Genomic DNA, 53,597 nt, shown 5'->3' on the forward strand with positions numbered 1-53,597 from the left:
AACGTGTTGCCCTGGCAGACCTCGCCCGGGCCGCCGGAGCCCGCTGGGCCATCGAGGAGAGCTTCCAGACCAGCAAAGGCCAAACAGGCCTGGATCATTACCAGGTGCGGCAATACACCGGCTGGTATCGGCATATCACCCTCTCGATGCTCGCCCACGCGTTCCTGACCGTGACCCGGTCAAAAAAGGGGGCCAACATCCAGACGACAGCGACCTCATCACCCTGAGCCTGCCCGAAATCAGGCACCTCCTCGTCTGCCTGGTCTTCACCCAGCCAGCGAACCCCGAACGCGTCCTGAGCCGCTCACGCTGACGACGCCGACATCAACAAACCGCGAAACGACATCACTATCGAACCCGCGGACACACCCCATAAACNATAAACGCGACTGTAGTACTAGGGCGCACTCCCGACGGCGCCTGGCCCTACCGCGCCCTCTTCGGGAGGATTATTCTGAAGATTTCAGGCCGTCCACGCCCGGTGGGCCGCGTGCCCGGAGCTCCTGCCAATCGGCCCTTCCAGAGTCAAAAGAGGAAGTCATGTCAGACACGATGTCCGCGTTGCAGGTCAAGTCCTTCGATGCTCCCGATGAGCGTCGCGCGCCGGAGAAGACCAACCTGGACCTCAACCATCTCGGTGAGTACACGATCGGCCGGATGACGATGGAGCCCGGGTGGGCCTGGTCGGAGTGCATCAAGCCGGTCGTGCACACCGATTCCTGCCGGCTCCTGCATGTCGGCTACTGCGTCGCGGGGACCCTTGAAACGGTGCTGGATGACGGCACCCGAGCCACCATCAAGGCCGGTGACTCTTACTTGATCCCGCCGGGCCATGACGCCCATGTCGTGGGCGATGAGGCGTTCGTCGGGATCGAGTTCGCCAGCGCCGCGCAGTACGGAGTCCCGGCCCGGTAGCCGGGACCGCTCGCGCGGATGCCGCGGCCGCGGCATCCGGGCGCTTTGTGCGGGCGGGGTCAGAATGGGCGCATGCCCTTCGTCCTGCACGTCGTCCGCTCGGCGATTGCGCCGTTCACCCACACGCGACTTTTCCGCCTCGTTGCGCCGCGAGCGATGCCCCCGATCGAACGGCTGCTGAAGCGCCTGAGCCGGGGCCGGGTGCAACTCAGCGGAATGCTCGTGCCGTCGCTGGTACTCCACTCGACCGGCGCGAAGACCGGTCTCGCGCGCGACACGGTGCTCATGTACACCCCCGACGGGCACGGGCGCGCGATCGTGGCGGGGACGAGCTTCGCCAGGGGGCGACATCCGGCGTGGACCTACAATCTCCTGGCGCACCCGGATGCGGCCATCAGCGTGCGCGGCCGGCTCCTGCCAGTGCGGGCCACGCTGATCGACGACGCCGATCGGGACGAGACGTGGCGCCGGATCGAGGGGCAGTGGCCGGGCTACCGTGACTACGAGCGGGAGTCGGGCCGGGTCGTGCGCCTGTTCCGGCTCCGGCCGGTGCGGGAGCGCCCGGGCACAGGCAAGGCATAGCCAGAGCCGTGTTTGAGCGGTAAAACTACCTCATGACGACGTCGCCGTTGGTGCTCGGGCCCATGCTGCGGTACGTCGACGACGTGTCCGCGAGCATCTGGTGCGAGACGCGGGAGTCGGCAACGGTCGTCGTCAACGCGGGGAACCGGTCCTGGGCGGCGCGCACGTTCGCCGTGCACGGGCACCACTACGCCCTGGTCGAGGTCAACGGCCTGGCACCGGGCACCGTCACGCCCTACACGGTGCAGGTGGCGGGGGCGGATGCCTGGCCCGCGGCCGGCACGGTGTTTCCGGCATCCGTCATTGCCACCCTGAGAGAGGGCCGGCCGCTGCGGATGTCCTTCGGGTCCTGCCGCACCAGCGTGCCGCATGACGAGGGCGGCAACCGCACGCACGGCGTCGATGCCCTGAGGGCGTATGCGCTGCAGATGGCCTCGAACGACGGATCCCTGTCCTGGCCGGATCTGGTGCTCTTCCTCGGCGACCAGGTGTACGCCGACCTGACCAGCGAGGCCATGCAGGAATTCATCCGCGCCAGGCGCGACATCAGCGAGCCGCCGGGCAAGGAGCTCGCGGATTACGAGGAATACGCGCACCTCTACAACCTGGCCTGGTCGGACGAGGCGAACCGGTGGCTCCTCAGCACCGTGCCCACCGCGATGATCTTCGATGACCACGATGTGCGCGACGACTGGAACGCCTCGCTCAGTTGGAAGCGCACCATGGAGGAGACATTTTGGTGGCACGGACGGATCGTGGCCGGCCTGGCCTCGTACTGGGTTTACCAGCACCTCGGCAACCTCTCGCCCCGGCAGCGAGCCGACGACGCGATCTGGCGGCGGATCGCGGCGCATGAGGGCGAGGCCGAGCTGGACCTGAGTTCCGTGCTCGACGAGTTCGCCGAGCGATGCGACCGGGAGCCGACCGTCTACCGCTGGAGCTTCTGCCGGGACTTCGGTGAGGTTCGCCTGATCGCCGTCGATTCCCGGGCGGCGCGCGAGCTCGCGCCGGAGCGGCGAGCGTTGCTCGATGAGGAGGAGACTGCCTGGCTGGACAGTCGGATGCGCGGTGGATTCCGCCACCTCCTGATCGGGACGTCGCTGCCGTTCCTGCTCCCGACCGGGCTGCACCACATGGAGTCCTGGAACGAGGCGATTTCCGAGGGCGCCTGGGGGAGGGTTGTCGCGGGCGTCGGCGAACGGCTCCGCCAGGCGCTGGACCTCGAGCACTGGGGGGCCTTCCAGAAGAGCTTCCGCCGGGTGGCGGCGATGGCCGAGGAAGTCGCCGACGGCAAACGAGGCCGCGCCCCGGAGACCGTCACCTTCCTCTCCGGGGACGTGCACTACTCCTACGTTGCCGAGGTGCAGAGGGCGTCGGGAAGCCGCATCATCCAGGCCGTGTGCTCGCCGATCCGCAACCCGCTGCCCGTGGCCATGCGATCCTTCTCCGCCGTGCTCTCCTATGGGATCGCAACCCGGCTGAGCGCCTTGCTGGCCCGCTCGGCCGGGGTCGCCGATCCGCCGTTCCACTGGGCGGGAATGAAGGGGCCCTGGTTCGAAAACTGCCTGGCGACCCTTGCCGACACTCCCGAAGGTCTGAAAGTGTGGTGGGTGTCCGGCGTCGTGCACGACGGTGACCAGCTGCATCCGCGGGTGGAAGAACTCGCCGCGCTCACCGTGGCGCCTCGGCGCCGAGGCTCCGCGTGACCCAAGAAGAGAAGGAAGCTCCAGATGGCATTCATCACCGTTGGGCAGGAAAACAGCACCGAGATCGAGCTCTACTACGAGGACCACGGCACCGGCCAGGCGGTCGTGCTCATCCACGGGTACCCGCTGGACGGCCATTCCTGGGAGAGGCAGTCGAGGGCGCTCCTCGAGGCGGGGTACCGGGTGATCACCTACGATCGGCGTGGATTCGGCGCGTCCAGCCAGCCCACCGTCGGCTATGACTACGACACCTTCGCGGCCGACCTGAACACCCTGTTGACGACGCTCGACCTCCGTGACGTCGTGCTGGTGGGGTTCTCCATGGGCACGGGGGAGCTGGCCCGCTATGTGAGCACCTACGGCGCGGAACGCGTCGCGAAGCTCGCCTTCCTCGCCTCGCTGGAGCCGTTCCTGCTCCTGACCGATGACAACCCGTCCGGTGTGCCGCAGGAGGTCTTCGACGGCATCGCCGCCGCGGCGAAGGGCGACCGCTACGCCTGGTTCACGGACTTCTTCCAGAACTTCTACAACCTCGACGAGAACCTCGGCAGCCGGATCAGTGAGGAAGCCGTCCGCGGCAGCTGGAGCGTTGCTGCGACAAGTGCGGCCATCGCCGCCTACGCCGTTGTGCCTACCTGGTACGAGGACTTCCGTCCCGACCTCGCGAAGATCCGCGAAGTGAACCTGCCCACCCTCATCGCGCACGGCGACAGCGACCGAATCCTGCCCATCGACTCCACGGGGCGCCCGTTCCACGCGGCCCTCCCGGACGCCGAGTACGCGGAGATCGCCGGAGCCCCGCACGGGATGCTGTGGACCCACGCGGACGAGGTAAACAGCCTGCTGCTGGCCTTCCTGGCCCGGTAGCCGCCGGCCAGTCCTCGCGACCGACGCGGCACTTTGGGGGCCGCGGAATGACACGGCCGGGAGGCGGTGCTCGGCTAGTGCCGGGAGCTATGAAGTCATTTGCGTGCTGAGATGTCGTGCCCGGTTGTGAAGCTCGCTGGGTGTGCACCACCGAGGACGAGATCATGTTCCAGGTCGCAGCGCATGCTGCCTCGACTCACGGCCTGGTCGAGGTGTCATCGACGATGGCCCAGGCCGGGCGGGCGGCAATCGCACCGGTCGTCTAGTGTCGGCGGGGCATCCGGACGCCGGCGTGGGATCCGCCCGGCCCGACTGGGCCGAGATGCTGGCTGCTGCCTGCCGCGGTGAGGGCATCTCGACGCTCTACCAGCCGATCGTCGACACGGCTCGGGGCTCGGTCGTCGGCTACGAGGCCCTGACCCGGTTCTCCGGCTACTCCGAGCGCAACCCCGAGACCTGGTTCCGGGCGGCTCGGACGCACGGTATAGCCGAAGACCTGGAAGTCATGGCCCTGCGCACCGCGTTGCGGGCCCGCCCGACGATGCCGACGAACTGCTTCCTCACGGTCAACGTGTCGCCGGATCTGCTGCCCCGTGAGAGTGTGCGCAGCGTCTGGCGCGACGAGGGTGACCTGGGCGGACTCATCGTCGAGCTGACCGAGCAGGCGCCGATCGAGTCGTACCTGGCCCTCGAACCCGACCTCGACCTCCTGCGCTCAGCCGGCGCCCTGATCGCTGTCGACGACGCCGGCGCCGGATACGCCGGGCTGCGACACCTGCTCTCCCTCCGGCCCTCGCTGATCAAGCTGGACCGCGCGATCGTGGAGGACATCGACCGGGACGAGGCCAAGCGCGCCCTCGTCGAGATGCTGGGAACGTTCGCCGGCCGCGTCGACGCGTGGCTGCTGGCCGAAGGAGTCGAGCGGCTCGAGGAACTCGACGCGTTGGTCGCGCTCGGCATTCCCCTCGTGCAGGGATACTGCCTGGCCAGGCCGGCCCCGGCCTGGGTGGGGATCGACGAGGATGTGGCGATTCGCCTGGCGACGCGGGCGGTGCCGGGCAAGACCCGCGTCATCCGCGACTTCCTCGAGATCGTGCCCACGGCCACGAGCGTGTCCGATGCGTCGGCTGCCTTCGTGGCCGACCCCAAACTCCGCGCCGTCGTGTTGCTCGACGAGCACAGCAGCCCCCTTGCCGTGCTCGAGGCCGACGCGTCGCATCTCGGCGTGGTCAGCCCCGGCCTCCGGGTCAACCTCGAGACCCCGGTGACGGATGCCCTCGGCCGGGCGATGACGCGCGATCCGGGCGTCCGCTTCGAGCCGCTCCTCGCCACCGACAACGCCGGCCGTTTCACCGGCATCGTGCGCCTGGAACGCTTGATCACGGCCCTCGCAGCAGAGGGCCACTGACGGGCGGATCTCCCGGGACATACACTCGAGCCATGAAACGTGCCCTCGCGATCGGCCTGGTGTCGGTGCAGCTCCTGCTGCTCGCGGCGCTCATCTTCCTGCCCCACGGGTCGCTGTGGAGCGTCAACGCCGGCGTCCTCGCCGCCGCGATCGTGCTCGGCCTGGCCGGTGCGATCCTCGCCGTCCTGGGGCTGAGGGGCCTGGGGCCGGCGTTGACGGCCAGTCCGATCCCCAGGGAGCACGCCCTGCTGGTCACCAGCGGTGTGTACGGCCGCATCCGGAATCCGATCTACACGGGGCTGATGACCGGCGGGCTCGGCCTCGCGCTGTTCGGCGCGTCGGTGTGGCACATCCTGGCCTGGCTTGCCCTCGTGCTGCTGCTGGCGGCCAAGACGCGGTGGGAGGAGCGGATGCTCGTGGCCGAGCATCCGGACTATCGCGACTACGGGGCTCGCGTCGGCCGCTTCGTGCCCGGCGCCGGCCGGCTGCGCCCGCCCTCTCGACCTGACCCGCGCGACAGCCGGCGCGACCAGCCAGGCTCGACTCCATGACCCCGGATGCCCTCGTCGAGTTCTGCCTGAGCCTGCCGCAGGCGATCGAAACGTTCCCGTTCGGCGGGGAAACGAGCGTGTTCAAGACGAGCGGTAACGGCAAGATCTTCGCCCTCACCGCCCTGGCCGCGGAGCCGCTCACCGTCTCGCTGAAATGCGATCCGGAGGACAGCCGTGCGCTCCGGGAGGAGTTCCCCGGGCAGATCACGCCCGGCTACCACCTCAACAAGAAGCACTGGATCACGATCGTGCTGGGCGGCGAGGGCGAGGGCGCGCCCCCGGACGAGCTGGTCGAGCAACTACTGCGCGAGAGCCACGCACTCGTGCGGCCGAAGCCACCTCGGGGCTGAGTCGCCTCGGGCACTGAGTCGCGGACAAAGTACCTTCGTTTCGGAATTGAGGGTACTTTCTCCGCAACTCACCGTGAACGGCTACCAGGCGTAGTGCTCGGGCGCGGTCTTTCGGCCGGGGAAGATCTCGTCGAGGCGGCCGCGGGCATCCGCGTCGAGGGTGACGTCCAGCGATCGCACGGCAGCGGCCAACTGATCGGTCGTGCGTGGCCCCACGATCGGTGCGGTGACGGCCGGCTGGTGGAGCAGCCAGGCCAGTGCGACGTCGCCGGGCGGGTGGCCGAGTTCCTCGGCGAAGCTCTCGTACGTCTCGATCGCGTCGCGGTGGGTCGCGAGAGCCTCTGCCACCTTGCCTTCCAGGCGTCGCTTGCCCTCGCCTTCCTTGCGGAGGACACCGCCGAGCAGTCCGCCGTTCAACGGCGACCAGGGGATGATGCCGAGCCCGTTGCTCACCGCGGCGGGGATGACCTCCAGCTCGATGTCGCGGGTCAGCAGGTTGTAGATCGACTGCTCACTGACCAGCCCGGTGAAGTTGCGACGCCGGGCCTCCTCCTGGGCGGTGGCAATGTGCCAGCCGGCGAAGTTACTGCTTCCGGCGTAGAGGATCTTGCCCTGCGCGACGGCCGTTTCCATGGCCTGCCAGATCTCATCCCACGGCGTCTCCCGGTCGATGTGGTGGAACTGGTAGACGTCGATGTAGTCGGTCTGGAGCCTGGTCAGGCTGGCGTCGAGGGCCCGGCGGATGTTGAGCGCGGACAGCCTGCCGTCGTTGGGCCAGTCGGTCATCGTTCCGTACAGCTTGGTCGCGAGCACCGTGCGTTCGCGGCGCTGACCACCCTGGGCGAACCAATTGCCGATGATGGTCTCCGTGCCGCCCTTGCCGGCGCTGTCGCCGTAGACGTTGGCCGTGTCGAAGTAGTTGATGCCGTAACCGTGGGCGGCGTCCATGATGGCGTGCGCGTCGGGTTCCGGGGCCCAGCCACCGAAGTTCATGGTGCCGAGGCACAGTCGGGAGACGTTCAGGCCGGAGCGGCCGAGGGATGTGTATTGCATGCTCCCCAGCATGCGCTGCGAGGCCGCCCCGTGTCGAATGGTCAGGGTCTTGCGGTCGGGTTCATCTTCGTGTTCATTGGGGCCTGACACCCGCCACACGGAGTCCCATCGCAAGGAGCCCGCCGTGCACGACAACTCGACCCTCATCCGGGCCCGCATCCGTCGCTTTGTCAGTGAGCGGGTGGCTCCCGCCGTCTACCGCGCGTCCGCACCCCTCGTGGTGTCGGCCTGGGAAGTGCCGGATGAGCCGGTGCCCTTCGCGGAGGCCCGGCGCCAGGCGTTCACGCCGTTCGCGGTGGGGCGAAGGTGGGGGAAGCCGTGGGGCACGACCTGGTTCCACGTCACCGGCACGGTTCCCGAGGAATGGTCCCGATGGGGCGGCCTCGACACCCGCACGGAGCTGCTCGTCGACCTCGGGTTCCTCTCCGGCCAGCCCGGGTTCCAGGCCGAGGGGCTGGTCTTCGACCCGGCGGGGAACATCCTGAAGGCGATCGAGCCCTGCAACAGCTTCGTACCGCTGCCGCTCGGCCCGGGCGGTGTCGTGGACGTGTATGTGGAAGCCGCTTCCAACCCGGATGTCGGCAGCAACTGGAAGTTCCGGCCCACTCCCGTTGGCGACAAGGCCACGGCGGGGACAGCGCCGATCTACCGGCTGCGCCGCATGGATGCTGCCCTGCTCGACACCCGGGTCTGGCAACTCCAACAGGACATCTGGACGTTGTTCGGCCTGATGGAGGAACTCGGCGCCGACCTTCCCCGCACCGCGGACATCCTCCGGGCGCTCGAGACGGTGACCGACCGGATGGACCCGGACGACGTGAGCGGTACGGCAGGCCTCGGCCGCGCCATCCTGGCCCCGGTGCTCGCCCAGCCCGCCTACGCGAGCGCCCATCGGATCGTCGCCGTCGGGCACGCTCACATCGACTCGGCCTGGCTCTGGCCGGTGCGGGAGACCATTCGCAAGTGCGCCCGCACCTTCTCGAACGTGCTTGCGCTCATGGACGAGAACCCGGAATTCATTTTCGCGTGTTCCTCCGCGCAGCAGTACGCCTGGATGAAGGAGCACTACCCCCAGCTATTCGAGCGCATCCGCGAGCGGGTGATCGAGGGCCGATTCGTGCCGGTCGGCGGCATGTGGGTGGAATCGGACACGAACATGCCCGGCGGCGAGGCGCTCGCCCGCCAGCTGATCGCCGGCAAGGCGTTCTTCCTGCGCGAGTTCGGCATCGAACCGCTGGAGGTGTGGCTGCCGGACTCGTTCGGGTACACGGCAGCATTCCCTCAGATCGTTGCCGCCGCCGGGTCGCAGTACTTCCTGACGCAGAAGATCAGCTGGAACGAAACCGACACGATGCCCCACCACACGTTCTACTGGGAAGGCATCGACGGCACCCGCGTCTTCACCCACTTCCCGCCGGTCGACACGTACAACTCGGTGCTCTCCGGTCAGGACCTTGCCCGGGCGCAACGCCAGTACGCCGAGAAGGGCGCCTCGAACCTGTCTCTGGTGCCGTTCGGCTATGGCGACGGCGGGGGAGGACCGACACGCGAGATGCTCGCGGCCGCCGAGCGAACGAAGTCACTGGAGGGTTCGCCCACCGTGCGGATGGCCACGCCGCGGGCGTTCTTCGAAGAGGCGCAAGCGAGCTACCAGGCCCCGCCGGTGTGGTCCGGCGAGCTCTACCTCGAATTCCACCGCGGCACGTACACCTCGCAGGCCAACACGAAGGCCGGCAACCGGCGGAGCGAGCACCTGCTGCGGGAGGCCGAGCTGTGGGCGACGACGGCGACCCTGCGCACGGGGGCTGTCTACCCCTACGATCGGCTCGAGGCTGCCTGGCGCACCGTGCTGGTGAACCAGTTCCACGACATCCTCCCCGGCAGTTCCATCGCCTGGGTGCACCAGGAGGCCGAGGCCGCGTACGCCGGCGTGCGGGTGGAGCTGGAAGACCTGATTTCCCGGGCGCTCGCCGCATTGAACCGCCAGAATGCCGCGGGCCCGGATGCGCCGGGGTCCATCGGCGCCATGCCGGTCAGCTTCAACGCGTCGCCGTTCCCGGTGTGCGGGGTGGCCGCCCTGTCGGCCGGCCCGCGCGGGACATCCGGGGGAGTTCGCGTCGACGCCCGGGACGGCGGGTTCGTGCTCGAGAACGACGCGATCCGGGTGGCGATCGACGCCCGCGGACTGCTCGTGTCCCTCGTGGACCTCGGGACCGGGAGGGAGGCTGTGCCGGAGGGAAAGCCCGGCAACGTTCTCCAGCTCTTCCGGGACACGCCGACGCAGTGGGACGCGTGGGACATCGACGATCACTACCAGCGCAACGGCGTCGATCTGCTGGAGGCCGACTCGGTGGAGCTGGTGTCGCGGCACGCTGGACACGCGACCGTGCGCGTCAGTCGCCGCTTCGGGTCCTCGACCGTGTCCCAGGAACTGACCCTGGCCGGAGACCAGACCGCGCTCGAGATCGTCACCACGGTGGACTGGCACGAACGGCAGAAGTTCCTGAAGCTGGCCTTTCCGCTGGATGTGCACGCCGACCGGGCAGCCTCCGAAATCCAGTTCGGCCACATTTACCGGCCGACCGATGAGAACACGTCGTGGGATGCGGCCCGCTTCGAGACCTGCGCCCACCGGTGGGTGTTCGTGGGGGAGCCCGGCTTCGGAGTGGCCGTCGCCAACGACTCCACGTACGGCCACGACATCAGCCGGAGCAGCACCGGCGGCGGCACCACGACGACGGTGCGCGAGTCCCTGCTGCGCGCGCCGACGTTCCCCGACCCCGGCGCAGACCAGGGGGTGCACGTGCTGCGCACGTCGATCAGCATGACGCCCGACGTGCTCGGCGCGGCCAAGCAGGGCTACCGCATCAACCTTCCGCTCCGCGACGTGAGCGGAACGTCCGTGACACCCGTCGTGGTGAGCGATTGCGCCTCGATTGTGGTCGAGGCGGTCAAACTGGCGGAGGACAGGTCCGGCGACGTCATCGTGCGACTGTACGAAGCGCGCGGAGCCCGGGCCGAGGGCAGCGTCAGCTTCGGTTTCCCGGCGACGCGGATCGTCGAGACCGACCTGCTGGAGCGGACGGTCGCGCCGGTTGCGGTGAGGGCGGCAGCGGGCGCCGACGTGCGACTCGTGCTCCGCGCCTTCCAGATCGTCACCCTGCGGGTTTCCCGGCTCACCGAAGAATAGGATCCACCTGGCATCCGGCCCAGGCGACGAGCGTCCAGCCCGCCTGCGGCGAGCCGGTCAGCTCCACCACTCCCGTGATGACGAGGTCGTTCGTTCCGGCGAACATCGGCGGCATGTTCTGGGCGCGGGCCGCCGTCCAGACGCGGATCGCCGCCCCGTGGCTGAAGACGGCCGCGGTCCGGGCGTCGGATGCCGCGCTGGCGATGTCGGCGTCGAACCGAGCGAAGAAGGCGTGCCCGTCCAGGGCGCCGGGCATCCTGGCGTCGAGATTGCCGGCGCCCCACGCGAAGACCGTTTCCATGTAGGTGCGAACGGATGCCCGGTCGCTGAGGCCCTCGAGGGCACCGGCTTCGATCTCGTGCAGTCCGTCGGCCACCTGAACCTCGAGGCGCCGGTCGGTCGCCAGCGGCTTCGCGGTGAGCTGCGTGCGCTGCGTGCGCTGGAGCGTCGACGCGAAGATGGCGTCGATCGGTTCCTCGCGAAGGACATCCGGAATCACGGCCGCCTGGCGCGCCCCAAGCTCGGTCAGGCCGGGACCCGGGTGCGCCGTGTCCAGCTGGCCGAGAACGTTGGCTGGAGTCTGGCCGTGGCGGATCAGGAAGAGCCTCATATCCCTTCCAGCATAGGCATCGCCGCGCCGTGCGCTCCCGCAGACCGGCCGGGTGCAGCGGGTTCGTGCGAACGACGTCGAACGTGACGGTTGCCCGCGATGCCCGCGTTTTGGGAGGACATTCACAGAAAAACAGGGGGACACGTGCAGAAACGCTTTGCATACTTGGAACTTCGCCCGCGCGGAGCCCCGCCCGTGGATCGTCTAACAAGAACCGCCTGGCCACCCGAGCACGAGCCGGTTCGCTCTGTGAAAGTCATGCAAAACTCATTTCCTTGGTCTGCCCGAAAGTCCGCCAGCGTCACCGAAACCCGCAAAACCCGCAAAAATCGCATTAAGAACACCCGCCTCCGCCGCACCCGCCGCGGCACCGTGCTGGCCGGCGCCATCATCGCCGTCGGCGCACTCGTCGGAAACGGCCTCGTGCTGCAGCCCGCGCTTGCGGCGCAAAGCGAGAGCATCGCCGCCACGGCGGCCCTCGCGGCAAGCACCGGCTCCCACGCCGAGCAGCTGGATTCCTATGACGGCGTCCTGCGGGCCCACGCCGAGAAGAGCGCCACAGCCACGCTGACCATCGCCAAGAGCGCGATGACCGCGGCGAAGGGCAAGTCGGATGCCACGGCGCTGACCGCGTCCGTCGCCTCACTCGCCTACTTCCCGAAGCTCTACCCTGAGCAGATCTTCGAGCTCGTCGACAACACCAAAGCCGAAACCGCGACGCTGACGGCCGCGACGGCCGTGGTCGACCGCACGACCGCGCAAGAATCCGCTGCCGAAGCGGCCGCGAAAGCCGCCGCAGACGCTGCCGCAGCACAGGCGGCAGCGGCGAAAGCGGCCGAAGCGGTTGCCGCAGCGCCGGCTGCCTCCGCGTCTCGCCCGTCCGCTCCGACCAATCCCAGCGGCGCGCAGGCCATCGCCCGAGACCTGATGGCCTCCAAATATGGCTGGGGTGCCGACCAGTTCGGCTGCCTCGTGCCTCTCTGGGACAGGGAGTCCGGCTGGGATGTGAATGCCTATAACTCCTCGAGCGGAGCCACGGGTATCCCGCAGGCGCTGCCGGGCAGCAAGATGGCCACCGCCGGCTCCGACTGGCAGACCAGCGCCGCCACGCAGATCACCTGGGGCCTGGGATACATCGCGGACCGCTACGGCACACCCTGTGCCGCCTGGGACCACTCCGAGTCGGTGGGCTGGTACTAACCGGACTGCCCGGCCCGCGTGATGGCGGGTCGGGTGTTCGCGGGCCTGTTCAGGTTCGGCCTCGGCCGCGGCGGGCGACCGCGTCGATCGTCACCGCGGCGACGAGCACCAGGGCGGTGACCACGTACTTGGCCGGCGCGCTGTAGCCCTGCAGGCCCATGCCGTTGTCGATCGCCGCGATCACCAGCCCGCCCAGCACGCCGTGCAGCACCTTGCCTCGCCCCCCAAAGAGGCTGGTGCCGCCGATGACGGCTGCCGCCACCGCGTAGAGCACCAGCGTGCCGCCGTCGTACGAGGTTGACACCGAGCGCAGCCGGGACGCATAAACGATGCCGGCGATACCGGCGGTGAACGAGGCGAGCATGAAGGCGAGTGTGCGGATGCGTGCCAGGTTCACTCCGCCGCGACGAGCGGCCTCGGCATTGCCGCCGATGGCGTAGACGTAGCGGCCGAACCGGGTGCGGCCGAGCAGCAGCGTCCAGGCCGCGAGCACACCGAGGACCACGAGCAGCACCCAGGGAACGCCGCGAATTTCGACCAGCGTGCCGCGGTTGGTGTTGCAGAGCAGCACGATGGCCACACCGGCGGCGAGCGCGGCCGCGATCTTCAGGGCGCTGACGCTGGCCGGCGGTGCGACCAGTCCGCTCTTCCGCCGGCGGGCGTCGCGCAGCCAGGTCCATGCGCTGAACACACCGGCGATGACGAGCATCACGATCCAGCTGGTGAGCGGGCTGAGGTTGCCGCTGGCGATGTTGTTGATGACGTCGTCGTTGATGGTCACGACGCCGCCGCTGCCCAGGATCATCAGCATCACGCCCAGCCAGCCGAGCTGCCCGGCGAGCGTCACGACGAACGACGGCAGCCCGAGCCGGGTGATGATCGTTCCGTGCAGCACCCCGATCGCGGCGCAGGTGAGCAAACCGGCGGCGATCGCCGCCCACCACGGCCAGCCCATCGACTCTCGAAGCAGTTCGGCCATGATAACGCCGCCCACCCCGCCGACATAGCCGATGGACAGGTCGATCTCGCCGAGCAGCAGCACGAAGACCTGGCCCATCGCCAGCAGCATGAACACGGAGCCCTGGATGAGCAGGTTCACCATGTTGCCGGGGGTCAGGAAGTTCGGGTTGAGGGACTGGAACAGGATGGAGATGAGCAGCAGGCCCCCGAGTACCGGCAGCACACCGCTTTCGCCGCCGCGAACCCGGGACATTGCCCCACGGACGTATTCGGGCAAGGACGTGGCGATATTCGGATTCAGGGCGAGCGCGGTCTTGTGACCGGCCGCAGTGGCTGCTGCGGTCGTGGGCTCCTCCCGGGGAAGGCCGACGGCCGCCGGAGCCGTCTTCGACGGGGCCGGTATCGAATGCTCCGGTTGCGCGCGCGGTGCGGCTGCCGGCCGGACCCGGTCCGACGCGCCTGTGGTCATCAGGTCGACCACGATCTGCCGGTCGAGTTGCGCAGCGGGCTGGACCTCAACCAGCCGACCGAGGCGGAGCACGGCGATGCGATCGGCGACCCGGAAGACGTCGTTCATGTTGTGTGAGATGACGATGACGGCGAGGCCACGGTCGGCGAGCTGGCGAATCAGGGTGAGCACGACCTCGGTCTGGGCGACGCCGAGAGCAGCGGTCGGCTCGTCCATGATGACGAGCTTCGAGTTCCACAGCACCGACTTCGCGATCGCCACGGACTGGCGCTGCCCACCCGAGAGAGACGCGACGGGCTGCCTGATCGACCGGACGCTCGTCACGGCCAGGCTGCTGAGGGTCTCGCGGGCCGCGATCTCCATGCTCTCCTCATCGAGCAGAAAGTGTCGCCGGCGCTCTCGGCCGAGGAACATGTTCTGCACGATGTCGAGGTTGTCGCACAGGGCCAGATCCTGGTACACCGTCTCGATGCCCAGTTCGGCGGCCTCGTGCGGCGAGCTCAACCGCACGGTCTTGCCCTCCCAGAGGAGCTCGCCGTCATCGGGAGCGTAGATGCCGGCGATGCACTTGATCAGCACCGACTTGCCCGCGCCGTTGTCGCCGGCAATCGCGGTCACCAGCCCGGCCGGCACCTCAAAGGTGACGTCGGCCAGCGCCTGCACCGGCCCGAAGTTCTTGTCGATGCTCGCGAGGCGCAGCAGCGGGCCGGAGCCCGGTGGGTCGGGTTCCGCCGAGGGCGACTGCAGGTCAGCAATCACGATTGTCCTCTGGTGAGCAGTTCGTGTGGCGAGCAGTTCGTGCCGGTGGCCCGGCCGCTCCCGGGTCAGGGCCGGGGGCGGCCGGGTTCACCGGTGGGTGCTATTTGATACCGGCCTCCGTGCACGCATCCTTCACCTGTGCGATGCACAGGTCAGACACGCTCACTGCTCCGTCCTTGACAACGGTGTCGGCCATGTTCTCGGCGGTGACCCAGACCGGGGTCAGAAGCACCGAGGACACGTCGGTCCCCGCTGTGTCGTCCCTTGTGGTGCCGTTCACCAGGCCCTCAGGCACTTCCTTGCCCGCCCGCAGGTAGATCGCGGCGGCCGCGGCGGCCTGCGCCTCCAGATAGATCGGCTTGTACACCGTGCCGCACTGGTAGCCCTTGAGGATGTTCTGCAGACCGGACAGGGACGCATCCTGCCCCGTGGTCGGGAACGTCTTCGCGGGGATCTTCTTGCTCTGCAGGTAGGCGATCACCGCGTTGGCGTTGTCGTCATTGGGTGTGACGACCGCGTTGATCTTCGGGTTGGCGGTGTACTGCTGGGCGAACGTGGTCTGCGCCACTGACGGCGTCCAGGTGCCGGCGGGCTCGCCGGCCTTGACGTAGTCGCCGCTGTCGAACTTGGGCTTCAGTACGCCGTTGTAACCCTCGGCGAACAGCTTCGCGTTGTTATCGGTCGGGTCGCCGTTCATGATCAGGATGTTCGGCTTCGCAACCTTCCAGTCTTCAATGCAGCTCACCTCGCCCTCACCGATCAACTGGCCGACCTTGACGTTGTCGAAGCTGACATAGATGCGGTCCTCTGCGCCGCCCTTGACGAGGCGGTCGTAGTCGATCACCTTGACGCCGCGGGCCGTGGCGGCAGCCTCGATGGCTGCGCCCGAACCGGAGTCGAGCGCGTCGACGAGCAGAACGGATGCCCCGGCCGTGATGTCGGCTTCGGCCTGCGTCTGCATCGTGCTCGCGCTGCCCTGCGCATTGTCGATCTTGAACTGGGTGGAGTCCAGCCCCGCGGCTTCAAACGCCTGCTTCAGGTAGGGGGCGTCGAACGTCACGTACCGCGCCGAGGTCGTCGTGTCGGGCAGCAGCACGCCGATCAGGCCCTTGCCCTCTGAGGCAAGCCCCTTGAGCTCTTCCATGGCCGAGAAGTCGGGTGTGAACGACTCCGCGTTCAACTCCGGAACGTCGCCCCCGCCGCCCGTGTCGCTCGGGCCGGGCGACGTGCTCGGCGTTGTACACGCGGCCAGCGCCACGATGCCGAGGACTGCAACGAAGGTGGTTCCGACGCCTCGTGCTGTGATCTTCTTACGTTTCAACATCATCTTTCCTTCCTCTGGTTGCGATTGCAGGGGGATCGAAAGGACGGCGTGTGCACACAGGATCCACGGACGCGAACACGTCAGGAACCTGGCAGCTGGCTACTGAGGCCGGTGACTCGGCATCACGAGGTCCTTTCCCGGACACCTCGTCAAGGGACATGTCAGGCAATTCAGGCATGCTCGTCAACGTTGTCCTATGACTCACGGTCTAGACCCGAAGTTCATTGTTCGCAAGGAGATGGCAGGCTACCTCGGCTGGTCGGTCGCCAGGTCCGTGCCTGGTTCGCTGGTGAAGCTGCGTCCGGTGGGTGAGGTCCATTCGAGCCGTCCGTCGCCCAGGTGCTTCAGACGCCACCCGGTCTCGCTCTTAAGTGAGTGGCAACCGGGGCAGAGGTGGGCGAGGTTGTCGTGGGCCGTTCTGCCCTGGAACTGCCAGTCGAGCGAATGGTCGAGATCGGAGTGGGCGGCGGCCCGGTTGCAGCCGGGGAATCTACAGGTTTCGTCTCGGATGCGGAGCCAGCGTTTGAGATCTTTCGGGACCTTGTAGCTTGTGCGGCCGACCGAGAGCACCACCCCCGTTTCCGGATGGACGAGCAACCGGGTGAAGCTCGGTGCTCCCGCGGCCAGTCGCCGTGCCGTGTCCGGATCGATCGGACCGTAGCCCTCGAGGTGGCCGGCCTCCTCTGAGCGGCCCATCAGGGTCAGGACCGGGACGGTCACGTTGACCGTGGCGCGGATCCCCTTGCCGAGACCGGAGGGGGTGACCCCGTCGATCAGGAGGTCGGTGAGGACATCCGTTCGCAGCTGGGTGAGCGTGCGGGGTTCGTCGGGCCCCTGCAAGCTCAGGGCCGCGGTGGTGACCCGGTCGTACGCGGACTGTACCCGGTCGACGCTGTCGTAGAGCACGAGTGAGGCCATCCCGTCCGCTTCGGCCTGGAAGTACGTCGCGCGGTCCGCGACGGATCGCTCGTGCCGGGCGGTGATCGTCTCGGGGTGCAGCCGCTCCCGCAGCTTCCGGGCGTTGTACTTGAGCTTGGCCGCGGTGAGCCGCCCCGCGGAGCGCAGCAGCGACGCCTCGAAGGCCGCCTTGGCCTCGTCGGGGACCGTCCAGGCCTGCCCGATCAGGACTTGCGCGTGACGGTAAGTGATCTCTCCGTTCTGTAGTGCTTCGCGGGTGGCCGGCAGGTCTTCGGTGAGGGCGCGGCTTTCGGCAATCAGCGTCTGGGCCGTGCGCTGCGGCACCCGGAGGGTGCATGCCAGTTCGCTGACGAATTCGCGTTCCGCCACTGTGGCGGCGTCCCAGCGCGACCCGGGAACGCGGGGCGCGTCCCCGGCGGTGGCCGCGCCGTAACGGCGGGCCTCGTCGACCAGTTCGGCGCGACGCGCGAACGCCTGCGCGATCTGCCGGTCGGCGGCCGCGATGGCGTCGAAACGCACACCGCGGGCCTCCTGCTGGGCGATCAACGAAGCTGTCATGACAGTCACATTACGGGCAACCACCGACATTATGAGGCCTGTTGCTGAACCAGTGAATAACCAGGTCAAGTGCCTGATGTGGAGAACAGGAAGCTCAGGATTCCGGAGCTCGGTGCGCGTGGCTGGCTACGATGGGCGCACGGCAGGCAACTCGTTCGCTGCGCCGAAGAAGGGGTGGCGGCGATGACCGGACCGGCACAGCCACTCGCCCTGCTCGGGCTCACCGCGACTGAGGCCGAGCGGCGCCTGGCCGCCGACGGCCCGAACGAGTTGCCCACGGCCAGGCCGCGCAACCTGGTGCAGCAGGCCTGGGCGGTGATCCGGCAGCCGATGCTGCTGTTGCTGCTCGGCGCAGGCACGATCAACTTCCTCCTCGCCGAGCCGCTCGACGGCGTCATCCTGATGTCGTTCGTCATCGTCGTGATCTCGATCTCCATCTATCAGGAGCGCAAGACCGAGAACGCTCTCGCGGCGCTGCGAGACCTCTCCTCGCCGCGTGCACTGGTCATCCGCGACGGCGAGCAGACGCGCATTGCCGGGCGCGACGTCGTGCGCGGCGACCTCGTTCTGCTCTCTGAAGGCGACCGGGTTCCCGCCGATGCGGTGCTTTTCGACTGCGTCAACGTCTCCGTCAATGAATCCGCCCTCACCGGCGAATCCGTCCCGGTGCGGAAGACGGCCCTCGGCGCCGACCCGTCGGCCGCGGCGATGGGAGCGCCGGGCGGAGACGCCACCACGTGGGTGTTCTCGGGCACGCTCGTGCTGAAAGGGCGTGCAGTCGCGCAGGTGTTGGGAACGGGGGCGAACACCGAGTTGGGCCGCATCGGCACGGCCCTGCGCACGATCAAAACGGAGCCCACGCCGCTGCAGCGGGAGATCGACCGGCTTGTGCGGGTCATCGCGGTCATCGGGCTCCTCGCCGCGACAGCCGTCGCCGTGATCTACGGTCTTACCCGGGGCGACTGGCTCGAAGGGCTGCTGGCCGGCATCGCGACGGCCATGGCGATGCTTCCCGAGGAGTTCCCGGTCGTGCTCACGATCTTCCTGGCCGTCGGCGCCTGGCGCATGTCGAAGAAGCATGTGCTCACCCGCCGATCGGCCGTGATCGAGACCCTCGGTTCGGCGACGGTCATCTGCGTCGACAAGACCGGCACGCTCACCATGAACACCATGACCGTGCGCGAGCTGATCGTGGACGGGGCGGCTTACCGGCTTGACGGACCGATCCTTCCCGAGCGCTTCCACACCCTCGTGGAGTTCGCCCAGCTCGCCTCGCCGATCGACCCCTTCGACCCGATGGATCGGGCCTTCCAGGACCTGGCCGAAACCGTGCTCGTCGACACCCCGCACACCCACGCGGGCTGGGACCTGGTGCGGGAATACCCGCTGACCGAGAACCTCCTGGCGCTCTCCCACGTGTGGCGGGCGCCCGGCGGCACCGATGCCGGGCAAACCAACGCCGGGCCCACTGAGTACGTGGTCGCGGCGAAGGGCGCTCCCGAGGCCATCGCAGACCTGTGCCACTTCGATGATGAGCGGCTGGCCGCGCTCCTCGACCAGGTCGAAGCTGCGACGGCCAACGGCCAGCGGGTACTCGCAGTGGCCCGGGCCCGCTTCAGCGGCCCGAGCGAACTCCCCGTGCAGCAGCACGACTTCGAGTTCGAATACCTGGGCCTCGCCGGACTGCACGACCCGGTTCGACCCGGCGTGCCGGAGGCCGTCTCGGAGCTCGCCGCTGCGGGTGTGCGCACCGTGATGATCACGGGGGACTACCCGGGCACGGCGCTGGCGATCGCGCGGGAGATCGGCCTGGACCACGCGCAGGGCTGCATCACCGGGCCGGAGCTGCGGCAGCTGGACGAGGCCGAGCTGGCCCGTCGCATCCGCACAGTCAGCGTGTTCGCCCGGATGGTCCCCGAGCAGAAGCTGCAGCTGATCCGTGCGCTCAAGGCCAACGGAGAGGTCGTCGGGATGACCGGTGACGGGGTGAACGACGCGCCCGCCTTGCGCGCAGCCGACATCGGCATCGCAATGGGCGCCCGGGGCACGGATGTCGCCCGCGAGTCAGCGGCGCTGGTGATCACCGACGACGATTTCGCCTCGATCGCCGGCGGTATCCGCCAGGGCCGCGGCATCTTCGACAATCTGCGCAAGGCGATGTCGTACATCATCGCCGTGCATGTTCCGATCATCGGCATGGCGCTGATTCCGGTGTTCGCCGGCAAGGGCTGGCCTCTGGTGCTCCTGCCGGTGCTGATCGCCTTCCTCGAGCTGATCATCGACCCGGCCTGTTCGGTGGTGTTCGAGGCGGAGCAGGCGGACCCGGCGGTGATGGAGCAGAAACCGCGCGGCCTCGGCGAGCCCATGTTCGGCCGGCGCGTACTCACGATTGCCACCGTGCAGGGCCTGACCTCCCTCCTGGCGGTGTTGGCCGTCTACCTGTGGGCAGTACTCGGGGACCGCCCCGACGACGTCGTGCGCTCGGTCACATTCGCCACCCTCGTGATCGGCAACCTGGCGCTCATCCTGGTGAACCGGTCGTGGACACTGCCCATCTGGCGAACCGTCAGGGAGCGCCGCAACCGGGCGTTGAAGTGGGTCCTGCTGGGAGCCGGTGCGCTCCTGGCGCTGGTGCTGCTCGTTCCGGCGCTCCGGGACGCCTTCAACCTCGGCCCGATCGGGCTCGGGGACTGGGCGGTCGCCCTCGTCGCCGGTTTCGCGGGGGTGGCGTGGTTCGAGGTGTACAAGGCTCGCCGCAGGTCACCTCGTGTTCACTCCCGCGCCACGTGATGGCTGCCCACCGACCCCGGCACGACAGATTGCGCGAATAGCTTCGAGGGCGTTGCATCCATCCCCCCTCAAAGGAGTAGCGCCTTGCGCAAGAAGATTGCCGTCAGTGCCCTCGCGACCGTTGCCATCATCGGCTTCACCGCCCCCGCAGCGTTCGCCGCGAGCGGCCCAATCGATTTCACCCCCATCGCCGGATCCGCCTACGGCCAGGCCAGCTCCGACTGGACCGAGCCCTACGTGGTGCCGGAGGGCTACAGCCAGAGCCTCGTCAGCGACGAGACCGGGCTGGACGTCTACCCGGGCGTCGACGACCTGCACGACATGAACACCCAGAACGAGACCGGACCCCAGGCCGGCCGCTACCTGTTCAACACCTACGAGGTGAGCGCGAACGGCGCGGTCGGGGTCACCGACCTCAAGACCGGCAAGTCGAAGGTCATCGCTCAGCGCGCGGACTGGAACCGCCTCGACGGCATCGTCTGGACCCCCTGGGGCAGCCTGCTTGTCACCGAGGAGACCGAGGGAGGCAGGGTCTTCGAGGTGTTCCTCAACGAGAAGGACCCGACCACAGTCGATCGAATCGAAGAACGCGGCGAACTCGGAGCCCTGCGTCACGAGGGCATCGGTGTCGCGTCCGACGGCTCGGTTTTCGTCATCGACGAACTCAACGGCGGCTCGATCTACAAGTTCGTGCCCACCACCCGCGGTGACCTCTCGCAGGGCCGCCTGTACGCCCTCAAGCTCACCGGCCTGACGGATGCGGCCCAGAAGTGGAACTCTGCGACATTTGCCGACAAGGTGGGCGCGTTCGAGTGGGTCGCGCTCGACCAGAACCTGGTCCGCACCGACGGGGATGCCGCGTCGAACGCCGCGAACGCAACCGAGTTCGGTCGCCCGGAGGACGTGCAGGTCATCGGCCAGACCCTCTACGTGGCGAACACGTCCGAGGACCGCGTCGTCGCGATCGACCTGAAGAAGCTCACCGTGAGCAGCTTCGTGCAGGCCGGCGACAACGTACCGGTCGAGAACAAGGCAGCAGGCGTGACCGGGCTCAACAGCCCCGACAACCTGGCCGCCGGCCCCGACGGTGCGCTCTGGATCGTCGAGGACAACGATTTCAGCGACGTCTACCGGGCTGGCAAGGACCTGGACAAGGACGGCTCGGCCGACAGCGTCGAACTCTTCGCCTCGCTGAAGGATGAGCACGCCGAGACCACCGGCATCTACTTCGGCAAAAACCCGAAGGAGCTGTTCGTGTCGGTGCAGCACCCCGACAAGGAGCTGGCCGACGGCATCTGGAAGATCACCCGCGACTAGCAGCACCTCTTGTGCGCTGACACCGGCGGCGGGCCTCGGTCCCGCCGCCCGTGTTGCCCGGGATCGTCGCACTAGACTGCCGTTGCGATTCGCCGGGTGAACGGAGGCTGCGGATGACGCGAGCCCAGGCTCGGTGGACGGCCTGGCAGGTCGTGATCGGTTTTGGCGCGGTCAGTCTCTCGGTTGACCTGGTCGCTGACGGCGCTCGCTCGATCGCCGGCCCCCTGCTGGGCGAGCTTGGCGCCACAGCGCTCGTGGTGGGACTGGTGACCGGCACGGCCGAGGCGCTCGGGTTCATCCTGCGCCTGGTCTCCGGGCCCCTGGTCGATCGCACTCGTCGATACTGGGGCTTCACGATCGGCGGATACGCCCTCACCGGGCTGAGCGTGCCGCTGCTCGCGTTCACTCCCTTCCTGGGGGCAATGGGGCTCACGGTGGCCGCAGCGCTCATCCTGTTCGAACGCACCGGCAAGGCGGTGCGCACCCCGGCGAAGACAGTGCTCCTGGCCTACGCCGCCGGCGCGGTGGGCCGCGGGCGTGGGTTCGCCGTGCACAAGTTGATCGACCAGGTCGGCGCTTTCATCGGTCCTCTCCTCGTCGCCGCCATCATCGCGGCGACAGGCACGCTCTGGCCCGCGTTCGCCATCCTCGCGGTTCCCGCACTGGTCGCCCTGGGCCTTTTGCTCTGGATGCGAAGCCGCGTGCCGGATCCGAGCGTCTACGAACCCGAGGTGGGGCCGGGGCAGGAACAGCCCTCCGCCGGGTCGAACGGCCGGGCAGAGGCCGGGCAGGGTGGGCTGCCGCTGACCTTCCTGCTGTTCTCGCTCTCGACCGGTCTGAGCGTGTTCGGGCTGGTCGGCTTCGGTGTGATCTCGTTCCACCTCGCCGAGGCAGGCCTGGTCCAGCTGGCAGCGGTCCCGCTGGTCTTCGCGGTCGGTATGTTCGCGGCCGCGGTGGCCGCGCTCGGCAGCGGCTGGGTCTACGACCACGTCGGGGGCGCCGTGCTGCTCGCGGTCCCGCTGCTCGCAGCGGCTGTCCCGGCGCTCACCCTGTCGCCGTCGCTGGCCGGAGTGCTGGCCGGCATTGTGCTGTGGGGCGCGGCCACCGGAATCCAGGACTCCACGGTGAAGGCCCTCGTGGCCGACCTCGTGGCGTCGCCTCGGCGTGGAACGGCCTACGGGGTGTTCGCGGTTTTCCAGGGCGCGGGCGCCTTCGCGGGCGCCGCGTTCGCGGGCGCGCTCTACCCGGATGCGTCGCAGGTGAGCCTGATCACGGTGCCGGCGCAGGTGGTCGCCCTGGTGCTGCTCATCGCGGTGGTCCGACGCCAACGACGGCTGGCGCGGGTCCCCGCCCCGGACTGAATCCCACCGTGTCGGCGCAGTAGGATCGGGTGAGACCTGCCGATGACACATTCGAAAGCCGCCCCGCCGCCCGTCAGACGCATTGTCGACGAAGGCCTGCTCATCGCGATTTCCGCGGTGCGCATGGCAGTGAAGAACGCCATCATCGTCGGTGCCCTGCGCGAGCACAGCGACTACGATCCGGCCAGGTATGCCCGGGCGGCGCAGCACGAACTGCACGTGCTCGCACGCCAGAACGAGGAGTACGGCAAACGCGTGCGCGGGCTCAGGAAGGTGCTCGCCCGGTCCGGGCGGGTGCACCTGCTCACCGAAGACGAGCGAGCCGACATCAGTCAATTCGCGCTTCGGCGCCGTGTGCACAAGAAGCTCGCCCTCGCCCTGGACGCCGTGGCCGCCGATGACGCCCAGGTCGCCCGCATCGTTGAGGATGCCCGACAGGCCGCCAGCGCGGAGATCCGTGACGCAGTGTCCGCACGGCTCATCCGGCTGGCCATCGATCGGCGGGATCCCGACTACGAAGAGCGACGTGCCGAGCGCATCGAGGTGTTCAAGCTTGTGAACCTGGCCCTGCTGAAGGCGGCGCATTCCGCCCGGAACGGCACAGCCCACAACGAGTACTGACGCCGGCCGCATTGCGGCCGGGACGCATCGTCGCCAGGGGGCTTGCGGGGCGCGCAAACCGAGAGAATGCTGGGGGTGTTCCTCGGAATATTCACGAATCCATCGTGACTTTGATAGGAGGCGCCTCATGTTTAAATCCCCGAACCGCATCCTCGGGATCATCTTCGGAGCGGTCTATATCCTGGTCGGCCTGTGGGGCTTCACAGTGACCAGCACCGTCGGATTCATGACGACGTCCGGCGAATTGCTCATCGGGGTCTTCGAGGTCAACCCGCTGCTCAACGTGGCCCACCTGATCCTGGGTGCCGCCCTGCTGATCGCTGGACTGGCCGGAGTGATGGCGGCGAAGATCGCCAACGGCACGGTCGGTGCGCTGCTTCTCGTCGTCGGCATCGTCGGGTTCTTCATTGTGGACACGACGATGAACGTCCTCGCCCTGAACACGGCCGACCACTACCTGCACCTGGTGAGCGCCGTTGTGCTGGTGGCGGTTGCACTGGCCGCGGAACGGACCCTGACGAGTGACGCGATGGCGCCCGCAGAGCAGCGCGCCCAACGCCGCACCAGCGACACAGACTAGCCGATCGACACCGACTAACATCGACACCGACTAACATCGACACCGACTAACTCAGAGCAGGCGCAAGCCGACGGATGTCGTGATGGGCTCCCTCTGCCCTCCGGAGTGCACGATGTCGGAACCGTGGACGGTGAGCTGGCTGGCGTGGCACCGCAAGGCCGCCGTCACGGTTCCGACGTGCGCGTCGAGGCCGAACCACTCGGTTTCGAGGCCGGGGGTGTGCACGATTTCGGCGAACGGGGTGCCGTGGGCTCGGGCGGCCGCCAGCGCGGCCTCGTGCATGCGCACGTGGTCGGGGTGGCCGTAGCCTCCGCCGCTGTCGTAGCTGATCACCAGTGTCGGGCGCAGGTGCACGATGAGGGCGGCGACATCATCCGTCACCTCGCCCAGCGCCGTTCGCACCAGGGCGTCGTCGTCGGTGTCCTCCGCGGGTCCGGCAAGTCCGGGTCGGATCCAGGTCATTCCCGAATCGCGGTAGCGTCGAGGCGCGAGGCCGTCCGCGCGCGCCGGAGGATCGCCGAGCCAGAACCGCCGGGCGATGCCGAGGGTGTCCGCGGCACGCTGCAGTTCGCGTTCGCGTTCTCGGGTGAGCGCATCCGTACCCGCGAGGGCCGACAGCGGCCCCCGCACCACTTCGCCTCGTTCGCCTCGCGTTGCGGTCAGCAGCGAAACCCTGGTGCCGCGCGTGACCAGCTCGGCGATGAGCACCCCCGTTGAAATCGTCTCGTCGTCGGGATGCGCGTGCACGAACAGAACCGACGGCGCGGCGTCGAGAATGCTCATGCGCGGGCGAGCGTGTGCCGCACGCCGGTCGGGCCCGGCCGGAGGAGGGCGGCGTACACGGCCAGCAGGCCTTCGGCGGAACGCAGCCAGTCGAAGTGTTCGGCGCGGTCGCGGGCGGCCAGGGACAGCCGCCGGGCCAGCCCCGGGTCCGCCAGGATCCTGGTGATGGCCCCGGCCCACGCGGCGGGGTCGCGCGACTCGACGACCAGGCCCGTCTCGCCGTTGACGACGGCTTCCCGCAAGCCCCCGGATGCCGCGGCGACGACGGGCACGCCACTCGCCGCGCCTTCCAGGGCAACGAGCCCGAACGTCTCAGAGTGCGAGGGGATGAGCACCACGCGGGCGCCGCGCAGCAGCGCGGCCAGGTCGGTGCGGGGCTGCGGGCCGACGAAGCGCACCCCGGCCCCGATCCCGCGGCCGGCGGCGAGCGCCCGGAGCTCCTCCACGTAGCCGTCGAAATCGGACGAGGCGTCGCCGGCGATGACGAGTTCGGGCCGGAGAGGCTCCGGCACGGCCGCGATCGCTTCGATCGCGAGGTCAAGGCCCTTCAACGGTTGCAGGCGCGCGGCGACGACGGCGTAGCCGCGGCCGTGCGGCGGTTCGACTGCCGGAGTGAACAGCGTGCCGTCCACCCCGGGCGGCACGACCGCGATGCGATCCGCTTCGCCGCCGAGGCGTTCCACGACGGTCGCTGCCTCCGCGTCGCTGATCGCCACGACGGCATCCGACTCCCGGGCCAGCCAGACCTCACCCATCATGCGCCCCGCGGATTCCGCGCGTTCGCCCCAGGACAGCGGCGTCGACTCGTCGGCGGCAATGCTGTGAAAGCTCTGCACATGCGGAATCCCGAATTGGCGGGCGAGGGGGAGCGCCGCCATGCCCGAGAACCAGTGGTGCGAGTGGATGAGGTCGTACGGTCCCAGCGCGGCCATGCGTATCCGGAACTCATCGATGAACGCCTCATGGTCGCCCTTGGCCACCGGTTCGGCCGGTCCCGCGTCGAGGAAGCGCAGCGTGACCCCGGGCGTGAGCTGCTGGTCGCCCGGCGCCTCGAACGACGAACGGCGGGTGAGGATGTCGACGGTGTGACCCAGCGACGCCATCGCCTCGGCCTGGTGGCGCACGACGACATTCATGCCGCCGGCATCGCCCGAGCCGGGCTCGGCGGCCGGCGAGGTGTGCAGGCTGACGAGTGCGATGCGCAAGGGAGCGGGGGAGTGGAGCACCCGGGAATCTTAACCGATGGGGGTGTGAATCACCCGGCCCGCAGAGGGGCTGTCCGGGGTTCGGCGCGAAGGCGAGTAAACTCAAAGGTTGGATTTGAAGGGGTGTGTGAGTGGTCGACCAGGAACTGCAGCGGGAACAGGACTATGTCGCGACGCTGTACGCGCGGCTGGACGCGTTGCAGCGTGAGGCCGAGCAGCAGCTCACGGCCGTGCGCATGCTCAATGTCGGCGGCAACCACCAGTCTCGTTCCGAGCGCGACACGTTCGCCCGCCTGTATGAAGACCGGATCGTGCAGCTGCGCGAGGTGGACGACCGCCTCGCCTTCGGCCGGCTGGAGACCGCACCCGACGAGAGCGGCGAACCGGTCTACCGCTACATCGGACGGGTCGGCCTGCGCGACGAAGACCTGAGCCCCCTGCTCCTAGACTGGCGCGTGCCGCAGGCGAGCGCGTTCTACCAGGCCACCGCCGCGACGCCGCTCGGGGCACGGGCCCGCCGCCACCTGCTGTCCAAGGGGCGCCGGATCATCCGGATCGAAGACGAGATCCTCGACGCCGAGCTGCTGGAGCACGATGCGCCCTCGCACCACCAGGGCGAGGGTGCCCTGCTCGCCGCCCTGACCGCGCAGCGCACCGGGCACATGTCCGACATCGTCTCCACCATCCAGGCCGAGCAGGACCGGATCATCCGCTCCGACCTCAAGGGTGTCCTCGTCGTGCAAGGGGGGCCCGGCACCGGCAAGACAGCCGTGGCCCTGCACCGCGCGGCGTACCTGCTCTACACGCACCGCGATCGTCTGAAGAACTCCGGTGTGCTCATCGTCGGCCCGTCCCCGTCCTTCCTGCAGTACATCGAGGCCGTCCTGCCGTCGCTGGGCGAAACCGGCGTGGTACTGGCCTCGGTCGGCCAGCTCTACCCCGGCGTCGAGGCGACCCGCGAGGACGCCCCGGCCGTGGCCGCACTCAAGGGCCAGACCTTCATGGCGGATCTCATCGCCCGCGCGGTGAGATCCCGCCAGCGTGTGCCCGCAGCCCCGCAGCAGCTCATCGTCAACGGCGACCGGCTGACCCTGCAGCCGCAGCTGATCGAGAACGCCATCCATCGCGCCCGGGTGGGCGGCAAGCCGCACAACGAAGCCCGCGTCGCCTTCGTGAAGAGCGCGCTGAACGCCCTCTCTCGCGAGTGGCTCGCGCAGCTGCAGGCGCAGGGCCGGTCGATGGACGACACAGACCTGCCCATGCTGCGCGAGGACCTCCGCCTGGCCGACGACGTGCGGGTGGCCCTGAACACGGCCTGGCTGCCGCTCACGCCGGAGAAGCTGCTGCAGGACCTGTACGCACGCCCGCAGTGGCTCGCCCAGCTGACCCCGCGCTGGAAGCCCGAGCAGCGCGCGCTCCTGCAACGCCCCCGCGACGCCGAGTTCACGATCGCCGACATCCCCCTGCTCGACGAGGCGGCCGAGTATCTCGGCGAGTACAACGTCGTCGACGCGGCCGCGAAGCGAGCGCAAAAGGAACAGCGGGCGCGCGACATCGAGAACGCCGAACTGGCCATCTCGAATATGAAGGTGAAGGGGCTCGTCAACGCGAAGGCGCTCGCCGACAACTTCGCCGAACTGGGCGACCGGGCGACGACGGCGGAACGCGCCGCGCTGGACCGCAGCTGGACCTACGGCCATGTCGTGATCGACGAAGCCCAGGAGCTCTCTCCGATGCAGTGGCGGCTTGTCTTGCGCCGCGGTCCGCTCCGGTCGTTCACGATCGTCGGCGACATCGCCCAGGCGGCGTCGGCGGCGTCGGCCGGCAGCTGGAAGGACGCGCTCAGACCCGTCCTGCAGTCGTCGCTCGAAGCCGACCGCTGGCGTCTCGAGGAGCTCACCGTGAACTACCGGACCCCGAGCCAGATCGCCCAGGTCGCCGAGACCGTGGCGATGGCGCACGACTTGCCGATCACGCCGTCCCGCGCGGTGCGCGCGAGCGAATGGCCGGTGGAGACGGTGACGGATGTCGCCGAGGCCATCCGTCGCGACCGCGCCCTCGAGGCCGGCGGGACCCTCGCCGTGATCGTCGTCGACGCCGCCATCGATGCCCTGCACGAAGCGCTGGCCGCCGAATTCGACGGCCTGGTGGGCCGCGGGCCGGCCGGCCTCACGCGCGACATCGCGCTGCTCACCCCGCGGGACGCCAAGGGGCTCGAGTTCGATGCGGTGATCGTGGTCGATCCGACGGCCATCGTCGCGGCATCCGAGCGCGGCGCCGGCGCCCTGTACGTGGCGATGACCCGGTCAACGCAACGCCTGTACCTGGTCTCCGACGGGCCGCTGCCGGCCGGTTTCTAGACCGACTGGGCCGTCCGATCCGCCAGGGCAGCGAGTTCCGCTTCCAGGCGTTCGACGTCGTCCCGGTGGCACAGTTCGGTTCCCGGCGTCATCGTGGTGGCCGTTCCGGCGGCAACGGCAGAGCGGAAGGCCGACTCCGGCTCATGACCCTGCGCCATCCGCAGCACGAACGCGCCGACGAAACTGTCGCCGGCCCCCACGGTGCTCCGCACGCGCACGCGCGGCACGGGGAGACGGAGGATCCCGGTTGACGAGGCGAGCACGGCTCCCGCCGCACCCAGCGAGAGGGCGACGAATTCCGCCGAACCCTGGGCGACGAGGGCGGAAGCCGCCTCGACCTGGCTCTGCTCGGAGTCGAGCGGCGCACCCATGTGCTCAGCCAGTTCCCGCCGGCTGGGTTTGACCAGGAACACTCCTTCCGCGAGGGCTTCGGCCAGCGCCGGACCGGAGGCATCCAGCAGGCATCGCGCATCGCGTGCGCGAGCCAGGCTGGCCACCCGCGCGTAGAAATCGTGGGGAACCCCCGGCGGGAGGCTGCCGCTGGCGACCACGTACCCGGCCGCCGGGATCGCCTCCTCGACGGCCGCCAGGCAGGCACGCCACTCGGCTTCACTCAGCTCGGGCCCCTGCAGCACGAAGCGATACTGCTTGTCCGTGGACGACTCGTCCACCGTGAAGCTCTCTCGCGTGCTCCCGGCTATCGGCACCGCCACCGCCGGCACTCGTTCGGCTTCGATCAGCTGGCGGTAGGCCTCCCCGGTGGGACCGCCCACGGCATAGACCGCGAGCGCCTGCCCGCCGAGCCGCTGCACCACCCGGGCCACGTTGACCCCGCCGCCGCCCGGGTCGAGTCGGGTCGGGCCGCAGCGCAGCTTCTGGTCGTTGGTCACCTCGTCGATGGAGGTGCTGACGTCGAGGGCCGGGTTCACGGTGACGGTGAGGATCGGCCGCATCGACGTGGGCCAGGATGCAGCCATGACCGGGTCCTCCATCCGTTTCGAGGGCTCCGGGATCGCGAGTCCAGCGCCCCATCAGTGTGCGAGCAAATCTCACCTTGGGGGATCGTGACGCCATCGTCAAGCCCCTTGTTCGCCTCATCGGCATCTTGTGTACTTGATTTCACCAACAAACCGGAGGCGTCATGGATGGCAATGTTTTTGCGAACGGATCTGATCTTGAAATCGTGGAGATCTCCCCGACCGAATGGCGCGTGAGCGCCCAGGGCGTTGCGGAGCAGACTCCTGCGGCGATTCTCGGCTTCATCCGGCAAGTTGGAGCCTTTTTCGAGGTGATGAGCCTCGACCGGTGGCGGGAAAGGACCTACTTCTCCTCGTTCACGCGAGCCGCGGAGACTCTCGCGCAGGGGATGAGAGCACGCATGAACGAAGCGGTGATCGCCTAGGCGCCGCAGCATGAGCGAAGTCGCCCCCGAGGATGCTCGGGGGCGATTTCTCATTTGCTGGGCCCGCCGGTCCAGCCACGTCCCGGGTTCCGGAAGATTGTGCGTCGGGAATGAAACGCCGCCTGCGACGTTAACTTGAGTCAAGGCAACTCAAGTTTCACGTCCCAGGAGGTCAGATGCCCATATTCTTCGGTCCGGCAGGGTCAGGCGAGGGTTCGTTCGACGAATTCATCGCCCGCTACCTTCAGGGTCAGCGCGCGGCTCAGGCCGGGCGTCCCATCGACATCACCCGGCTGCTCAGCCGCCGCACGCACGAGGTGCTCGCCCAGGCCGCCCAATTCGCGATCGACCACGGCCACCCCGACGTCGACGCCCTGCACATCCTCAGGGTCATGGCCCCGCAGACGCCCGCCTCCGACGCCATCCGGCGCACCGGGGCGGACCCCGCGGCCATAGCGAAGGCTGTCGAGCAGCGTCTGCCGGAAACGTCGGCCCAGCGGTCGGCGGCCGCGCCGTCGCTCACGCACTCGGCCCAGCGCGCACTGCTTGATGCCCACCAGGTCGCGCGCGCCTTCGGCTCGACCTACATCGACCCCGAGCACCTGTTCTACGCATTCGTCGTGAACCAGGATGCGCCCGCGGGGCAGGTCCTGGCCGCCGCCGGGGTGACGCCGGAATCGCTGCAGGCCGGCGCGGGCGAGGACCAGGCGGGTGACACGGTCACGAGCCGGCCGGCGGCATCCGAGAACTCCGACACGCCGATGCTCGACAGCTACGGCACGGACCTCACCGCGCGGGCCCGCGCGGGCGAACTCGACCCGGTGATCGGCCGCTCGGACGAGATTGAGCAGACCATCGAGATCCTCTCGCGGCGCACCAAGAACAACCCGGTGCTGATCGGCGAGGCCGGCGTGGGCAAGACCGCCATCGTCGAAGGCCTCGCGCAGGCGATCGTCGACGGCCAGGTCCCCGAACAGCTGCGGGGAAAGCGTGTGATCGCGCTCGACCTTGCCGCCATGGTCGCCGGTACCCGCTACCGCGGCGATTTCGAAGAACGCCTGACCGGCCTGATGGATGAGATCAGCGCTCGCACGGACGAACTCATCGTGTTCATCGACGAACTGCACACCGTCGTCGGTGCCGGCGGCGCCGGCGAGGGCGGCATGGATGCCGGCAACATCCTGAAGCCGCGCCTGGCCCGCGGAGAACTGCACGTGGTCGGGGCCACCACCCTGAAGGAATACCGCAAGGTCGAGAAGGACCCGGCGCTGGAACGACGCTTCCAGCCGGTACGGGTGGGGGAGCCGAGCATCGAGGATGCCGTGCAGATCCTCGCCGGGCTGCAGGGCCGTTACGAGCAGCACCACGGTGTTCTGTACACCGCCGAGGCGATCCGTGCCGCGGTCGAGATGTCGGCGCGCTACATCACCGACCGCTTCCTGCCGGACAAGGCCATCGACCTCATCGACCAGGCCGGCGCGCGCCTGCGGCTGAAGCGGGGCGTGCGCGTCGATCCGGCCGCGTTGCGCGAGCAACTCGCGGCCCTCGAGACAGCCAAGAGCGCAGCCGTCGCTGCGGAGCACTATGAAGAGGCGTCGCGGCTGCGCGACGAAATGGAGGGCGTCCAGGGGAAGATCGCGTCCGCCGAGTCGGCACCTGTCGCGGATGCCTCGGACTCCCAGGCGCCACCGACCGGGATTGGACCGGCGGTCGTCGGAGACGCGCAGATCGCCGAGATCATCGCCCGGGCCACGGGCATCCCGGCCAGCCGGCTCACCGCGGGCGACCGCGAACGCCTGGGCCGGCTGGAAGACGACCTGCACGAGCGGGTCATCGGTCAGGATGACGCGGTGACGGTGATCGCCAAGGCCGTGCGGCGCAACCGCACCGGCATGGGAGACGCCCGCAGGCCCGTCGGAAGCTTCCTGTTCCTCGGACCGACCGGCGTCGGCAAGACCGAGCTCGCCAAGGCCCTGGCCGAATCGTTGTTCGGCGACGAGAATGCGATGCTGCGCTTCGATATGAGCGAATTCGGCGAACGGCACACCGTGAGCCGGCTCGTCGGGGCTCCACCCGGGTACGTCGGCTACGACGAGGCCGGGCAGCTCACCGAACGCGTGCGGCGCAACCCGTACTCGGTCGTGTTGCTCGACGAAGTGGAAAAGGCGCACCCCGACGTGTTCAACCTGCTGCTGCAGGTGCTCGATGACGGGCGCCTGACCGATGGGCAGGGGCGCACGGTGGACTTCCGCAACACGGTGGTCATCATGACCTCGAACATCGGGTCGGAGTTCCTCGCGAGTCGGAGCGGCGCCCTCGGTTTCACCACGGAAACCGACGGAGCCGGGAACGGTTTCGGTTCTGAGAAGGCGCTGCGCGACCGGGTCATGGGCAAGCTCCGCGAGGCCATGCGCCCGGAGTTCCTCAACCGGATCGATGAGATCGTCCTCTTCCGCAAGCTCGACCGGGAACAGTTGCACCGGATCGTGCGGCTCCTGCTGGGACAGACCGAGTCGCGCCTGCAGTCCCAGGGCATCGGCCTCACGGTGAGCGATGATGCGGTCGGCTGGATCGCCGACCGCGGCTACGAACCGGAGTACGGGGCCCGGCCCCTGCGCCGGGTGATCCAGCGCGAGCTGGACGACCGGATCGCCGATCTCCTGGTCGCCTCCGAGCTGCGGGAGGGCGGGCAGGTCACGGTCTCCGTCGACGGTGACTCGCTGCGCATCGACGCGGGCACGGAACGGATGCCCCTGGCGGCGTAGACCGCGAGGGAAAACAAGAAGCCGGGAACATACCGTGACGGTATGTTCCCGGCTTTGGTTGATCCGGGCCGCCGTGGCGGCCGCAGGACTCAGCGGGAGAACAGCCGGGTGAAGAAGTTTCCGGCAGGCGCGGGGTCATTCTCGTGCCCGCGGCACTTCTGCGCGCTGGACACGCCTCGCATGACCTGGTCGACATGCTGACCGCAGCCCGCCCAGGTCGTCTTGCCACACTTCTTACACGTCACTGCTCGGCACATCCGATGTTCCTTTCGTCAAGCTGTCAAAGCCGACTATACCCCATGGGGTATCGAGATTGCTCTACGGGCCGGTTCGAGCAGGATCAGCAGCCGGAGCTGGTCGCGGCCTGGTCGAGTTGCAGCACGGCCACGACGTTCTCCATTGTGGCGGAATTCGGATCGTAGCCGACGGGTCGGTAGCAGCTGACGAGCACCAGGCGGTTGGGGATCGCATCCGTCATCTCGTCGTTGTTCTTGTACTCCGCCTTGTTGAGCGTGAGTGTCTTCTGCGTGACGTAACACAGGGTGCCGTTGGCGGTGTCGATGCCCGCAACGTCTCCGGCCTTCATTACTCTGATGCCGTTGAAGACGGCCTCGTCGACCCAGGAATGTCCGTACAGGTAGACCGTGTTGATCGAGTCCGTTCCCGCGGTCCCGCCGGTGATGGTCGTGTCCCACGAGATGGTCGACAGCTCGGGCGGATCGAAGCCCCCGCGGTCGTCGATCATCTGCTGGGAATACTCCGACACGGCGCCGTCCACTCCGATGACGGGGACGCGGAGTCGCAGAGGCGCCGAGGAGGCGATGACGAGGTCGGCGGCAGGGGCTGCCGTGGGCGACCCCGTGGGCGACGCCGAGGGCGCCGCCGCGACGGGGGTCCGGCGGACGGGGGCGGGAGTCCCCGCATCCGTGTCCGCCAGGCTGAAGCCAAGCCAGCCGACGGCTACTGCACAGAGCAGCGCCGCCGTGCCGACGAGCAGGGCTTTTCTAGCGACGGGCGCCAGCCTTGCGGGTAGCGAACGCTGCGGTCAGCAGGCCGCCGGCGAGCAGCATGAGGACGCCGCCTCCGAGGAGGAACGTTCCCTGGCTGCCGTTGGTGCCGGGCAGGCCGAATCCGTCCGTCAGGGAGTCGTGCAGGGTGTTCTTCAGCGGCGCGACCGGAGTGGTCTCCTCGGGAGTCGCTGCCCCGCTGAGGAAGTTGTTCGTCAGCGTCGCATCGCAGGTGACGCTGGCTCCGCCGCCGTTGGCCGAGTTGTTGCACTGGTTGATCGTGACCGGGAGCAGCGCGCTCTGGGTTGACGGGTGCACGGTGCAGATGACGCCGGTCGCGCCGCCGCCGCCGATTGCGGAATCGTTGCACTGCGTGATCGTCGCGCTGGATGTTGCGGCCGGGAACGGGTCGCAGATCATCGCCGTGCCGCCGCCGGTTGCGGAGCCGACACACTGGTTGACCGTTGCGCCGGTCGGAGCCTGGTCCTTCTCAGCCGCACCGGTGATGTTGTTGACCACGGTCACGGTGCAATCCAGGTTGCCGCCGCCGCCGTTCAGGGCGTAGTTGCACTGGCTGACGTTGCTGGTGAGTGTGTCGAAGGACTCGGTTGAGGCAGGGCCGCACTTGGACGCCCCATTGGCCCCTTCGCACACCGTGGTCGTGACAGTGGAGCTCTCCACCCCGGTGGTCAGGTTCAGGTTGTTCTCCACGGTCACGTCGCAGATGAGTTCCAGGCCCGGGGTGTTGTGGACGCTGTCGCACTGGGCGAAGTCCTGCGCGGACGCTTTCTCCGAAGGAGCGAGGGTGAGGCCCACGACAGCGATGGCAAGCGCCGCGACCAGGACGGAGGCCCTCGCCAGCGAGGACAGGAGGGGGGTGCGTGCACGCACAGGGATCGACGAAGCTGTTAGCACAGCACTCCTAAGGTAGGCCTCGACGCTAGCACGCAGCGGCCCGTTGCCGAGCCAGGCCGGCCGTGTCGCTGGCTATTTGATACCCCGGGGGGTATGCTTGTCTCGACCGTTAGACCACTGAAGGAGAAACCTATGTGCAGTCCCGTCCGTTGCAATGTTTGCGCCAAAATCACCTGGGCCGGATGCGGCGAGCACGTCGCCAGCGTCATGGCTGACGTTCCGCCCGCCCAGCGCTGCACCTGCAACTAAGAAGTAAGAGGATGCTCAACGCATCCATCCGCGCCCGCGAAAGCGAGGCGCTCGAGCGACTGTCCGCCACTACTGGCGGCCAGTCGCTTTGTTCTCTCTCCAGGGGGGCGCCGGTGCCCGCCACGAAGTACTACGAGGGGATGGCGGCGGCCCTGGCCGAGGTGCGACGGGCCATCCGACGCCTGCCCATTGTGCCGGACGATGAATCCGGCAGCCGGCTGGTCCTCGCGGACATCCGTGCCCGCTGGGCGGCGGAGACCGGCGCGCCCGGACGCACCGGCCCGAGCTGGGCGGGATACCTTGCCGGCGGGATTGATGCCTTGGATCAGCTGGCCGCCGAACATCCCGGTGCCGTCGCCGATCCCGCGGACTAGCCGGACCCGCGCACAGCGTTCCCCCTGCGCGAACTGATGGGGGAGAGCGAGCAGCACGGCCGCATAGGCCAGCAGGTGCACGGAGTACCAGCCAAAGTACGGCAGTCGGTGGCGCACGATCACGAGCGATGTCGTGACCACGAGCACGAAGAGGGCCAGGGCGATGAAGGCCTGCGGCATGTCCTGCATGGTGGTGACCATGGCGATGGCCTGGGTCACCGGATCCTGTCCCAGGGCCAGGCGGTAGCCGAGGAGGAGCAGGACCGTGTGCGCGAGCACCAGGTAGAGCACCGGTTTGCCGAGTCGGCGATGGGCCGCGAGCGCCCGGTCATAGCCGATCGCCCGATCGATGACCGGGAGGCGAGCCGCAAGGAGAAGCATGATGAGAAGGAGATCGCCGGCCACGAGGCCCGCGACGATGCCCGCTCCGGTCGGGATGTCGCGGAGGTTCGTGAAGTACGACACGCCGCCATCCGCCAGGAAGAGGGCCAGTACGACAGCGACCGAGAACCAGGCCAGGCCCTCCAGGGAATCGATCCGACGCAGGCGCCGCCGATAGGTGGTGGCGTGCGGGATCGAATCGCTGGTGTGCGTCACCGGAGCGAAACGAGCGGCGCTTTTCTCGGTCATTTCTTCGCAGACTACGCCCGCTCGTTCCAGGCGGGCGCCGAGGCGGGTCAGGCGGCGGGCACTCCGTCGCCGAAGGTGGCCGTCACGGCATATCGGTCGCCCAGGATATGGCTGCAGCGCAGTTCGATCGCAGTTCCCTGGTGGTAGCCGATCCTCTGGATCCGAAACATCGGGGCGCCGACGGCGCAGCCGAGGCGTTCGGCGTCCACTGCCGTCGCGGTGTCCGCGCGAAGCTCTTCCTGGCCGCCGTCCAGCGTGATGCCACAGCGTTCCCGCAGTTCCTTGTACAGCGCGGTGTCGGCGAAGTCGACCTCGAGCAGGGCAGCGACCCGCCGGGCCGGGAGCCACACGTTGTCGACCGCGAGCGGCTGCTCGTCGGCGAGTCGCAAACGCGACAAGAAGAGCAACTCCTCCGTCGGCGGCAGGCTCAGGAGCGCGGCGGTGGTCGGATCGGTGACGACCCGGCGCGCAAGCACAATGCTCCGCTGGGTCATTCCGGATGCCTGCACCGACGCGAACAGGCTGGAGACGGGTCCGAAGGCACTCCCGTGCCCACCCATCACCACCCGAGGCTTCCTGCCGCGTTGGGCGGTGACCGACCCTGTCTCCCGCAAGGGTCGGAGGGCGTTCCGGATCGTGCCGCGGCTGACGCCGTAGGTCTGGGCGAGTTCGACTTCGCCCGGAAAGCCGTCGCCGTACTCGCCCTCGGCAACGCGAGCCGCGAGATCGGCGCTGATCCTTCGCCAGAGCGGCGGCCGGGGGCCGGCGTCGTGCGCGCCGTCGCCGGCGAGGAGCCTGGCAGCAGCCTCACGATGTCCTGACACGGTTGTCCTTTCCGGTGAAATGTATATACATTGTAATAGTCCCGTCGATCAACCGGAAGGCGCAAGCCATGGAGTCTGAGCAACCGAAGCGCACGCCATCAGGCAGGTCCCGGCGACGTGGTCTCATCTACCTCATCCTCGCAGTTGTCGGGTTGGCGGTCGTGGTCGGAGTCGGCTTCGCGGCGCAGTCCGGCACGGCGGGGACGGATCCGGCCGCGAGCGACGCGAGTGGGCAGGGCTCGGACGAACCGCTGATCGACATGGCGCGTCGGATCGAGGGTGATCCGACCGCGCTCGGGGCCACCGATGCACCCGTCGTCATCGTGGAGTACTCGGACTATCGATGCCCCTTCTGCGCCGTGTTCGCGCGCGACACCATGCCGCTTCTCGTGGACGAGTACGTGACGAATGGGCAGGTGCGCTTCGAATGGCGTGACCTCACGGTGTTCGGGCAGCAATCCATCGACGCGGCCGTGGCCGGCCGGGCAGCCGGCAACCAGGGCCTCTTCTGGGAGTACACCGACGCCATCTTCAAGGACGCCCCGGAGAGAGCCCATATCGACCTTCCGCGCGAGCGCCTGCTCCAAATCGGCCGGGACGTCGGCGTGCCCGACATGGCTCGGTTCGAGAGCGACCTGAGCGACCCCGCACTCCTGAAGCTCGTCACCGACGACACGGCCGAGGCGCAGTCGATTGGCGCGACCGGAACGCCCCTGTTCCTGGTCAACGACACGCCCATCACGGGAGCACAGCCCCTGGCGGCCTTCCGCCAGGCCATAGACCGCGAACTCGAGGAAGCGGCGAAGTAGTGGACATCGGCTACGCGGGCGCCCTGATCGGCGGCGTCCTGACCCTGCTCAGTCCGTGCTCGGTCATGCTCCTTCCCGCGTTCTTCGCCTACGCATTTTCAACACCCGCAAAGCTCCTGGGCCGCACGGGCCTGTTCTACCTCGGGCTGATCACCACGCTCGTGCCGATCGGCGTCCTGGCCGGGACGCTCGGTGCGTTCCTGTTCCAGCACCGCTCCGAGATGGTGATGGTCGCTGCGGCACTCATCATCGGGCTGGGCATCATCCAGGTTGTTGGCATCAGGATGCCCGCGTTCACCCGGGGTGCAACGGCAGAGGGCACGTCATCGGCCTCTGTGTTCCTGCTCGGAGCGGTCTACGGTGTCGCCGGGGTATGCGCGGGCCCCATCCTCGGGTCGGTCCTCACGGTCGCCGCCGTCGGCGGAAATGCCGCGTATGGGGGAATTCTGCTGGCCGTCTACGCGCTCGGCATGACCGTCCCCCTGTTCCTGCTCGCGCTCGTCTGGGACCGCCTGAAGATCACCCAACGCGGCTGGTTGAGGCCGCGCATGCTCCAGGTCGGACGGTGGCAGAACTCGTGGTTGCTGATCGTGTCGGGTCTGCTGTCCATCGGGATCGGCGTACTGCTGCTGCTCACCGACGGCACGGCGAGCCTCGGCGGCTTCCTGACCATCGGCGATCAGTTCGCCGCCGAATCCTTTGTCCTGACGCTCTCATCGGGGGTGTCCAACCTGCTCTTCGGCCTGGTGGCGATCGTCCTCCTGGTCGTCGTCGCCGGGATCTACTACCTGCGCACGCGGGCGCGGTCCGGACAGGACCACCGATGAACGACAGGGGAATGCTCCTCCACGTCAGCGGCGCAGACGCGGCGGGGATCCAGGCCGGAATCCGGGCCGCGCGGAATGCCCGGGCCTCCCTGCCGGCCGTGCAGATTGAACTCGTCGTCCAGGGCCCGTGCGTCGCCTTCTTGCGGCCAGTCGGACACCTGGCCGCACGGCAGTTCGACAGCTGGGCCTACGTTCGAGTCTGAGTAGGCTGGCAGAAGTCTCGGTGCCCGCCGGGGCCCCCTATACCGGTGGGCGTTGAGGGACGAAGCCGCCCGGAGTGAAGGAGCACGATGAACGTTGACAATCTGAGGAACACGGGCGAGAGCGCGGACCAGCTGCCGGCGTGGAAATCGGTGCTTGCGGTGGTGGCGCATCCCGACGACGAGTCGTTCGGCCTGGGCGCTGTCCTGGCCGCGTTCACCCGCGCAGGCGCCACGGTGGAGCTGCTCTGTCTCACCCACGGCGAGGCCTCGACGCTGCGGGGTGTCCCGGACGACCTGTCAGCCGTGCGGGCGGAGGAACTCGACGCGGCAGCCACAGCGCTCGGCGTCGGCCGAACGACCCTCTGTCACTATCCGGATGGCGCCCTGGGCACGGTGGGCCGTACCGAGGTGGCCGCGGACGTCGTCGGCGCAGCCGAGGCGGCCCGGGCGGACGGGCTGCTGGTCTTCGACTCGAGCGGCGTTACCGGGCACCCTGACCACGCTGCGGCAACGTCCGCGGCGCTGGCTGCGGCGGAGATCCTGAACCTGCCGGTCCTCGGCTGGACTCTTCCGGCCGTCGTGGCGGAACAACTGAACCAGGAGCTCGATGCCTCCTTCGTCGGCCACGCCGACGAGGACATCGACGTGCGGGTGAGCGTCGAGCGCCAACGTCAGAATGTGGCGATCCGGGCCCACGCCAGTCAGGCCGTGCCCGGCAGCGTGCTGTGGCGTCGGCTGGAACTCCTCGGTGACACGGAGAGCCTGCGCTGGCTGCGGCGATCCCAGGGCGCGAGCGAGGCAGCGCCGGCGCCGGCCACGGCCGCGCGAACCGTGCGGGTTGAACATCGCGGCGAGGATAAGTTCGACATTCGCATTCGCGGGCATGTCGTCCGCGTCGATCAACCCAGTGAGGACGGCGGGGAGGACACCGCCCCGACGCCGACGGAACTGTTCATCGCGAGCCTTGCGTCGTGCGTCGCGTTCTACGCGCGCCGCTACCTGGCCCGGCACGACCTGCCCACCGAGGGGCTGGCCGTGGAGACCAGCTTCGAGATGGGGTCCAGGCCCGCCCGGGTGTCCGGCATCGAGGTGCGCCTCGTGCTGCCGGACGGGGTGCCGCCCGAGCGCCGAGCCGCCCTCCTGGCCGTCGCCGGGCACTGCACGGTGCACAACACCCTGGTCACAACACCCCAGGTGACGATCAGCCTGGCCGAGTGATTCCCCGCCGCCGTGACGGCGGCCGGAACTCGCGGGGACGCCCGGACGAGCAGATAATCGACTCAGAAACCGGACAACCGAGAAGAATGAGGATTCGATCATGACCCACACCGTTCTCAATCCCTACCTCAGCTTTCGCGACACGGCCAGGCAGGCAATGGACTTCTACCAGTCCGTCTTCGGCGGCGAGGTGACGCACAGCACCTTCGGCGAATACCACGCCAGCGAAGACCCGGCCGAGCAGGACAAGATCATGCACTCCCAGTTGAAGACCGACTGGGGCCTGGCCCTGATGGCGGCGGATACGCCGGACAGCATGGAACTCACGCCCGGGAACAATTACGCGGTGTCCCTCAGCGGCGACGACGAGGTCGAATTGCGCGGCTACTGGGACAAGCTCGTCGATGGCGGCACGGCCGCCATGCCCCTGGAGAAGGCGCCGTGGGGTGACACCTTCGGCATGTGCACGGACAAGTTCGGCGTGAGCTGGCTGGTCAACATCGCCGGCGAACCTGCCGACGGATGACCCGGCGTTCGCTGCGTGTCCCGGGCCCCCCCCGCTACTCTGGGAAGGTGACTGATTCCCTGCCTCCGTGCCCTGAATGTTCCAGCGAACTCACCTACGAGATGGGGGCCCTTCTGGTCTGCCCGCTCTGCGGGCACGAGTGGGCACCGGAACCGGCCGAAGCCGAAGTGGCCGCGGACACCGTCATCACGGATGCCTATGGCACGCCGCTGGCCGACGGCGACAACGTGACCGTGATCAAGGACCTGAAGCCCAAGGGGAGTTCCACCGTGATCAAGGTGGGCACGAAGGTGCGCGGCATCCGGCTGGTGGACGGCGTGGGCGACCACGACATCGACTGCCGGATCGACGGTGTCGCCCTGCAGCTCAAGTCCAGCGTGGTGAAAAAGGCCTGACCGCCCGCCTGCTCCACGGCGGTGCCGCGTGCCCTATGCTGCAGTCGGGGGAGGTCGCCGATTCCGGACTCGGCGACACAATATATGTCACGACGTACTCTGGGAAACCGCTCGCGGCGGCTGGGGGGTCGCGTTCTCGTGACCCTGACTGTGCTGGCACTCACGACCACTGCGACCGGCCTGTCGAGCGCGACCGCCCAGGCCGGTTCCGCGACGAGGTCTTCCGTACCGGCAGCCGGGCAGGATCCGCTGCCCGAGCCGACCGAGGCGCAGTTCCTCGACGGGCCGATCTACGTCGCACCGACCGGACCCCCGGCCGCCGACGCGAGCGATCCGGGGCCGGGGCCGGTCGATTCACGGTCGACCGAGACGCGGGCGCTGGGCCCGGGAACCTATACCTGTTCGGGCTACGCCGGCATCGACACCAAGAATCCGCCCAGCGCCCTGATGGCTGACACGTTCGCCTGGGGACCGTTCACGCCCTATCGGGTCGGCGACGGCACGGGGAACGTCAACTGGAGGGTCAACCCCTACAAGAACCCGTCCTGGTACATGTGGCTGCACTCCCTCCGTTGGCTGGGACAGGGCATTACCGCCGGCTCAGAGGGGGATCTGGTCACCCTCGAGCACACTGCCGCAATCGCCAGGGACTGGGTCAAGGACAATCCCTACTCCTGGAAGAGCGACATCGGCGCCTGGGAATCCACCATGCACCGGACCAATGTCCTCGTCTGCCTGCGCCAGTCCGTCCTGGCCGCTTACGGCGTGTCGGTGCTCCCCACGCCCTACGCCTGGCTGAACGCCTCGCTCCACGACCACGCCAAGTTCCTGATCAACAACTGGAGCGGGGCCTGGAACCACGGCACGGACGAGAGCATGGTCTTGTTCGGTGTGGGATGCCTGCTCAACCGGGCCGACTACCGCAACCTGGCCGTGACGCGCCTGGACTCGTCGATCACGACCGCGATCGACTCCCAGGGCTCCACGAATGAACAGTCGACCGCATACGCCCAGATGAACTACGGGCTCTGGGGGAGGGTCGAGGAGGTGCTGCGAGCCTGCAACGCCGTGCCGAGCGCGACCATCTCCGCGCGTCGGGCGCTCCTGGCGACGTGGATCGCCCACGCCACGAGCTCGAACGGCACCCTGCACCAGATCGGCGATTCGGAGCAGGTGAAGACGATCGGCTACCCGGGGACTCCGCTGGAATACGCCGCGTCCGGGGGCGCCAGCGGCGTGGCGCCCAGGCAACGGGTCGCGATCTACAAACGGGGGTACGTCTTCGGCCGGTCCGGCTGGGGCAGCACGGTGAAGCCCTTCGCGCAGGAATCCACCTACAGCATCCGGTATGGCCGGTCCCGGGCAGTGCACGGCCACAATGACCACATGGCGCTGACCTACACCGCGCGCGGGCGCACCATCCTGGTGGACGGCGGCCACGCCGGCTATCAGAACGACTCCTGGCGCGCCTGGGCGAGGGGCGCGACCGCGCATAGCTCGATGACGACCCCGAAGGCCGCCTCGATGCCGATCAACACCGACCTGACGCGCTACCTGATCAAGGACACGTCCGATTTCTTCGAGTTCCGCGACCAACCAGGTGTCGGGGTCTCGCGCACCCGCGGCGTCCTGGTGTTGAAGGACCCCGACCTCGTGGTGACCCTGGACCGCGCGACCTCCCAGACCTGGCAGCAATTCCAGACGCTCTGGAACCTGCCGGCGGACCAAAAAGCCACCGTCTACTCCCGGACGACGGCCATCGCGGCCGCTCCCGGCGACACAATGCGGACGATCCTGTTCCAGATCCCGTACAAGCAGGAGCTGCCTCGGGGAGCGATCCTGGTCAAGCGCGCGCAGACCTCACCGATCCTGGGCTGGCAGTATCCGGACATCTTTCGCCGCAAGGCCGCTCCGACAGCCATGTTCGCGCGCCAGGGCACCCGTGCGTCGATCCTGTCCGTGATCGCACCGGTCAGCGCCACGGGCGTCATGATGTACAAAGTGCGGGCGTCCGGGACCTCGACAATCGTCGATTTCACGGTCGATGGGAAGAAGGTCAGCGTTCTGATCAGTGCCGGCGGCGGGCTGGTTCGCCAGTAGATCACCGGGTCAGGGGGCGACGCATCGACGTCCCCTGGGTATGTTGTCCGCATGGCGAGCGAAGCGGTTGTCCTCCCTGTTCCCGGGCCGCACGGCGGGCGTGAGGTGCGGATCTCGAGTCCCGGACGCGTTCTCTGGCCGGACAGCGGGATCACCAAGCTCGACCTCGCCCGCTACATCGTGGACGTGGGGGAAGCCTTCGTCGCCGCGAACGGCGATCGTCCCCTCTCCTTGCAACGGTTCCCCGACGGCATCGACGGTGAGCAGTATTTCTCCAAGAATCCGCCGAAGGGCGCGCCGGAGTACGTGCGGTCGGTGATGGTCGTCTATCCGAGCGGCCGGTCGCATCCGCAGCTCGTCATCGACGAACCGGCGGCCGCAGTCTGGGCGGTGCAGATGAACACCGTCGCGTTCCACCCCTGGCCATCCCGCGCCGAGAACACCGACAACCCCGACCAACTGCGCATCGACCTCGACCCGCAGCCGGGCACCGACTTCGACGATGCGGTCCCCGCCGCGCTCGAGCTTCGCGCGGTGCTCGCGGAGGCCGGTCTCACCGCGTTCATCAAGACGTCCGGGAGCCGCGGCCTGCACGTGTTCGCGCCGATCGAGCCGGCGCGGGAATTTTTGGACGTGCGTCACGGGGTGATCGCCGCAGCCCGCGAGCTCGAACGACGGATGCCCGACAAGGTCACGACGTCGTGGTGGAAGGAGGAGAGGGGCGAGCGGATATTCGTCGACTTCAACCAGGCCAACCGCGACCGCACGATGGCGGGCGCGTACAGTCCGCGGGCGCTGGCGCACGCGCCCGTCTCCTGCCCGATCGAGTGGGACGAGCTCGAGCGCACCGATCCGACGGTCCTGACGATCGGCACCGTGCCCGCGCGGCTGGCCGCCACCGGCGACCCGTGGGCGACCATGCCCGAGCACCCCGGCACGATCGACACCCTGCTCGGATGGTGGGACCGCGATGTCGCCGCGGGGCTCGGCGAACTGCCCTTCCCGCCCGACTTTCCGAAGATGCCGGGGGAGCCGACCCGGGTGCAGCCGAGCCGGGCCCGCAAGCCCGGTTAGCGCCGCACGGAGCCGGTCAGGCCGGCGAGCGAACTGAGGATGGAGGGCCTCGCGGCAATCCAGGCGACCGCCATCACGACCAGGGAGAGCGCGAAGATGCCGAAGCCCCACCAGCTCAGGTCATCCCGGGCGGCATACATGTGGTTGAGGTTGCGCAGGGCCCCCGTCGCGAGCACGAGGGTGACGTGGACGATGATGAACCCCACGAACCAGAGCATCACCGGGAAGTGCACGGCCCGGGCGAGCGGCAGGGGGAACACCCGGTCGAGGCGGGCGAAGCGACCGGCCAGGCCCGGAGCCATCCGGATGCCGGTGATCAGGGCGAGCGGCGCCGCGATGAACACCGTGATGAAGTAGGCCAGCAGCTGCAGGGCGTTGTAGTTGACCCAGCCGTTCTCGGTCGGCCAGTTGAGCGACGCGTACTGGATGGCCACGGATACCGCGTTCGGGAACACGTCCCAGCTGAGCGGGACGATCCGCATCCACTGGCCGGTCGCGAAGATCAGCACGTAGAAAATCACCCCGTTGAGCACCCAGAGGGTGTCGAGGCTGAGGTGGAACCAGACGTGGAGTGCAATCCGCACGGGCGGGTTCTTCGTGCGCAGCAACCCCGTGTTGTTGCGGGTCCAGTACGCGGCGGTGCGCTTCGTGGTGCGGATCTGCCAGCCGGTCCGAATGATCAGCAGGATGAAGAACGCGTTCAGGAAGTGCTGCCAGCCGAGCCAGGCCGGGAAACCGACCGGGGCGGACTCCGGCAGCTCCGATTCGCCGGGGTACTCGGTCATGAAGGACGCCACGGCGGGCAGTTCCCGGATCATCCTGGCCGCCAGGACGACCAGGAAGAGTCCGAGGAGGATCGCCGGCACGATCCAGACGAGCTTGAACCACCGGCTCTTCGTGAAGCCGGTCAGGACAGAGGTCAACTTAGCTCTTCCTCGCCTTGACGGCCTCGATGAGCTGCGGCACGACGGTGAAGAGGTCGCCGACGACTCCGAAGTCCGCGACATCGAAGATGGGGGAGTCGGCGTCCTTGTTGATCGCGACGATGGTCTTGGCGCTCTGCATGCCGGCGCGGTGCTGGATGGCGCCGGAGATGCCGACGGCGATGTACAGGTTGGGCGACACGGTCACACCGGTCTGGCCGACCTGCATGTTGTGCTCGCAGTAGCCGGCGTCGACGGCGGCGCGCGACGCGCCGACGGCTGCGCCCAGTGCGTCGGCCAGTTCCTCGACGAGCACGAACTTCTCCCTCGAGCCCAGCCCGCGGCCGCCCGAGACCACGATGTCCGCGGTCTGGAGCGACGGGCGCTCGGAAGCCTGGGTCTGCTCGTGGCGCGCGGTCACCTGTGCGCCGACGGCGGTGTCGCCCGTCACCTCGAGTTCGTGGATGGCGCCCGCGGCCGCCGGGGCGGTGCCGTCGACCGACCCCTGCCGCAGTGAGATGACCGGGGTGCCCTTCGCGGCGCGGGCGGTCACGGTGAACGAACCGCCGAATGCCTGCTGGGTGACGAGGATTCCGGCGGCTCCGGCCGTGACGTCGACGGCGTCGCTCTGGAAGGCGCCGCCGATCCGCACGGCCAGCCGCGCGGCGGCCTCCCGGCTGTCGATGGAGTTGCCGACGAGGACGGCGGACACCTCGCCTGCGGCCAGGACCGCGGCCTGCAGTGCCGCGACCTGCGGGGTCACCAGCAGCGTGTCGGCGTTCTCGATCGAGGCAACGAAGACGGTGCCGGCGCCGAGCGCGCCGAGGCTTTCGGCAACCTCTCCCGCGGTCCCCGGTTCGACGACGATGACGGCGGCCGGCTCGCCGAGCCTGGCCGCGGCGGCGAGGAGTTCGCCCGTGCTCGCAGCCGGCCGGCCGTTGGCGAGTTCAACAAGAACGAGTGCGTATGCCATGTCTTTTCTTCCTAGATCAGTTTCGCCGCGGCGAGGAAGTCTGCGAGCTGCGTGCCGGCCGTGCCGTCGTCTTTCACGATGGTGCCGCCGGACCTGGCCGGTCGGGGGGCGACATCCTCGACCACGGACCAGGAATTCTCGGCACCCGTCTCGTCTGCCGGAAGGCCGAGGCCGGCGAGGCCGAGTGACTCGACCTTCTTCTTCTTGGCGGCCATGATGCCGCGGAAGTTCGGGAAACGCGCCTCGGCGATCTGTTCGGTGACCGAGACCAGGGCGGGCAGGGACGCGCGCACGTCGAGGTGACCCTCGTCGGTCATCCGTTCGCCGCTGACGCCGTCTCCGGTGACGCTGAGGGTGCGCAGGAAGGTGAGCTGGGCGAGACCGAGGCGCTCGGCGAGCATCGCGGGGACGGCTGCCGTGCGCCCGTCGGTCGACTCGTTGCCGGTGATGATGAGCTCGAAGCCTCCCGGGCGGAGGGCCGCAGCCAGCGCTGCGGAGGTCTGCATGGCGTCGGAGCCGACGAGGCCGTCATCGACGATGTGGATGCCGTTGTCGGCGCCCATGGCGAGGGCCTTGCGAATCGCGGCCAGGGCGCTCGACGGACCCATGGTGACCACGGTGACCTCGCTGCCCGCATTCGCCTCCTTGACGAGGAGCGCAGCCTCGACGGACTTCTCATTGATCTCGTCGATCACCAGGTCGCCCTTGCGGTCCACCCGCTTCGTCGACGGGTCGATGCGGCGGTCTCCCCACGTGTCGGGAACTTCTTTAACGAGCACTGCGATCTTCATCACACTCTCCGTTTTCCTCGTTGAAAGTGGGCGGAACGGTCCCAGCCTATATGGTCCAGGAAGTGGCCAACCGATGCGTCGGATGTCCTAGTAGGTTGATTATCGCGCACCAACGGAGGGGCTGACGAATGTACGCACTAACCGAGGATCAACGATCGATCGTGCAGATGGTTCGCCAATTCGCGACCGAATCGCTGGCTCCGAACGCGGCCGAATGGGACGAGATGCACCACTTCCCGGTGGACATTCTGCGCCGTGCCGGCGAGCTGGGGATGGGCGGGATCTACGCAAGCGAGGAGTTCGGCGGCTCAGGACTGAGCCGGGCCGACTCCATTCTCATCTTCGAGGAACTCGCCAAGGGCGACACCACCATCGCCGCCTACATCTCGATCCACAACATGGTCACCTGGATGATCGACAGCTTCGCCGGCGAAGCCCAGCGCGCGGAGTGGGTGCCGCAGCTGGTGAGCATGGAGGCGCTGGGCAGCTACTGCCTCACCGAGCCCGGAGCAGGGTCCGACGCCGCGGCGCTCACCACACGAATGGTGCGTGACGGCGACGACTACGTCATCAACGGGGTCAAGCAGTTCATCTCCGGCGCCGGTGTGTCGAGCTTCTACGTGGTCATGGCCCGCACCGGTGACGCCGGCAGCCAGGGGATCAGTGCGATCGTCGTGGAGGCCGGCGCACCGGGCCTGTCCTTCGGTCCGCTGGAGAAGAAGATGGGCTGGCACGCCCAGCCGACACGGCAGGTCGTGTTCGAGGATGTGCGCGTCCCGGCGGCACATCTCCTCTCCCAGGAGGGTGACGGGTTCGGCATCGCCATGGGCGGACTCAACGGCGGGCGCCTCAACATCGGGGCGTGTTCGGTCGGCGGCGGCCAGGCCGCCCTCGACCGCACGGTCGCGTACCTCAGGGACCGCACCGCCTTCGGCGGACCGCTGATCAAGCAGGAGGCCCTCCTGTTCGAACTGGCCGACATGGACACGGCCCTGGAATCGGCGCGTACCCTGCTGGCCCGCGCCGCCGAGTCCCTGGACCGCGGTGACGCCGACAGTGTGAAGCTCTGCGCGATGGCGAAACGCGTCGCGACGGATGCCGGCTTCACCGTCGCCAATTCCGCCCTCCAGCTCCACGGCGGCTACGGCTACCTCGCGGACTACGGCATCGAGCGGATTGTGCGCGACCTGCGCGTGCACCAGATCCTCGAGGGGACGAACGAGATCATGCGACTCATCGTGGGCCGCAGCCTGACGGAGGCCAAATGACCAGCCCAAACGACGAGATCCTTCTCACCCGCACCGGCAGGCTCGGGCACATCGTGCTCAACCGGCCGGCGACGCTGAACGCCCTGACCCACGCGATGCTCCAGGCCATCGGCGAGGCGCTCGACGAGTGGGAACACGACGACGCGGTGCAGACCGTGCTCATTTCGGGCGCGGGCGAACGCGGCCTGTGCGCCGGCGGAGACATCGTTGCGATCTACAACGACGCGCAGGAGGGTGGCGGGGAAGCCGCGAGCTTCTGGGCGGACGAGTACGTCGTCAACGCGAAGATCGCGAGCTACCCCAAGCCGTACGTGGCATTCATGGACGGCATCGTGCTCGGCGGGGGAGTCGGGGTCTCGGCCCACGGCTCCGCGCGGATCGTCACGGAGCGCACCCGGATCGGCATGCCCGAGGTGGGCATCGGCTTCGCCCCGGATGTGGGCGGCACGTACCTGCTCGCCCGCGCGCCGGGCGAGCTGGGCACCCACGTCGCCCTGACCGGCGGGATGTTCACCGGGGCCGACGCCCTCGAGCTCGGCCTCGCCGACCACTTCGTGCCCAGCGAGGACCTCGTCCTGCTGGCCCGAGAACTCGAAACCGTCCCGGCCGCCGATGCCATCGCCCGGTTCGCCGGCGCCGCTCCGCCGTCGGCGCTGGCCGGGCAGCGCGCGTGGATCGACGAGTGCTACTCCGCCGACGACGCCTCCGAGATCGTCGCCCGGCTGCAGGCGTCTGACCACCCGGATGCCCGCGCCGCGGCATCCGTGCTGCTCGCGAAATCGCCCACCGCCGTGTGCATCACCCTCGAGTCGCTGCGCCGCGCGCGCCGGCTCGGCAGCGTCGAGGAGGCACTCAACCAGGAGTACCGGGTCACCGTGCGGCTCGCCGCGAGCAGTGAGTTCATCGAGGGAGTGCGGGCGCAGGTCATCGACAAGGACCGCAACCCGCGGTGGTCACCGGCAACCCTGCCGGAGGTGGACCGCGCGGTCGTCGAGAGCTATTTCGCGAGCCTCGGGCCGCGGGAACTCGGGCTTTCAGCACACACGATTGCCCCAGCGGGCGGCGCAGACAGGAGCAGGTCATGACGAAAATCGCCTTCATCGGGCTGGGGAACATGGGTGGCCCCATGGCCGCCAACCTCGTGCGCGCGGGCCACCAGGTGTCCGGTTACGACCTCGTTCCGGCGGCCCTCGACCACGCCCGCGACAACGGCGTCACGGTCCCGACATCCGCGGCCGAGGCGGTGGCCGGCGCCGAGGTCGTCATCACCATGCTGCCGAGCGGCGCCCACGTGCTGGCGGCCTACCGGGACGGGCTCCTCTCGGCGGCCGATCCGGGAACGCTCTTCATCGATTCCTCCACGATTGACGTGGACGACGCCCGCGCGGCACAGGCGCTGGCGCAGGCCGCCGGCCACCGCGCACTCGACGCCCCCGTCTCCGGCGGCGTCGGTGGGGCCCAGGCCGGCACACTCACCTTCATGGTCGGCGCGGGCGACGCGGACTTCCAGGCGGCGGAGCCGATCCTCGCCCGGATGGGCGCGCGCATCGTGCACTGCGGCGGCTCAGGGGCGGGGCAGGCCGCGAAGATCTGCAACAACCTGATCCTCGGCGTGTCGATGATCGCCGTGAGTGAGGCCTTCGTGCTGGGGGAGAAGCTGGGGCTCACACACCAGGCGCTCTTCGATGTCGCCAGCGCGGCATCCGGACAGTGCTGGGCGCTCACCACGAATTGCCCGGTGCCCGGCCCGGTCCCGACAAGTCCGGCCAATCGCGACTACCAGCCCGGGTTTGCCGGCGCGCTCATGGCCAAGGACCTCGGGCTCGCGCTGAACGCGCTCGAAGCCACAGGGACCGCGGCCCAGCTCGGCCCGCTCGCAGCCTCGATCTACCGCCGCTTCGCCGACGAGGGCGGGGCCGGCCTCGACTTCTCGGCCATCATCAACACAATTCGTCACAACTCGAACCTGGAGGTCTCGGCATGACCGAGTACGACAACATCATCCTCGAGCGCCGCGGCCGGGTGGGCCTGATCACGCTCAACCGCCCGGAGGCGCTCAACGCCCTCAACCTCGGCATGCTGCAGGATGTCGTCGCCGCCGCGACCACGCTCGACCGCGACCCGGAGATCGGCGCCATCGTGGTCACCGGGTCGGCACGGGCGTTCGCGGCCGGGGCGGACATCAAGGAGATGGCGACGAAGTCGTTCGTCGAGATGTACCTCGCCGACTGGTTCGCCGGCTGGGACCGCTTCACGGCCGTGCGGACACCCGTGGTTGCCGCGGTCGCGGGGCACGCACTCGGCGGCGGTTGCGAACTCGCGATGATGTGCGACTTCATTCTCGCCGCGGACACCGCGAAGTTCGGCCAGCCCGAGATCAAGCTGGGCGTCATCCCCGGCATCGGGGGTTCCCAGCGGCTCACGCGTGCCGTCGGCAAGGCGAAGGCGATGGAGATGATACTCACCGGCCGCACCATCGACGCCGTGGAAGCGGAGCGCGCCGGCCTGGTGTCGCGGATCATCCCCGCCGACGATCTCCTCGACGAGGCCATGGCGACCGCGGCGACCATCGCGGGCATGTCGCTCCCGGTGGCGATGATGGCCAAGGAGGTCGTCAACGCGGCCTACGAGACGCTGCTCGAGGGGGGCATCCGCTTCGAGCGGCGGGTCTTCCACTCCACCTTCGCGACAGCCGACCAGAAGGAGGGCATGAACGCCTTCATCGAGAAGCGGCCACCCGCCTTCACGAACCGGTAGCCCGCGATCGAGCTTCCCTGAGGTAGTATTGCCGATAAGTGAATTTAGAATCACAATTGGAGTCGACGTGGATTTTTCCCTCTCAGATGAGCATGCAGACCTGAAGGCTGCGGTCGCCAGCATCGTCAAGCCGTATGGCGGCGCCTACTACGCGGAGCACTCCAAGAATCGCGAGCCCTGCGACGAGGTCTGGCAGGCGCTGGGTGAGGCCGGTCTCATCGGCGTCAACATCCCCGAAGCGTTCGGCGGAGGCGGAGCCGGAATGCTCGAGCTCGCGCTCGTCGCCGAGGAGAGTGCCGCCCAGGGCGTCCCGCTTCTCCTGATCCTCGTCTCGGCAGCCATCTCGGCCGAGGTCATCACGGAATTCGGAACCGATGACCAGCGCCAGGCCTGGCTGCCCGGTCTTGCGGACGGCACGTCGAAGATGGCGTTCGCCATCACCGAGCCGGATGCCGGTTCCAACACGCACTTGATCTCCACCACCGCTCGCCGCGACGGCGACGACTGGGTCCTCTCCGGCTCGAAGTACTACATCTCCGGCGTCGACGAGTCCGACGCCGTGCTCGTGGTCGCCCGCACCGGCCGCAAGGACGACGGCAAACCGCTTATGTCGCTGTTCATCGTGCCTGTTGGCACGCCCGGGCTCGACAAGACGCGGATCGAGATGGACGTCATGCTTCCGGAGAAGCAGTACACGCTCTTCTTCGATGACGTGCGCGTCGGGGCCGACGCCCTCGTCGGCGAGGAGGGGAAGGGCTTCGAGCAGGTCTTCCACGGACTCAACCCCGAGCGCATCACCGGCGCCGCGCTGTGCATCGGCATCGCGCGATTCGCGCTCACGCAGGCGTCGAAGTACGCCAGCGAACGCGAGGTCTGGGGGGCTCCGCTCGGAACCCACCAGGGCCTGGCGCATCCCCTCGCCAAGGCAAGCATGGAGACCGAGCTCGCCGCGCTGATGATGCGCAAGGCCGCCTGGCTGCACGACCAGGGCCTGCCGGCCGGCGAGGCGTCGAACACGGCCAAGTACGCGGCGGCGGAGGCAGCCCTGGCCGCCATCGACGCGGCCATCCAGACCATGGGCGGCAACGGCCTCGCCCAGGAATACGGGCTCCTGCCCTACTGGGGTCTCGCGCGACTGCTGCGCATCGCCCCGGTGAGCCGCGAGATGATCCTCAACTACATCGCGCAGCACAGCCTCGGACTGCCGAAGTCCTACTGACCCTGCTGACCCTGCTGACCCTGGACTCGCCCCCGGGTTGAGTCGCGGAGATCGACCCTTCGTTGTGAAATTGAGGGTACTTTCTCCGCAACTCAACCTGCGGCGGATGTCTGCGCTTCGCTTTTAGGGAACGGGAACGCCCGTCCTGAGCGCCGAACTGGCCATTTCGGTGATCGCCGCCACGATGCGGTCGGCGGGCAGCCGGTTGTCGTACGTGCAGATCGAGTTGATCAGGGCGAGCACGCCCTGCACGACCATGCGCAGTTCCGGCTCGCTCGACCCGGGCGAGATCGCCGCGCAGACACGCATCCATTCGCCGATCAGTTCGCGCTGCTGCAGTCGGAGCCGGCGCAGGTCGTCGGCCGGCAGGTTGCCGGAGTCGCGCAGGTACACGGCGACCAACGACCGGTTCTCGACCACGATTTCGGTCTGCTTGCGGATCATCGCGTCGAGTCGGTCCGGACCGTCCTCCGTCGCGGCAATGATGTCGCGCGTGCCCGAGTGCATCGCATCGATGACGCGCTCGAGCAGCACGCCGAGGATGGTGGCCTTCGAGTCGAAGTGGCGGTAGACGCCTGACCCGACGATCCCCGCGGCGGCCCCGATCTGCGCCATGCTGACCGCCGAATAGCCGCGCTCCGCCATGAGGTCGGCGGCTGAGCGCAGGATCAGCTCGCGCCGGTCGGCGCCCTTGGGCGACTTGGGCCGGGTGTCTGTCATTGCCAGCCTTCGTCCGCGGCGGATTGGCCGGTGTGCTGACCGCGGAACGTGCCCGGTGAGCGGCCGGTGCCGGCCGCTCCCGCGAAGGCCTGGGCGACCCTGAGCCACTCCTCCGCCGTGCCCGGCGTGGCCCGGAGGGACGTGTCCGCGCGATGTCGCCGCTGGGTTACCACCAGCGCGAAGTCGTTGGCGGTGCCGGTGACCCGGTCCGCGGCATCGGCCGGACCCCAGGTCCAGGGTTCTCCGCTCGGGGCGATGAGCTCGAGCCGCACAGCCACCCGCGGCGCCTGCAGGCCGCGCTGGGCAAATGCGAATTCGCGGGTGATCACGCCGAGGTGGCACACGTGACGCACGCGATCGGTGAGCGGATGCTCCAGCCCGAGCGCGTCATAGATGTCCTGGCCGTGCGCCCACGTTTCCATGAGCCGGGCGGTGGCGCACGAGGCGGCGCTCATCGAGGGGCCGAACCACGCAGTGCGCGCACCCGGGCCGACCTTGGCGAGCACGCGGCCGAGCGTGGCACGGCTGTCCGCGAACCAGCGCAGCGTCGCCTCAGGGGGGAGGGCCCTGCGCTGTTCATTGACCTGGTCGACCCAGTCCGGCCCGGTAGCGCGGAGCGCTTCGGTGGACGCCCTGAACGCGTGCGGATCGGTGAAGCCCAGCGTCGCCAGATCGCCGAAGTAGGCAAGGTGCACGACCTGGTCGTGGACGCTCCAGCTCTCGGCGGGCGTGCCGAGAGCCCACTGCGGGGCAGGCAGCCCGGAGGCAACGGCGACAAGGTCATCGCTCTCCGCTTCGAGGTCGCGCAGGAGCGAAGCGAAGCGCTCGTCATCCAGTGCCACGGCCGTCTCCTCAGTTGGGTTCAGTCAAGTTTAACGAATGTGAATTGCCAATCACGAGAATTCGCGGATCGACACGCTCCGGCAGAAGTTCGTACCCCCGGATCCGGCGCGCCGGGGCTGTACCCTTCTAGCGTCGGTCGGCACGTCTGCCCCCCTTCGGTAAGAAGGGAAAGACATGCAGCTGGTCGGGCGTATCGGAGCGGCACTGGCCGGCGCGGCGGGGCTTGCCATCCTGTACGGGTGGTACACCACGGGAGGCGCGATGCTTTCGAGCATGGTGCCCGGGGTCCTGTTGGTGGCCCCGACCGCGGCGTTCGCGCTCGTGCTCCTCTCGATTGCGCTGGTCGCT

The 53,597-nt window shown here is 68.5% G+C and carries 48 protein-coding genes and 1 pseudogene; 32 read left to right on the top strand and 17 right to left on the bottom strand.

The genetic code is table 11. From position 1 onward, the window contains the following. The 9 genes and pseudogenes from E3T54_RS01120 to E3T54_RS01160 form a co-directional block, all read left to right on the top strand. Positions 1-227, top strand: a pseudogene (locus E3T54_RS01120) (hypothetical protein); the annotation flags it as partial. Positions 228-540: 313 nt separating this feature from the next. Beyond that, positions 541-915 carry a cupin domain-containing protein gene (locus E3T54_RS01125; protein ID WP_134474204.1) on the top strand — a complete coding sequence of 125 codons (375 nt, stop codon included), beginning with the start codon at positions 541-543 and terminating at the stop codon, positions 913-915. Between the two features lie 72 nt (positions 916-987). Beyond that, entirely contained in the window at positions 988-1,497 is a 510-nt protein-coding gene (locus E3T54_RS01130; protein WP_134474205.1) for a nitroreductase family deazaflavin-dependent oxidoreductase, read from the top strand. A 32-nt stretch (positions 1,498-1,529) separates the two neighbouring features. Then, entirely contained in the window at positions 1,530-3,203 is a 1,674-nt protein-coding gene (locus E3T54_RS01135; protein ID WP_134474206.1) for an alkaline phosphatase D family protein, read from the top strand. A 24-nt stretch (positions 3,204-3,227) separates the two neighbouring features. Next, on the top strand, positions 3,228-4,070 hold the full coding sequence (locus tag E3T54_RS01140) for an alpha/beta fold hydrolase (protein WP_134474207.1): 843 nt from the start codon (positions 3,228-3,230) through the stop codon (positions 4,068-4,070). Between the two features lie 116 nt (positions 4,071-4,186). Then, positions 4,187-4,336 (top strand): DUF1059 domain-containing protein, encoded by a 150-nt coding sequence (locus E3T54_RS01145; protein ID WP_255452800.1) that lies wholly within the window; start codon positions 4,187-4,189, stop codon positions 4,334-4,336. Positions 4,337-4,362: 26 nt separating this feature from the next. Then, positions 4,363-5,478 (top strand): EAL domain-containing protein, encoded by a 1,116-nt coding sequence (locus E3T54_RS01150; protein ID WP_241976991.1) that lies wholly within the window; start codon positions 4,363-4,365, stop codon positions 5,476-5,478. A 32-nt stretch (positions 5,479-5,510) separates the two neighbouring features. Further along, the gene (locus tag E3T54_RS01155) at positions 5,511-6,029 is read left to right on the top strand and encodes an isoprenylcysteine carboxylmethyltransferase family protein (RefSeq protein WP_134474208.1); all 519 of its coding nucleotides are present in this window, start codon (positions 5,511-5,513) and stop codon (positions 6,027-6,029) included. Then, positions 6,026-6,379 (top strand): MmcQ/YjbR family DNA-binding protein, encoded by a 354-nt coding sequence (locus E3T54_RS01160; RefSeq protein ID WP_134474209.1) that lies wholly within the window; start codon positions 6,026-6,028, stop codon positions 6,377-6,379. The genes E3T54_RS01155 and E3T54_RS01160 overlap by 4 nt, the downstream gene beginning before the upstream one ends. Before the next feature lie 81 nt (positions 6,380-6,460). Here the strand turns inward: E3T54_RS01160 and E3T54_RS01165 are convergent, their stop codons facing one another. Continuing rightward, positions 6,461-7,432 (bottom strand): aldo/keto reductase, encoded by a 972-nt coding sequence (locus tag E3T54_RS01165; RefSeq protein WP_134474210.1) that lies wholly within the window; start codon positions 7,430-7,432, stop codon positions 6,461-6,463. Between the two features lie 124 nt (positions 7,433-7,556). On the opposite strand from E3T54_RS01165, the gene E3T54_RS01170 reads away from it, so the two are divergent. Next, a complete protein-coding gene (locus E3T54_RS01170) occupies positions 7,557-10,622 on the top strand; it encodes a glycoside hydrolase family 38 C-terminal domain-containing protein (protein WP_241976992.1) in 3,066 nt (1,021 codons plus the stop codon). Here the strand turns inward: E3T54_RS01170 and E3T54_RS01175 are convergent. Then, positions 10,609-11,232, bottom strand: coding sequence for a histidine phosphatase family protein (locus E3T54_RS01175; protein ID WP_134474212.1), 624 nt, complete (start codon positions 11,230-11,232; stop codon positions 10,609-10,611). The two genes, E3T54_RS01170 and E3T54_RS01175, sit on opposite strands and share 14 nt — an antisense overlap. 258 nt (positions 11,233-11,490) lie before the next feature. On the opposite strand from E3T54_RS01175, the gene E3T54_RS01180 reads away from it, so the two are divergent. Next, positions 11,491-12,432, top strand: coding sequence for a lytic transglycosylase domain-containing protein (locus tag E3T54_RS01180; RefSeq protein ID WP_241976993.1), 942 nt, complete (start codon positions 11,491-11,493; stop codon positions 12,430-12,432). 49 nt (positions 12,433-12,481) lie between these two features. Here E3T54_RS01180 and E3T54_RS17010 read toward each other — a convergent pair whose 3' ends face one another. The 3 genes from E3T54_RS17010 to E3T54_RS01195 all read right to left on the bottom strand — a co-directional run bounded on the left by E3T54_RS17010 (position 12,482) and on the right by E3T54_RS01195 (position 17,420). Then, a complete protein-coding gene (locus E3T54_RS17010; protein WP_092321358.1) occupies positions 12,482-14,620 on the bottom strand; it encodes an ATP-binding cassette domain-containing protein in 2,139 nt (712 codons plus the stop codon). 100 nt (positions 14,621-14,720) lie between these two features. Continuing rightward, entirely contained in the window at positions 14,721-15,947 is a 1,227-nt protein-coding gene (locus E3T54_RS01190; RefSeq protein WP_134474213.1) for a sugar ABC transporter substrate-binding protein, read from the bottom strand. A gap of 243 nt (positions 15,948-16,190) precedes the next feature. Further along, positions 16,191-17,420, bottom strand: a complete 1,230-nt coding sequence (locus tag E3T54_RS01195) for an HNH endonuclease signature motif containing protein (RefSeq protein WP_166804786.1) — start codon at positions 17,418-17,420, stop codon at positions 16,191-16,193. A gap of 183 nt (positions 17,421-17,603) precedes the next feature. Here E3T54_RS01195 and E3T54_RS01200 point away from each other — a divergent pair, with 183 nt between their 5' ends. The 5 genes from E3T54_RS01200 (at position 17,604) to E3T54_RS01220 (ending at position 24,089) form a co-directional block, all read left to right on the top strand. Further along, a complete protein-coding gene (locus tag E3T54_RS01200; protein WP_134474215.1) occupies positions 17,604-20,210 on the top strand; it encodes a cation-translocating P-type ATPase in 2,607 nt (868 codons plus the stop codon). Between the two features lie 84 nt (positions 20,211-20,294). After that, positions 20,295-21,527, top strand: a complete 1,233-nt coding sequence (locus E3T54_RS01205) for an alkaline phosphatase PhoX (RefSeq protein ID WP_134474216.1) — start codon at positions 20,295-20,297, stop codon at positions 21,525-21,527. A gap of 113 nt (positions 21,528-21,640) precedes the next feature. Continuing rightward, positions 21,641-22,888 (top strand): MFS transporter, encoded by a 1,248-nt coding sequence (locus E3T54_RS01210; RefSeq protein WP_134474217.1) that lies wholly within the window; start codon positions 21,641-21,643, stop codon positions 22,886-22,888. A gap of 42 nt (positions 22,889-22,930) precedes the next feature. Next, the gene (locus tag E3T54_RS01215) at positions 22,931-23,509 is read left to right on the top strand and encodes a hypothetical protein (protein WP_134474218.1); all 579 of its coding nucleotides are present in this window, start codon (positions 22,931-22,933) and stop codon (positions 23,507-23,509) included. 127 nt (positions 23,510-23,636) lie between these two features. Continuing rightward, complete coding sequence (locus E3T54_RS01220) at positions 23,637-24,089, top strand: DUF4383 domain-containing protein (protein ID WP_092321365.1); 453 nt, start codon at positions 23,637-23,639, stop codon at positions 24,087-24,089. Between the two features lie 51 nt (positions 24,090-24,140). On the opposite strand, the gene E3T54_RS01225 is transcribed toward E3T54_RS01220, so the two are convergent. Both E3T54_RS01225 and E3T54_RS01230 read right to left on the bottom strand, forming a co-directional pair. Then, positions 24,141-24,872 carry a PIG-L deacetylase family protein gene (locus tag E3T54_RS01225; RefSeq protein ID WP_134474219.1) on the bottom strand — a complete coding sequence of 244 codons (732 nt, stop codon included), beginning with the start codon at positions 24,870-24,872 and terminating at the stop codon, positions 24,141-24,143. Continuing rightward, positions 24,869-26,098, bottom strand: a complete 1,230-nt coding sequence (locus tag E3T54_RS01230) for a glycosyltransferase (RefSeq protein ID WP_241976994.1) — start codon at positions 26,096-26,098, stop codon at positions 24,869-24,871. The genes E3T54_RS01225 and E3T54_RS01230 overlap by 4 nt, the downstream gene beginning before the upstream one ends. A 110-nt stretch (positions 26,099-26,208) precedes the next feature. On the opposite strand from E3T54_RS01230, the gene E3T54_RS01235 reads away from it, so the two are divergent. Continuing rightward, entirely contained in the window at positions 26,209-28,437 is a 2,229-nt protein-coding gene (locus E3T54_RS01235; protein WP_134474220.1) for an ATP-binding domain-containing protein, read from the top strand. Here the strand turns inward: E3T54_RS01235 and E3T54_RS01240 are convergent. Further along, positions 28,434-29,414, bottom strand: a complete 981-nt coding sequence (locus E3T54_RS01240) for a 1-phosphofructokinase family hexose kinase (RefSeq protein ID WP_198414407.1) — start codon at positions 29,412-29,414, stop codon at positions 28,434-28,436. The genes E3T54_RS01235 and E3T54_RS01240 overlap by 4 nt on opposite strands. A 164-nt stretch (positions 29,415-29,578) precedes the next feature. Between E3T54_RS01240 and E3T54_RS01245 the strand changes: the two genes are divergently transcribed. Further along, a complete protein-coding gene (locus tag E3T54_RS01245) occupies positions 29,579-29,839 on the top strand; it encodes a hypothetical protein (protein ID WP_092321368.1) in 261 nt (86 codons plus the stop codon). 176 nt (positions 29,840-30,015) lie between these two features. Continuing rightward, entirely contained in the window at positions 30,016-32,604 is a 2,589-nt protein-coding gene (locus E3T54_RS01250; RefSeq protein ID WP_134474221.1) for an ATP-dependent Clp protease ATP-binding subunit, read from the top strand. Between the two features lie 340 nt (positions 32,605-32,944). On the opposite strand, the gene E3T54_RS17640 is transcribed toward E3T54_RS01250, so the two are convergent. From E3T54_RS17640 to E3T54_RS01275, 4 genes are all read right to left on the bottom strand, one after another. Then, entirely contained in the window at positions 32,945-33,625 is a 681-nt protein-coding gene (locus E3T54_RS17640; protein ID WP_370254568.1) for a sortase domain-bontaining protein, read from the bottom strand. Further along, complete coding sequence (locus E3T54_RS01265) at positions 33,609-34,502, bottom strand: hypothetical protein (RefSeq protein ID WP_134474224.1); 894 nt, start codon at positions 34,500-34,502, stop codon at positions 33,609-33,611. Before E3T54_RS01265 ends, E3T54_RS17640 begins: the two co-directional genes overlap by 17 nt. A 269-nt stretch (positions 34,503-34,771) precedes the next feature. Beyond that, on the bottom strand, positions 34,772-35,779 hold the full coding sequence (locus tag E3T54_RS01270) for a ferric reductase-like transmembrane domain-containing protein (RefSeq protein WP_134474225.1): 1,008 nt from the start codon (positions 35,777-35,779) through the stop codon (positions 34,772-34,774). 47 nt (positions 35,780-35,826) lie between these two features. Next, positions 35,827-36,603, bottom strand: coding sequence for a GntR family transcriptional regulator (locus E3T54_RS01275; RefSeq protein ID WP_092321374.1), 777 nt, complete (start codon positions 36,601-36,603; stop codon positions 35,827-35,829). Positions 36,604-36,671: 68 nt separating this feature from the next. On the opposite strand from E3T54_RS01275, the gene E3T54_RS01280 reads away from it, so the two are divergent. From E3T54_RS01280 to ligD, 8 genes are all read left to right on the top strand, one after another. Continuing rightward, positions 36,672-37,412: a thioredoxin domain-containing protein gene (locus E3T54_RS01280; protein ID WP_134474226.1), complete on the top strand. Its 741-nt coding sequence runs from the start codon at positions 36,672-36,674 to the stop codon at positions 37,410-37,412. Beyond that, the gene (locus E3T54_RS01285) at positions 37,412-38,239 is read left to right on the top strand and encodes a cytochrome c biogenesis CcdA family protein (protein ID WP_134474227.1); all 828 of its coding nucleotides are present in this window, start codon (positions 37,412-37,414) and stop codon (positions 38,237-38,239) included. The genes E3T54_RS01280 and E3T54_RS01285 overlap by 1 nt, the downstream gene beginning before the upstream one ends. Then, positions 38,236-38,442 carry a hypothetical protein gene (locus E3T54_RS01290; protein WP_134474228.1) on the top strand — a complete coding sequence of 69 codons (207 nt, stop codon included), beginning with the start codon at positions 38,236-38,238 and terminating at the stop codon, positions 38,440-38,442. The genes E3T54_RS01285 and E3T54_RS01290 overlap by 4 nt, the downstream gene beginning before the upstream one ends. Before the next feature lie 87 nt (positions 38,443-38,529). Next, the gene (locus E3T54_RS17170) at positions 38,530-39,660 is read left to right on the top strand and encodes a PIG-L family deacetylase (protein ID WP_241976995.1); all 1,131 of its coding nucleotides are present in this window, start codon (positions 38,530-38,532) and stop codon (positions 39,658-39,660) included. Positions 39,661-39,760: 100 nt separating this feature from the next. Next, positions 39,761-40,186, top strand: a complete 426-nt coding sequence (locus E3T54_RS01300; protein ID WP_134474229.1) for a VOC family protein — start codon at positions 39,761-39,763, stop codon at positions 40,184-40,186. Beyond that, positions 40,183-40,581 carry a zinc ribbon domain-containing protein YjdM gene (locus E3T54_RS01305; RefSeq protein WP_134474230.1) on the top strand — a complete coding sequence of 133 codons (399 nt, stop codon included), beginning with the start codon at positions 40,183-40,185 and terminating at the stop codon, positions 40,579-40,581. Before E3T54_RS01300 ends, E3T54_RS01305 begins: the two co-directional genes overlap by 4 nt. Positions 40,582-40,719: 138 nt before the next feature. Next, a complete protein-coding gene (locus E3T54_RS01310) occupies positions 40,720-42,681 on the top strand; it encodes a heparinase II/III family protein (RefSeq protein WP_198414408.1) in 1,962 nt (653 codons plus the stop codon). Positions 42,682-42,732: 51 nt separating this feature from the next. Next, the gene (gene ligD, locus E3T54_RS01315) at positions 42,733-43,755 is read left to right on the top strand and encodes a non-homologous end-joining DNA ligase (protein ID WP_134474232.1); all 1,023 of its coding nucleotides are present in this window, start codon (positions 42,733-42,735) and stop codon (positions 43,753-43,755) included. On the opposite strand, the gene E3T54_RS01320 is transcribed toward ligD, so the two are convergent. Genes E3T54_RS01320 through E3T54_RS01330 form a run of 3 tightly spaced genes read right to left on the bottom strand, consistent with a single transcriptional unit; the run spans position 43,752 to position 46,442 of the window. Next, a complete protein-coding gene (locus E3T54_RS01320; protein WP_241976996.1) occupies positions 43,752-44,678 on the bottom strand; it encodes a cytochrome b/b6 domain-containing protein in 927 nt (308 codons plus the stop codon). The genes ligD and E3T54_RS01320 overlap by 4 nt on opposite strands. A gap of 1 nt (position 44,679) precedes the next feature. Then, the gene (locus tag E3T54_RS01325) at positions 44,680-45,651 is read right to left on the bottom strand and encodes an electron transfer flavoprotein subunit alpha/FixB family protein (protein WP_092321383.1); all 972 of its coding nucleotides are present in this window, start codon (positions 45,649-45,651) and stop codon (positions 44,680-44,682) included. An 11-nt stretch (positions 45,652-45,662) separates the two neighbouring features. Then, positions 45,663-46,442 carry an electron transfer flavoprotein subunit beta/FixA family protein gene (locus E3T54_RS01330; protein WP_134474234.1) on the bottom strand — a complete coding sequence of 260 codons (780 nt, stop codon included), beginning with the start codon at positions 46,440-46,442 and terminating at the stop codon, positions 45,663-45,665. 128 nt (positions 46,443-46,570) lie between these two features. Here E3T54_RS01330 and E3T54_RS01335 point away from each other — a divergent pair, with 128 nt between their 5' ends. From E3T54_RS01335 to E3T54_RS01355, 5 genes are all read left to right on the top strand, one after another. Then, the gene (locus tag E3T54_RS01335; protein WP_134474235.1) at positions 46,571-47,710 is read left to right on the top strand and encodes an acyl-CoA dehydrogenase family protein; all 1,140 of its coding nucleotides are present in this window, start codon (positions 46,571-46,573) and stop codon (positions 47,708-47,710) included. After that, positions 47,707-48,795: an enoyl-CoA hydratase/isomerase family protein gene (locus E3T54_RS01340; protein WP_134474236.1), complete on the top strand. Its 1,089-nt coding sequence runs from the start codon at positions 47,707-47,709 to the stop codon at positions 48,793-48,795. Before E3T54_RS01335 ends, E3T54_RS01340 begins: the two co-directional genes overlap by 4 nt. Beyond that, positions 48,792-49,694, top strand: a complete 903-nt coding sequence (gene mmsB / locus E3T54_RS01345; protein WP_134474237.1) for a 3-hydroxyisobutyrate dehydrogenase — start codon at positions 48,792-48,794, stop codon at positions 49,692-49,694. The genes E3T54_RS01340 and mmsB overlap by 4 nt, the downstream gene beginning before the upstream one ends. Beyond that, entirely contained in the window at positions 49,691-50,467 is a 777-nt protein-coding gene (locus E3T54_RS01350; RefSeq protein ID WP_134474238.1) for an enoyl-CoA hydratase, read from the top strand. Before mmsB ends, E3T54_RS01350 begins: the two co-directional genes overlap by 4 nt. Positions 50,468-50,534: 67 nt before the next feature. Continuing rightward, positions 50,535-51,686, top strand: a complete 1,152-nt coding sequence (locus E3T54_RS01355) for an acyl-CoA dehydrogenase family protein (RefSeq protein WP_092321389.1) — start codon at positions 50,535-50,537, stop codon at positions 51,684-51,686. Between the two features lie 123 nt (positions 51,687-51,809). Here E3T54_RS01355 and E3T54_RS01360 read toward each other — a convergent pair whose 3' ends face one another. Then, complete coding sequence (locus tag E3T54_RS01360; protein WP_134474239.1) at positions 51,810-52,406, bottom strand: TetR/AcrR family transcriptional regulator; 597 nt, start codon at positions 52,404-52,406, stop codon at positions 51,810-51,812. Continuing rightward, positions 52,403-53,248, bottom strand: coding sequence for a TIGR03084 family metal-binding protein (locus E3T54_RS01365; protein ID WP_198414409.1), 846 nt, complete (start codon positions 53,246-53,248; stop codon positions 52,403-52,405). The genes E3T54_RS01360 and E3T54_RS01365 overlap by 4 nt, the downstream gene beginning before the upstream one ends. Between the last annotated feature and the right edge of the window lie 349 nt (positions 53,249-53,597).

Origin of the sequence: Cryobacterium sp. Sr8 (genome assembly GCF_004403225.1) — a bacterium.
Classification (GTDB): domain Bacteria; phylum Actinomycetota; class Actinomycetes; order Actinomycetales; family Microbacteriaceae; genus Cryobacterium; species Cryobacterium psychrotolerans.

What these genes read in the sequence shown, in the direction of transcription:
- E3T54_RS01130 (WP_134474205.1), top strand. Translation starts at nt 988, where the DNA reads ATGCCCTTCGTCCTGCACGTCGTCCGCTCGGCGATTGCGCCGTTCACC.
- E3T54_RS01180 (WP_241976993.1), top strand. Translation starts at nt 11,491, where the DNA reads ATGCAAAACTCATTTCCTTGGTCTGCCCGAAAGTCCGCCAGCGTCACC.
- E3T54_RS01330 (WP_134474234.1), bottom strand. Translation starts at nt 46,442, where the DNA reads ATGAAGATCGCAGTGCTCGTTAAAGAAGTTCCCGACACGTGGGGAGAC.
- E3T54_RS01220 (WP_092321365.1), top strand. Translation starts at nt 23,637, where the DNA reads ATGTTTAAATCCCCGAACCGCATCCTCGGGATCATCTTCGGAGCGGTC.
- E3T54_RS01215 (WP_134474218.1), top strand. Translation starts at nt 22,931, where the DNA reads ATGACACATTCGAAAGCCGCCCCGCCGCCCGTCAGACGCATTGTCGAC.
- E3T54_RS01335 (WP_134474235.1), top strand. Translation starts at nt 46,571, where the DNA reads ATGTACGCACTAACCGAGGATCAACGATCGATCGTGCAGATGGTTCGC.
- E3T54_RS01340 (WP_134474236.1), top strand. Translation starts at nt 47,707, where the DNA reads ATGACCAGCCCAAACGACGAGATCCTTCTCACCCGCACCGGCAGGCTC.
- ligD (WP_134474232.1), top strand. Translation starts at nt 42,733, where the DNA reads ATGGCGAGCGAAGCGGTTGTCCTCCCTGTTCCCGGGCCGCACGGCGGG.
- E3T54_RS01305 (WP_134474230.1), top strand. Translation starts at nt 40,183, where the DNA reads ATGACCCGGCGTTCGCTGCGTGTCCCGGGCCCCCCCCGCTACTCTGGG.
- E3T54_RS01280 (WP_134474226.1), top strand. Translation starts at nt 36,672, where the DNA reads ATGGAGTCTGAGCAACCGAAGCGCACGCCATCAGGCAGGTCCCGGCGA.
- E3T54_RS01190 (WP_134474213.1), bottom strand. Translation starts at nt 15,947, where the DNA reads ATGATGTTGAAACGTAAGAAGATCACAGCACGAGGCGTCGGAACCACC.
- E3T54_RS01135 (WP_134474206.1), top strand. Translation starts at nt 1,530, where the DNA reads ATGACGACGTCGCCGTTGGTGCTCGGGCCCATGCTGCGGTACGTCGAC.
- E3T54_RS01210 (WP_134474217.1), top strand. Translation starts at nt 21,641, where the DNA reads ATGACGCGAGCCCAGGCTCGGTGGACGGCCTGGCAGGTCGTGATCGGT.
- mmsB (WP_134474237.1), top strand. Translation starts at nt 48,792, where the DNA reads ATGACGAAAATCGCCTTCATCGGGCTGGGGAACATGGGTGGCCCCATG.
- E3T54_RS01240 (WP_198414407.1), bottom strand. Translation starts at nt 29,414, where the DNA reads ATGGCTGCATCCTGGCCCACGTCGATGCGGCCGATCCTCACCGTCACC.
- E3T54_RS01225 (WP_134474219.1), bottom strand. Translation starts at nt 24,872, where the DNA reads ATGAGCATTCTCGACGCCGCGCCGTCGGTTCTGTTCGTGCACGCGCAT.
- E3T54_RS01250 (WP_134474221.1), top strand. Translation starts at nt 30,016, where the DNA reads ATGCCCATATTCTTCGGTCCGGCAGGGTCAGGCGAGGGTTCGTTCGAC.
- E3T54_RS01200 (WP_134474215.1), top strand. Translation starts at nt 17,604, where the DNA reads ATGACCGGACCGGCACAGCCACTCGCCCTGCTCGGGCTCACCGCGACT.
- E3T54_RS01125 (WP_134474204.1), top strand. Translation starts at nt 541, where the DNA reads ATGTCAGACACGATGTCCGCGTTGCAGGTCAAGTCCTTCGATGCTCCC.
- E3T54_RS01245 (WP_092321368.1), top strand. Translation starts at nt 29,579, where the DNA reads ATGGATGGCAATGTTTTTGCGAACGGATCTGATCTTGAAATCGTGGAG.
- E3T54_RS01160 (WP_134474209.1), top strand. Translation starts at nt 6,026, where the DNA reads ATGACCCCGGATGCCCTCGTCGAGTTCTGCCTGAGCCTGCCGCAGGCG.
- E3T54_RS17170 (WP_241976995.1), top strand. Translation starts at nt 38,530, where the DNA reads ATGAACGTTGACAATCTGAGGAACACGGGCGAGAGCGCGGACCAGCTG.
- E3T54_RS01270 (WP_134474225.1), bottom strand. Translation starts at nt 35,779, where the DNA reads ATGACCGAGAAAAGCGCCGCTCGTTTCGCTCCGGTGACGCACACCAGC.
- E3T54_RS01195 (WP_166804786.1), bottom strand. Translation starts at nt 17,420, where the DNA reads ATGACAGCTTCGTTGATCGCCCAGCAGGAGGCCCGCGGTGTGCGTTTC.
- E3T54_RS01165 (WP_134474210.1), bottom strand. Translation starts at nt 7,432, where the DNA reads ATGCAATACACATCCCTCGGCCGCTCCGGCCTGAACGTCTCCCGACTG.
- E3T54_RS01155 (WP_134474208.1), top strand. Translation starts at nt 5,511, where the DNA reads ATGAAACGTGCCCTCGCGATCGGCCTGGTGTCGGTGCAGCTCCTGCTG.
- E3T54_RS01175 (WP_134474212.1), bottom strand. Translation starts at nt 11,232, where the DNA reads ATGAGGCTCTTCCTGATCCGCCACGGCCAGACTCCAGCCAACGTTCTC.
- E3T54_RS01300 (WP_134474229.1), top strand. Translation starts at nt 39,761, where the DNA reads ATGACCCACACCGTTCTCAATCCCTACCTCAGCTTTCGCGACACGGCC.
- E3T54_RS01350 (WP_134474238.1), top strand. Translation starts at nt 49,691, where the DNA reads ATGACCGAGTACGACAACATCATCCTCGAGCGCCGCGGCCGGGTGGGC.
- E3T54_RS01325 (WP_092321383.1), bottom strand. Translation starts at nt 45,651, where the DNA reads ATGGCATACGCACTCGTTCTTGTTGAACTCGCCAACGGCCGGCCGGCT.
- E3T54_RS01140 (WP_134474207.1), top strand. Translation starts at nt 3,228, where the DNA reads ATGGCATTCATCACCGTTGGGCAGGAAAACAGCACCGAGATCGAGCTC.
- E3T54_RS01360 (WP_134474239.1), bottom strand. Translation starts at nt 52,406, where the DNA reads ATGACAGACACCCGGCCCAAGTCGCCCAAGGGCGCCGACCGGCGCGAG.
- E3T54_RS01290 (WP_134474228.1), top strand. Translation starts at nt 38,236, where the DNA reads ATGAACGACAGGGGAATGCTCCTCCACGTCAGCGGCGCAGACGCGGCG.